This is a genomic window from Nocardioides endophyticus, from assembly GCF_039543845.1.
Classification (GTDB): Bacteria; Actinomycetota; Actinomycetes; order Propionibacteriales; family Nocardioidaceae; genus Nocardioides; species Nocardioides endophyticus.
Window position 1 is genome coordinate 56626 of sequence record NZ_BAABKN010000006.1, and the last position, 55624, is coordinate 112249.

Here is a 55624-nt window from a genome sequence, read left to right on the forward strand (position 1 = left end):
CCGATCGTCAAGCTTGGCGCCGTCTCCGGCCGGGCCGATCGAGTCATGGGGGTGCACTTCTTCATGCGCGCCAGCTGACCTACGCCGCAGCCGCCAAGTCCGAGCGCGGCGACAGCGACCTGACGTTCTTCGGCGCGGTCGCGAAGTGCTTCGCCTCGGACGTCGCGATGGAGGTCACGACCAACGCGGTCCAGGTGCTCGGCGGCTACGGCTACACCCGCGACTACCCGGTCGAGCGAATGATGCGCGACGCCAAGGTCACCCAGATCTACGAGGGCACCAACCAGGTGCAGTGGATCGTTATGGTCCGCCAGCTCCTCGCCGGCGTCCAAGCTCGTGCCTAACGTCCTGGTTGAACCTGTGGGGTGTCAGTGATCCTCTTCGCGAGTCCAGCGGTGTCGGGCGGCCACCTCGGCCCGCAGCTCAGCGCTGGCCTAGCCTGAAGTCAGTCGGTTCGCGCGGAAACCTTCGGTCGGTGAGTTCGCCCAATTCGAGGAAGTAGTCCTCGAAACCACCAGGCACGACCAGGCACAGGAACGTCGCGGAAGTCGACGTGATCTCGAAGGCGTGGCGGGTTGCACGTGGAATGTAGACGAAGGCGGCGCAGCGGCTCTGGTCGGCGACAGGGACGTCCATTCGGCCGTCGAGCACGTTAGAACGCCTCGGCTTCCGTACCGTGCGAGTGCGCGGGGGCCATGGCTCCTCGTGCCCCCGCGATCCCGAGCGTCGTGAATGCGCCGGCAGTGTCCTTGATCCGGGCGAGCACGCCGAACAGCAGGTTGAGGCAATCGACCCGCGGGGCCTCGCCCATGGGGCGGATGTAAGCGGAGTCGCCTCCGGGCAGCGGGCTGTTAGGCAGCCCGTCTCACGTCTCCCTCGCCGTCACCGAACCGCGCTCTCGAGTCGATGTCTTCCGGTCCGTGCGCCGACATTGTTGATAGTCACCCTCGGGACGCTAAGCACACCGGACGAGGACTCAGCGACCGTCGCCGTTAGTTTCCCGTGCCGGAACGCGAGTCGCAGGCGATTCCCGACGCTGAATTCAAGGGACCTCAACCCTGCCATTCGTTCCGCCATAGGGAATCAAGAGGTCGCGGACGAGACTCGCGTCACAAGGACCCTAGATTCCGGCTTATGACCGTGAACAGGGTTGGGGCGCGACCCGAGACGCCAGCGCCTGTCGCCATCTCTACGTCGCGATCGGACTGCTACGTCCTACGTCACGTGAGTGTCACCCTGCCGACCGATAGGGGTCCGCTGGACATCCTCAGGGACATCAACCTGACCGTGCCGGAGGGCGAGATCCTTGGGATCGTCGGTCGGTCGGGGACCGGAAAGACCACCCTGCTCCGGGTGCTCGGCGGCCTCCTTCGGCCGACATCGGGCAGTGCCTCGGTCGATGGATTCGAGATCACCGGGCCACCTGAGCAGGTCGTCACGGTGTTCCAGGACTATGCCGCTGCGCTGCTCCCGTGGCGATCTCTCGAACGCAATGTGGGTCTCCCGCTGGAGGGTCGCATCGGCAAGTCCGAGCGCCAGGACCGAGTCCGAGAGGCGCTCAGCATGGTCGGCCTGGAGTCGCGTGCGAAGGACTACCCGTGGCGGCTCTCCGGAGGAATGCAACAGCGCGTGCAGATCGCCCGCGCGCTTGCCCTTCGGCCACGAGTCCTCCTCATGGACGAGCCGTTCGGAGCTCTGGATGCGATGACTAAGGCGAGCATGCAGGACCAGTTGCTGAGGCTTCAGCGTGACACCCAGGCAACCGTCATCTTCATCACGCATGACATCGAAGAGGCGATCTATCTCAGCGACCGAGTCGCGTTGATCGCCGGTTCTCCCGGGCACGTCCCACTCGAGATCGCGACCGAGCTCGAGCGGCCGCGTGATCAGGTCGAGACCCGAGAGTTGCCCCGTTACCTCGAGGTGCGCCATCAGGTCCACGCCGCGCTCGCTGCGGAGCACAACCAATGAGGACTCTGCGGCAGTGGTCCGTGCGCCTGAATCTCGCGGGCGGGGGCCTCGTTCTGCTGATCGTGCTCGTATGGCAGTTGGCTGTCGCCTGGAAGATCGTCGAGTTCGACTATCTGCCCAAGCCGACCGAGGTGGCGAGCGGATTGGGCGAGATCGTGGGCGACGGATCGCTGGTATCCCAGTTGGGACACACGCTTTACACGGCTGGGATCGCTTCGCTGCTCGCTATCGGAATAGGCGTTGGCCTGGGCACGCTGGTTGGCTTGGTGCGACCGGTCGAAGTGATGACCGGAGCCAGCGTCGACTTCCTGCGCAGCATCCCCGCCGTGTCATTGATGCCGGTCGCACTGCTTCTGCTCGGCCCCGCCGTGGAGTCGGAGGTCGTGGTCGCGGTCTTCGCCGGCGTCTGGCCGATCCTGCTGAGCACCATCGCGGGCGTCCGGACGATCAACCCCCGCCTTCATGAGGTCGGCAAGGTCCTTCATCTTGGACGCCGCGAACGCACGCTCAAGATTGTGATTCCGTCGATCGTCCCGTCCATCCTGGTCGGCGTACGACTCGCCGTCGTGACGTGTCTCGTGGTGGTCATCATCGCCGAGATCATGATCAACCCCGAGGGCATCGGCTGGGCGCTGTCCCAGGCCCAGAAGTCGCTCCGACCGGACCTCCTCTTCGCCTACGCCGTCGTCACCGGCCTTCTCGGCTATCTCATCAATCTTGCTCTGATCGTCGGCGTCCGCGTGATCATGCCTGGCAGCCAAGAGCTGAGGAGGCAAGCATGAAAACCTTCGGTCTCTGGCTACTCGGCCTGGTCCCACTCGCCCTCGGACTGGCCATCTGGCAGATCACGACCACGGAGAGCTCGGTCTCCTTCCCTCCACCGACGACGTGGTGGGATGCCGCACGGGACCTCGTCAACAGCGGCGACTTGTGGCCCGCACTCAAGACCACGATGACCACGTTCCTCGTGTCCATGCTCTTCGTGACCGTGCTCGGAGTTGGCTGCGGTGTCGTGATCGGCTTCCTGCCACCCCTTGAGCGAGCACTGACCCCGCTCATCGACTTCTTCCGCACGCTTCCGCCACCAGTGCTCGTGCCGGTCCTGACGCTGCTCCTGGGAATCACCATGAAAGCGGGCGTGGTCATCGTCGTGCTCAGTGTGATCTGGCCGGTGCTGCTGAACACGATCGGCGCAGTGCACGCAATGCCGGCGACGCGACGCGAGGCCGCTCGCGTGCTCGGCCTCGGGAAGGCGGAGACACTCGCCAAGGTGACGCTCCCGTCACTGCTTCCCGGCATCGTGGTCGGCCTCCGGACCGCCTTGTCCATCGGCCTGGTGGTCACCCTCCTCGTCGACATGATCGGAAGCGGTGGCGGCATCGGTCGCCTGCTTGTCATTCGACAGCAGCTCTTTGAGTCCGCTTCGGTATGGGCCCTGTTGTTCATCATCGGCGTGCTCGGCTACTCGCTCAACCTGATCGTCCAGGGCTCGGCCACGTTCTTGCTGCGCCGCCACCCGTCGGCACAGCACTGACCTCCCGGAGCCAATCGCTTCCGGGACCCGGCGCCGTCATGCGCCCCATCACCAAGGAGTATCTGAAGTGAAGATCTACAAGTTGCTGGCGGTCATCGCCAGCATGCTCCTCGTCGGCACCCTCGCCGCGTGCGGGGGCGACGACGAGGCCGGCGCGGACGGACGAACGAAGATTCGCTTGGCCTTCACCCCAGGTGCGACCACCCTGCCGGTCCACCTGGCCATCACTGAAGGCCTCTTCGAGAAGCACGGTCTCGAGGTCGAGGCGACCGAAGGGCTGGACCTCCCTACCTGGATGGCAGGGCTGGACAAGCAGTGGGATATCGCGATGGAGACCCCCGGCGTCTACCTCGCAGGCGCCAAGCAGCTCGACCTGGTCGTTCTTGCCGGTGGTCAGGTGACGACCGAGGGGTCGCTGGCCGGGAACCCGCTGATCGTTCGCGATCCCTCGATCACCGAAGCGGGAGACCTGGCCGGTAAGCGAGTCGCCGTGGCTACCCTCACCGGCAGCAGTCCGAACGCGGTCAGATTCGTCGTGGAGCAGGCGGGCGAGGACCCCGACTCAGTCGAGCTGGTGCAGGTGCCGTTCGAGTCCATGGGCGACCAGCTCAAGGCAGGCCAGGTCGACGCCGTCGTGTCGTCCATCCCGTTCTCGCTCACGATGCTCCAAGACCCGGAGAACAAGGCCCTCTTCGACGTGCAGGACACCGCCCTGCGGGCTCTCGCGCCGGATCAGGAGGCCATGGCGAGCATCATCTACACGTCGACCCGCAGCTGGGCTGACGAGCACCCGGAAGAAGCCGCTGCGTTCGAGGCCGCGTTGCAGGAGGCGGCAGAGTGGATGGACGACAACAAGGATGCGGCTATCCAGGAACTCTCCGAATGGCTGCAGATCCCGATGGACGTGTTGGAGACCCTGCCGTGGCCCATTCCGATCCAGGCGCACATCACGCAGGCCGAGATGCAGCCGAACCTCGACCTGCTCCTCGCGACCGGTGCCCTCAAGGAGGAGGACGCTCCGGACCTTAGCGATCGCTTCCCGAACGGCGACGATTAGGCCCATCGAGTCGTCCGTACCGCGATGAGCGTGAGGCGCCTGTCCCATCTCGGGACAGGCGCCTCTGCTTTGTCGAGACCATGCGGCGGGCGGCGAGTCAGCGCGGTTCACATACCAGGGTTGACAGTCGGATCCGCGTGCACCTCGATCACCGCGGGGCCGGTGACCGGGGCGAGATCGGAAACCGCCGCCTTGAGCTCGGCCACGCTCCTGGCCGTGACGCTGTGCGCGCCGAGCGCGCGGGCGAGAGTGGCCAACGAGGGCCAGCGCAGGAGCGAATGCCGCGGGTCAAGCCCGTGCTGCTGAAGCTTGGTGTATTCGGCGCCGTACGCGCCGTCGTTGAAGACCACCACCACGACGGGGACCTGATGCTGCACTGCCGTGGCCAGTTCGATCATCCCCATCATGGCGCCCCCGTCGCCCACCAGAGCCACCGTTGGCCTCTCGGGCGAAGCGATGGCGGCTCCGATGGCCGTGGCGATGCCGAGCCCGATCGAGGACCAGGCCAGGGTGTGCATGAACTTGCCGGAATCCTGCACGTGTAGGTACCGCCAGGTCGGCAAGACGAACCGGCCGGTGTCGCTGACCAGCACCTTGTCGGCAGGCAGCATCTCCTGCAGCGCGATCGCGGCGGTGCGCATGTCGAGCGTACTGTCGGTGCTCTCGTCCTCGTGGTCGTCGTACGGCGAGCGCTCGCTGACTCCTTGTCCCATCTCGGCCACCCGGAAGGACCCCGGCGGACGGAAGTCGATCTCGTTCAGCTGCTGCACCATGCTCATGGCGACATCGTTCGCATCGCCGTGAATCGCGACGGTGGGCGCTGTCCACTGTCCAATCCGCTCGGGATAGAGATCGCACTGGATCAGCGCACGGCCATCGAGCAGCCCTCCGTCAACCGTCGTGTTCGGGTTGAGTCCCGCTCCAAACGCGATCACGCAGTCAGCCTTGGCCATGACGTCGACCGCCCAGGGGTGCCCAAGACTCCCCATGATGCCGAGGTCGTAGGGATGCCCGAAGAACAAGTCCTTGCCAGAGGCGGTGGTGGCGAGGGGCGCCTGCAAGAGGTCTGCCAACTCCGCGATGGCTCGGCCGGCGCCCGAGCTGACTGCACCCTGCCCCGCTACCACGAGCGGCCGCCGAGCTGTCGCGACGATTCCAAGAGCAGCGTCGAGGGAGTCCTCATCGAGCCTCGGAGTCGTCCGGGCCACTGACGTCAGCGACGGTGCCAGGTAGTCGACGTCCTTGTTCTGCACATCGACCGGGATGTTCAGGACCAGAGGCGTCCTCGTCGTCGTCACCTGCTCGATCGCGGATCTCAACTCGTCAACCAGATGGGCGACGTCGCTCACAAGTCGATAGGACGCTCCTGTTGCCGAGAACAACGCGCGAAGATCGATGGACTGTGCGTGCCCCCGTCCTGCGGGTGTGTCGCCCGTCAGGAGCAGGAGCGGGCTGTGCGCCCTCACTGCCTCGACGACGGGGTTCAGGGTGTTGGCGGCGCCGGGGCCATGAGTCACCGTCACCACGCCGACGCGACCGCCTGCCCGGGCAAAGCCATCAGCCATGCTCGTGGCGCCGCGCTCGTCGACGGCACCGATATAGCGCCCGCGACCGTCCTCGACGTACTTCGCGACGTGGTCCATGTTGGCGTCGCCGATCAGCCCGAAGAGGTGGTCGACTCCACTGTCGAGAAGCGCCCGAGCAAGTGCCTCATACGCTTTCATTCTGCCTGCCGCCTTCCTGCCCCGCGCCCGCGCCGACATGCTCGGCGACACCACGCGCGCGACTTCAACCGAACCTACGGATCGGCGGGCCACCTCTGGCTCTGCAGGATGCCAATTCCTAGTCGCGGAACGGCCCTTGTATTGATGCTGCCGCCCCGATCGCCGGCGCGGCACATGTTCACGGCTGTTCCGCCAAGGGGAATCCGGCGTGACCGCGGACACGCCCGCGCCCGGGCCCTTCTAATCTGCGAACATCGGCCGACGCAACGAAGGGATAGGCCTCATGACGGAGGTTGCAGTGGTGCCGAAGGACAACATTCTTCGGGAGGAGACCATCGAGGTCGAAGTGACTCGAAAGGTCCAGGCGTCGCTCGACATCGCCACCCTTACCCTCAAGGCGACCTCCGGAGCAGACCTGCCCGCTTGGGAGCCCGGCGCGCATGTCGACGTGCTCCTGCCCGACGGCATGGTGCGCCAATACAGCCTGTGTGGCTCGACCAGCGGTCTCTCCAGATATCGAATCGGTGTCCTCCGAGACCCAGCGAGCCGTGGTGGCTCCGCCTATCTGCACGAGGGGCTCCGCGAGGGCGATCGCCTCCAGTTGCGTGGTCCGCGCAACCACTTCGAGCTACTGCCCGCCCAGCGCTATGTATTCGCCGCCGGCGGCATCGGAGTCACGCCCCTCGTCCCCATGGCCCGGGCCGCGCTGGCCGCTGGCGCCGACTTCGAGTTCATCTATTGCGCCCGCAGCCGCGAGGTGATGGCCTTCGCCGACGAACTGGAAGATGCGCTGGGCGGCCGACTCACTGTCAACGCGGATGACGAGTCGGGCCTGTTCGACTTGGCCGGATATTTCGCCGATGTCCGGCCTGACACGCTCGTCTACACGTGCGGGCCGGGACCGTTCATCGATGCAGTCGTCGGCGCCACGAAGGACTGGCCCAGCGGGACGGTCCATTTCGAGAGGTTCGAGCCGCTGGACTTCGACGCGGCGACGAACACGTCGTTCGAGGTCGAGCTCGCGAGCAGTGGCGCGGTTCTGACCGTGCCTGCTGACCGCTCCATCCTCTCGGTGCTCGGTGAGAACGGAGCACGCGTGCTGTCCTCATGCACGGAGGGAACGTGTGGCACCTGTGAGGTCGGGGTGCTCCGTGGAGGCGAGACCATTGAGCATCGCGACGCCGTGCTCAGCCCGGAGGAGCGAGAGAGCGGCGAGATGATGATGGTGTGCGTCTCGCGCTGCACCGGCGGCCGGCTGCTCCTCGACCTCTGATCACGCCTCAACGCATCTGGGCACCGCGGACGGGTCCGCGGTGCCCGGAGCCGTAGGAGGAGCGCGGTCGCTTTGCTGTCGACTGTGCACCTGTGAGCCGGCCTTCGCAGATGGCGCGCTTTGGGCGCGCTTTGCATCGCGGTCGGTCGCAGACGGACACCGACGCAACCAGCGGTCGAGACCACAAGTCCGCAGGTCAGCGGGCGTTTTCCTCCGCTGAGCGCAATCTGCAGCAAAGGATCGCGCTCACGCTCACGAGCATCCGCGTCTTCCCGATGACCCACCACATGGAGTGCGTAGCTCTGCTCACTCGCGCTTGAGTTCGAGTGCACTCCAGGTCGTACGTTCGCAAGCATGACTGCAAAGACCTGGTTCATCACCGGCGCGTCCCGCGGCTTCGGGCGTGAGTGGACGATGGCCGCTCTCGAGCGCGGCGACCGCGTGGCCGCCACCGCTCGCGACATCAGCAGGCTCGACGACCTGGTCCAGAAGTACGGCGATACGGTCCTCGCGCTCCAGCTCGACGTCACCGACCGAGCGGCCGACTTCGCCGCCGTACAGCAGGCGCACCAGCACTTCGGTCGCCTCGATGTCGTGGTCAACAACGCCGGCTACGGCCAGTTCGGCATGGTCGAGGAGCTCAGCGAGGACGACTTCCGCGCCCAGCTCGAGACCAACGTGTTCGGCGCCATGTGGGTCACCCAGGCCGCGCTGCCGCTGCTGCGGGAGCAGGGGTCCGGCCACATCCTCCAGGTGTCCTCGATCGGCGGCATCTCGGCGTTCCCCAACGTCGGCGCCTACCACGCCTCCAAGTGGGCACTGGAGGGCTTCTCCCAGGCGCTCGCCCAGGAGGTCGCCGACTTCGGGATCCACGTGACCCTGATCGAGCCCGGCGGCTTCTCGACCGACTGGGCCGGGCCATCGGCCAAGCACGCGACCGCGCTGGCGGCGTACGACGACCTGCGCGAGAAGGCCCAGCAGTGGCGAGCGGCCCGCTCCGCGCAGCCGGGTGACCCGACCGCCTCGGCCCGCGCCGTGCTGGCCGTCGTCGACGCGGAGGAGCCGCCGCTGCGGGTCTTCTTCGGTACGGCGCCGATCGGCATCGCGACGGCCGACTACGAGTCACGCCTCGCGACCTGGCAGAAGTGGCAGCACGTCGCGGAGCTTGCGCAGGGCTGACGGCCGCGCGGGTTTCCCCGGCTGCCCGGGGAAACCCGCGGACACGCCGTTGCAGCAACGGCGTGTCCGCAAGTTTCGGCTGACCACCCCGCGGGTTGACTTCGCAACCCATTCGACATCGTGTATCTTGACATCAAGAGATATCCCTCCGTGCCCCGCCTGACAGAGTCCCGTGACCGAGTTAGGGGAGCCTTGCTTTTCCCGCACTCGACAGCGGCGGCAGGATGGGAGACGCGATCTGGACGACGACGAGACATCAGGAGATGACTGCTGTGGCCAGTCAGGACAGCTTCGGTGCCAAGGGCACCTTGGACGTGGACGGCAAGTCCTACGAGATCTTCCGCCTCGACGCGGTCGAGGGTGACGGCCTGGATGTCAAGTCCCTTCCGTTCAGCCTCAAGGTGCTTCTCGAGAACCTCCTCCGCACTGAGGACGGCGCGGACATCACCGCCGACGACATCAAGGCGATCGCCGGCTGGGACGCGGACGCGGACCCCAGCAAGGAGATCCAGTTCACCCCGGCACGCGTGATCATGCAGGACTTCACCGGCGTCCCGTGCGTCGTCGACCTCGCCACCATGCGTGAGGCGATGGCCGACCTCGGCGGCGACCCGACCAAGATCAACCCGCTCGCGCCCGCCGAGATGGTCATCGACCACTCCGTGATCGCCGACGTCTTCGGCACCCCCGAGGCCTTCGAGCGCAACGTCGAGATCGAGTACGAGCGCAACCGCGAGCGCTACCAGTTCCTGCGGTGGGGCCAGGGCGCGTTCGACGACTTCAAGGTCGTCCCGCCGGGCACCGGCATCGTCCACCAGGTCAACATCGAGCACCTCGCGCGCACCGTCTTCACTCGTGAGGTCGACGGCGAGCTCCAGGCCTACCCCGACACCTGCGTCGGCACCGACTCCCACACCACGATGGTCAACGGCATCGGCGTGGTCGGCTGGGGCGTCGGTGGCATCGAGGCCGAGGCCGCGATGCTCGGCCAGCCCGTGTCGATGCTGATCCCGCGCGTCGTCGGCTTCAAGCTCTTCGGCGACCTGCCCGAGGGCGCGACCGCGACCGACCTGGTCCTCACGATCACCGAGATGCTGCGCAAGCACGGGGTCGTCGGCAAGTTCGTCGAGTTCTACGGCCCCGGCGTCTCGGTGCTGCCGCTGGCCAACCGCGCCACCATCGGCAACATGAGCCCGGAGTTCGGCTCCACGATCGCGGTCTTCCCGATCGACGCCGAGACCACCAAGTACCTCAAGCTCACCGGCCGCTCCGAGGAGCAGCTCGCGCTGGTGGAGGCGTACGCCAAGGAGCAGGGCCTCTGGCACGACCCGGACGCCGAGCCGCGCTTCTCCGAGAAGCTCGAGCTCGACATGGCGACCGTCGTACCGTCGCTGGCCGGTCCCAAGCGCCCGCAGGACCGCGTCTCGCTGTCCGAGGCCAAGGACTCCTTCCGTACGGCGCTCGCCGACTACGTCGACGACTCCGGCCAGGAGAACGGGTACGACGAGGCCGTCGCCGAGTCGTTCCCCGCCTCGGACGCCCCGAGCAACGGTCACGGCGAGGCGGCGCCCAACGAGCTGCCCCACGCCACCCCGGTGGCCGGCGCGGGTCGCCCGAGCAACCCGGCTCAGGTGACCCTGGCGGACGGCACGTCGTTCGAGCTCGACCACGGCGCGGTCACGATCGCGGCCATCACGTCGTGCACCAACACGTCCAACCCGTCGGTGATGATCGGCGCGGCGCTGCTCGCCAAGAAGGCCGTCGAGAAGGGCCTCGAGCGCAAGCCGTGGGTCAAGACGACGCTGGCCCCCGGCTCCAAGGTGGTCTCGGACTACTACAACAAGTCGGGCCTCACGCCGTACCTGGACAAGCTCGGCTTCAACCTCGTCGGCTACGGCTGCACCACCTGCATCGGCAACTCCGGCCCGCTGATCCCCGAGGTCAGCCAGGCCGTCAACGACAACGACCTCGCGGTCGTGTCGGTGCTGTCGGGCAACCGCAACTTCGAGGGCCGGATCAACCCGGACATCAAGATGAACTACCTCGCGTCGCCGCCGCTGGTCGTTGCCTACGCGCTGGCCGGCTCGATGGACGTCGACCTGTTCACCGACCCGCTCGGCAAGGACACGGACGGCAACGACGTGTTCATGAAGGACATCTGGCCGACTCCGACCGAGATCGAGGAGGTCATCGCCGCGGCGATCAACTCCGACATGTTCGACGAGAGCTACCAGGACGTGTTCGCCGGCGACGAGGCCTGGCAGTCGCTGCCGACCCCCGAGGGCAAGACATTCGAGTGGGACCCGGAGTCGACGTACGTCCGCAAGCCCCCGTACTTCGACGGCATGCCCGAGAAGCCGGAGGCCGTGACCGACATCGAGGGCGCGCGCGTGCTGCTCAAGCTGGGCGACTCGGTGACCACCGACCACATCAGCCCGGCCGGTGCGATCAAGAAGGACTCGCCGGCGGGGAAGTACCTCGCCGAGCACGGCGTCGGTCAGCGGGACTTCAACTCCTACGGCTCACGCCGTGGCAACCACGAGGTCATGATCCGCGGCACGTTCGCCAACATCCGCCTGCGCAACCAGCTGGCTCCCGGGACCGAGGGTGGCTTCACCCGCGACTTCACGTTGGACGACGCTCCTGTCACCACCGTGTTCGAGGCCTCCGAGAACTACATCGCGGCAGGTACTCCGCTGGTCGTGCTGTGCGGCAAGGAGTACGGCTCCGGCTCGTCGCGTGACTGGGCGGCCAAGGGCACCTCGCTGCTGGGCGTCAAGGCGGTCATCGCCGAGTCGTACGAGCGCATCCACCGCTCGAACCTGATCGGCATGGGCGTGATCCCGCTGCAGTTCCCCGAGGGTGAGAGCGCCGAGTCGCTCGGCCTGACCGGCGAGGAGACGTTCTCGATCACCGGCATCACCGAGCTCAACGAGGGTCGGACGCCGAAGACCGTCAAGGTCAAGGCAGGCGATGTGGAGTTCGACGCCGTCGTCCGTATCGACACCCCCGGCGAGGCGAACTACTACCGCAACGGCGGCATCATGCAGTACGTGCTCCGCAACCTGCGGGCGCAGTCGGCCTGACCTGATCGCCGAGTCGGCGCAGATTGACCCACGAGTCGGCGCAAAGTGACCCCAGCCAGGGGTCACTTTGCGCCGACTCGGCATTTCGGCCCTGGCGCGGCTGCGCCTGGAGTCACTGGATACCGTCTCACCATGATCGTGGCGTTCAGCATCTCCCCGACCACCGGCGACGACACCGGCAGCGTGTCCGAGGCGGTGGCCGCCGCCGTACGAGTGGTCCGCGAGTCCGGGCTGCCCAACGAGACCAACTCGATGTTCACCAACATCGAGGGGGAGTGGGACGAGGTGATGGCCGTCGTGAAGCGGGCCGTCGAGGTCGTCGCCGAGGTCTCGCCGCGGGTCGGGCTGGTGCTCAAGGCCGACATCCGGGCAGGGTTCACGGGCGAGATGACCGCCAAGGTCGAGCGCGTCGAGCGGCTCTTGGAGGACTGATGTCGGACATCCCGCCGCCGCCGTCGTACCCACCACCGCCGCCGCCCTACCCACCGCCGGGCGCGCCCGAGCCGAGCCTGGTGGCGTCGTTCGGACCGGAGCCGCCGCGTCGCTCGCGGGGTCCGGTGATCGCACTGGCGGCCATCGGCGTGGCGATCGTGGTCGCGCTCGCCGTGGCCGTCCCGATGCTCCTCACCGAGGACTCGGTCCCCAGCGACCTGGCGGCCGTGAAGTCGTACGACGACCTGTCGGCCGACCACACGCCGGACGACGTCGACTACCCGCAGAGCCCGCCCGTCGGCGGTGAGCACGCGCCGGAGTGGCTGGACTGCGGCGTGTACGACGTGCCGGTGCGGGAGGAGAACGCCGTCCACGACCTGGAGCACGGCACGGTCTGGATCAGCTACGACCCGGACCTGGGCGACGGCGACGTCGACGAGCTCGCCGAGGAGCTGCCGCAGAACGGCATCCTGGCGCCGTACCCCGGCCTCACCGCACCCGTGGTGGTGACGGTCTGGGGCAGGCAGCTGGCGCTCGACGGCGCCGACGACCCGAGGCTGGAGCTCTTCATCCGGACGTACGGCGGCGGGGAGACCGCGCCGGAGCCCAACGTGACGTGTGCCGGTGGCGTCTCGGACCCGAACGGTGGCACTGGGTCCGCCGGTGGGTCCGGCACTGACGTCTGATCGTCACGCGGGCCGGGTGAGCTCGGCCGTCAGCTGCACCTCGGAGTCGACGAAGCCGACCGAGCGGTAGACCCGGATCACGTGGTAGCCGGGGTCGGCGACGGTCACGAGCGTGGTCGCACCGAGGCGCTCGAAGGCATCGGCTCCGGCAGCGTGGACGAGTGACCCCGCGACCCCACGGCCGCGTGCCTCGGGGTGGGTCTGCACCTCCTGGAAGCGGGCGACCCTGCTGCCGGCGCGCACGATCCCCATCGTGGCGACGAGACGGCCCCGGTCGAAGGCGCCGTACCAGACGCTGTGACCGTCCTCGGTGATCCGTCGCTCGGCGGCGGCCTTGCGGTGCGTGAAGTCACCGAACCCGTCCGAGCCGCCGTCGTGGCAGGCCAGGTCGAGCGAGACCCGCTGGGCCCAGTCGTCGTCGCCCCTCAGCGGTCGGAAGAGCGCGGTCGCGTTGGGACGCGGCGGCGGGAGGACGCGGGTCGCGGTGAGGACGACCGCCGTGTCGACGGCGTACCCGGCGTCCGCGAACGCCGCCAGCTCGGCGACCTGCCCGTCGGGGGAGTCGACGCCGAACGCACGGTGCCTGATCCCGGGCAGCTCGCGGGCGAAGAGCTCCTCGACGAGGCCGAGGTCGCGTCGCAACGGGGCGCGACGCAGGAGCACGAAGTTGCCCCAGCGGTATCCCGGGTTGTCGGGGGTTCGGACGACGATGTACGTCGGGTGCTGCTCGATCTCGCTACCCGACAGCGCGAGGATCGCGAGGTCGGTGCGCCAGCTGCAGGAGAGGACTTCCATGCGCGGACGTTAGCGGCCCGATGCCACGATGGTCCTATGGATTCGATGACAGTGGAGTTACGGACTGGACACGACGAGGTCGTGCTCGACCTGACGGAAGAGTCCCGTGACTTCGTGGCGGGTCGCGGTGACGGGCTGCTCAACGTGTTCGTGCCGCACGCGACCGCTGGCATCGCGATCATCGAGACCGGAGCCGGCAGCGACGACGACCTGCTGGCCGCCCTCGGTGACCTGCTGCCGGCCGACGACCGGTGGCGGCACCGGCACGGTAGCCGCGGGCACGGTCGCTCACACGTGATGCCGGCGATCGTGCCACCGCACGCCACGGTCCCGGTGCTCGACGGCCGGCTCGCGCTCGGCACCTGGCAGAGCATCTGCCTGGTCGACCTCAACGTGGACAACTCGACCCGCGAGGTCCGCTTCTGGTTCCTGCGCAGCGCATGACGGACGCGATCCTGGCCATCGATGCTGCCGAAGCCGGTGCGGGCATCGTGTGTGCGCAGTACGGCGTCCAGGTGGAGCGCTTCGCGAAGTCGTCGACCGACTTCGCGACGACCGCTGACCTCGCGGCCGAGCAGGCGATCCTCGACGTGCTGCGCGCGGCCCGCCCCGATGACGCGATCCTGGGGGAGGAGGGCGGACGGACCGGCCGTGCGGGCGCGACTCGTACATGGCTGGTCGACCCGCTGTGCGGGACGCTCAACTTCGCGGCGCAGACTCCGCTGATCGCCGTCAACGTCGCGCTCCGCGATGGCGGCGTCGTCACCGCCGCTGCTTCGGCCGATCCGATCGCCGACGAGGTCTTCTGGACGGATGGCGGCGGTGCGTGGCTCCGGTCGGGCGGCGCCGACACGGCACTGGAGCCGTCGTCCGTCTCGACGCTGGTCGACGTCAACCTCGACGCCGTCGACCCGGATCCCGGTGGCTTCCGCCCAGCCGCGCTGCTCGGGCACCCCGACTTCCGGAGTCGGTACGGCGGCCGAGTGCTGTCCACGACGCTGGCCCTGGTCTGGGTGGCGGCCGGCCGGCGGGCGGCGTACGTCACGGACGGGCACTTCGAGGACAACGTGCACTTCGCGGCCGGCATCGCGATCTGTCGAGCAGCCGGCTGCGTCGTCACCGACCTGCGCGGCGGCGAGGTCGACTCGGCTGGTGGCAGCGGCCTGCTGGTGGCGGCGGACGAGGAGACCCACCGGCAACTGCTCGAGCTCTGCGTGAACTCGGGCGAGGGGATCGGGAAAGAACAGGTGTGAGCACACCGAACCCCCCACCCTGGAACGGCCAGACGGATCCGCAGGTCGTCGCCGTCTCGGTCCACGAGCCGGCGGCGTTCGCGGAGATCTACGCCCGCCATGCCGACGACGTACACCGATATCTCCGTCGCCGCCTCGGGAGCGACGTCGCCGACGACCTGACGGCGGACACCTTCGTGGCCGCGTTCGGTGCGAGAGCCGGGTTCGACCGGGCCGCGCCCAGCGCGCGGCCGTGGCTGTTCGGCATCGCGAGCAACCTCGCCGCCAAGCACCGTCGCAGCGAGCTCCGTGGACTGCGCGCCTATGCGCGCACGGGCGTCGACCCGGTGGCGAGCTCGTGGTCGGACGGCGCCGACGACCGGGTCAGCGCGCAGGCGATGAACCGGGAGCTGGCCAGCGCCCTCTCCGAGCTCTCTGCGGGCGACCGCGACGTACTGCTGCTGGTCGCCTGGGCGGAGCTGAGCTACGCCGAGGTTGCCGACGCTCTGCAGCTGCCTGTCGGGACCGTCCGGTCCCGGCTCAACCGCGCGCGCCGCAAGGTGCGCACGACGTTGTCACCCGGGACGGAGCGTGTCGCCATCCGCCCGTTGACCGCCCTCGAGACACGTGGAGGAAACCATGGATGACTTGACCCTCGTGCGCGAGTTCCGCGCCGACGCCCCTGCCGGAGCGCCGGCTGCCGCCCGCGAGGCCCTGCTGGACGCCATGGAGACGCGTCGCCGAGCGCGCGGCCGATGGCCGGCGGCCGCGGCCGCGGTGGCGGCGGTCGCCGTCACCGCCCTGGTCGTGCAGACCGGCCCGGCTGCCTCACCGAGCGCCGCTGTCGTGCTCGGACGGGCCGCGGCGGCCGCGGCCAGCGACCCGGTGCCGCGTCCACGTGACGACCAGTGGGTCCTCCAGACGATGTACGGCGGAGCCACCGACGGCGGACCCTTCGAGATGATCCCGGGCGAAGGCTGGATGCGCTTCGACGGCACGCAGTTCGCCGCCGCACCCTCGGACCATCCCGAGCGCCTCCACGTGCAGGAGGTCCAGGTCGACCCCGAGATCCCGTCGCCGGCCGCGTGGTACGACGCCGCGGCCCAGCTGCCGCACGAGCCCGCGGCCCTGCTCGCGGCGCTGCGGGACGGTGGCCTCGCGGATGCCGACGGGGGGAGTGAGGCGGTGCGCAACTATGCCGCGGTCGTCGAGGCGCTCGGGCAGCCGGTGCTGCCCGCGCAGGCCCGGGCCGACCTCTTCCGCGCGCTGGCGACCATCCCGGGAGTCGCGATCGACGACGGCGCCGAGCCCGACCTGCTCGGCGACCCCGTGCTGGCGGTGACGCTCGACCGGGCGCCGGACGCGAGCGGGCTGCTCAGCCGCCGCGAGCTGCTGCTCGATCCCGACACCTACACCTACCGTGGTGTCCGGGTCACGGCGCTCGAGGACGGGCGGCTGGGGGGCGCTGGCGCCAAGGGCTTCGACGTCACGGCCGGGGAGACCTGGTACGAGGACGCGGTGGAGGACGCCGTGGTCGTCGACAGGCCGGGAGAGCGCGGCTGATCGTCATGGCGAAACCACCAACCGCCAGGGCGCTAGTCATCGTGGGCTATTGCCGGGCTCAGGCGTTGGCGAGACGATCGACGATCTCGGCACCGTGATGCGCGTCCCCTCGAGGTCGGCCGCCGCTCGGGCCTCCTCCACGACGCCCGGTGACCGGGCGCCCATGTCCGGCTGCCCGCGCCCACGGAAGCGACAGCGTCATGGCCACCACCGCACCTGCCAACCACCCGATCGTCGTCGCCGAGGGCACACCGGCGGACGTCGAGGTCCGAGACGAGCCACGGGTCCCCGAGTTCGACCCCCAGGTCGGGGTGCCCGGGTCGTTCACCTTCCCGGCGGCCCCGAAGGCGCAGCCGCCGCACCGCCTGGTCGTGATCGGGGACTCGCTGTCGCACGGCTTCCAGAGCGGCGCGATCTACAACACCGACATCTCCTACCCGGCGATCATCGCCTACGAGCTCGGGTGGTTCGACGACTACCGCTATCCGACGTACGGCGGCCCCGGAGGCCTTCCCCTCAACATCGAGTACCTGCTGCGCGACCTGGAGCGGCGCTACGGCGAGCAGGTCGACTGGTGGGAGATCCCGGGCGCCGTCTTCCACGGCCGGGCTCTGATGGACCAGATCGAGGACTACTGGGAGCGCGGGGCGGGGAGCGTCCCGCCGGCGGCCACCGGCATCAACCACGACCTGTCGGTCTACGGCTGGGACCTGCGCGACGCGCTGGCGCGGACCTACAACACCTGCGTGGCCGACATCAAGGCGCCCAAGGACGACCTGGTCAAGCAGGTCGTGCAGAGCAACGGGGCGCGAGCGGCGCTGCGGGTCTACCCGTCGGAGCACCCCGACGACACGCTGTTCGGCGCGGCCGCCCGCCTGGGCGCTGACACCCAGGGAGCGGACGCCGGGATCGAGACCCTGATCGTCTTCCTCGGTGCCAACAACGCGCTGCAGACGGTGACGAAACTCAAGGTCGAGTGGAGCGGCGCCGGCTACCAGGACCTGAAGAAGAAGGGCGCCTACACCGTGTGGCGCCCCACCCACTTCGCGAACGAGCTCGCCGAGGTCGTCGCGGAGGTCGAGAAGATCAACGCGCGGCACGTCATCTGGTGCACGGTCCCGCACGTGACGGTCCCGCCGATCAGCCGGGGCCTCGGCCAGAAGCTGCGGCCCGGATCGCGCTACTTCCCTTACTACACGCGGCCGTGGGTCGACGCCGCGCACTTCGACCCGCGCCAGGACCCGTGCATCACCGGCGACCAGGCGCGCGCCATCGACTCGGCGATCGACCAGTACAACGACGCGATCGTCGCGATGGTCGCCGCCGCCAGGAAGGGGCCGAAGAAGGACGCCCGGGACTGGCTCGTGCTCGATGTCGCCGGCCTGCTGGACCGACTGGCCTCGCGCCGCTACATCGAGGACGTCAACGCCCGCCCGCCGTGGTGGTCGCAGTACCCGCTCCCGGGCCCGGTCGCCGCGCTCAAGCCGACGATCGACTCGCGGTTCCTGGCCGGCGACGGCAAGGGCGGTCGGTCGGACGGCGGGCTGTTCTCGCTCGACGGCGTGCACCCGACGACGGTCGCCTACGGGATGATCGCCCAGGAGCTGATCACCATCATGCGGGGCGCCGGGGTGCTCTTCCGGCACGCCGGCGACCAGTCCGTACGCAGCGACCCCGTGACCGTCGACTTCGACCGGCTGATCCGCCGCGACTCCCTGGTCCGGAAGCCGCCGCAGAACCTCACGCCCGGCCTGAAGACCCTCGGCTGGGCCGACGAGGCCCTCGACCTCGTCAGGAACGCGGTCCACCTCGGCCGCTGACCGCGGCCGGCGGCAGCAGCAGCATCGAGTCGCCGAACTCGTGCCAGAGGTACGGCGGGGCGCCGGGAGCGCTGATGTCGGTGTACGCCCGGTCGACCAGGGGGCGGCCCGCGACGGCGGCGAGCAGCTGGAGGTGGCTCGCCTCGGGCTCGTGGAGGCCGGTGAGCAGACCGTCGACGACCCGGGTGGGCCACGACGGGTCGAGGACCAGCGACGTCCACCCAGCAGTAGGGACGACCTTCCCGCCGGCCACCGCGGACTCCAGCGCGCGGACCACCGTGGTCCCCACCGCTACCACCCGGCGACCCGCCGCGCGGGTGGAGTCGACGAGGCGGGCGGTCGCCGCCGGCACGGCGTACTCCTCAGGCTGCGGCGGCTCGTGCTTCTCCTGGCTGGCGACCCCGGTGTGCAGCACGATCGGGGCGACCGCCACGCCCGACGCCATCAGCGAGACCAGCAGCCGTGCGGTCAGAGGCCGTCCGGCGCTGGGCATCTCGGCGCTGCCGGGGTGGCGCGCGTAGACGTTCTGCAAGGCCTCGATCGGCCACTCGCCGTGCACGTAGCGGTAGCGGATCGGGTGCCCCCATCGGTTCAGGTACGCCGCCCGGTCCACCTCCGGCGACGGGAGCGTCCGCCACAGCCGGGACTGTCCTGCCGGGTGCGGCTCGATCACCCGGAGCGAGACACCACCGGGCAGGGCGAGCACCTCACCCGGCACAGGCGTCGCCGGACCGCTGTTGTCCGGCTGCCGGAGCTCGACCACCCAGCTGCCGTCGTCGAGCACCGTCGACACGTGGATGCCCCACCTCTCACCGGTCACGGCTGAGGGCAACGTCGCGCTGGTGTTCACGACCAGCAGGTCGCCGGGGCGCAGGTGGTCCGGCAGGTGGGTGGCCGTGGTGTGGACCGTCTCCTCCGGGGTCACGACGGCGAGCCGCACCTCGTCGCGGGCCACCCCGCGTGCCTCGGGCGGCACCGTCGCCTCGCGGATCGCTCCCTGGTCGGTGAGCGTCATGCGCGCACGACCGGCTCGAGGTCGGCGGCCCGGTGGCGGCCGCTCGCGAGGTCGCCGACGACCAGCGCCATCAGGCGGGGTACGACGGAGGCCGGGTCGGGACGGTCGCTGATGTCCTCGCCGGGGAACGCCGCCTGGTGCATCGCCGTACGCAGGTCACCGGGGTCGACGGCGTACACCCTGACCTCGGGCTCCTCCTCCGCGAGGATCCGCGTGGCGTGGTCGAGCGCGGCCTTGGAGGAGCCGTAGCCGCCCCAGGTCTCGTACGCCTCGACGGATGCGTCGGAGGTGAGGTTGAGGATCCGTCCGCGTCGGGCGCGCAGCTGCGGCAGCACCAGGGACGCGAGCGCGATCGGCGCCACCACGTTGACCTCCATCGTGCGCAGGTAGGTCTCCGGCTCGAGGTCGGCGAGTCGGGGGAGGGGGCTCACTCCCAACGTGCTCGCATTGTTGACCAGCAGGTCGGCGCCGCCGAGGTCGGCCGCCGACGCCGCGAGGGCGCCGCGGTGCCAGGAGTCGGTGACGTCGCCGGGTACGGCGAGGTGCGGTCCACCGGGCAGGGCAGCAACGGCCGCGTCCAGCCGTACGGCGTCGCGCGCATCCGCGACGACGGACCAGCCGGTCGAGGCGAGGGCGTGGGCGAGGGACAGGCCGAGCCCCTGCGAGGCTCCGGTAATCACAGCGACAGGCATGGAAGGTCTCTCCTAGGGTCAGATCACGCTGCGTGGGATCACGCTTGGTTCTCGACGAGGGTGCAAGTTGAAGTGAACTTCAAGTCAAGGGTTGCTCTGCCGGATGACCGGGAGTCGGTGCTGCGCGTGGTGGAGGAGGCGTTCGGTCCCGACGAGGGTCCGACGGTCGCTCGCCTGGTCACGGCGTTGGACGACGCCGGCAGCACAAGAGCGAGCATCGTCGCCGACGCCGAGGGGCAGGTCGTCGGACATGTCCAGCTGAGCCGCTCGTGGGTCGACGCCCGCGAGGCACTCGTCGATGTCCTGGTGCTCAGCCCCCTGTCGGTCGCCCCTGCGCACCAGCGCCAGGGGATCGGAGCAGAGCTCCTGCGCGCGGCCTTGGTCGAGGCCGAGCAGATCGGGTCGCCGGCCGTCTTCCTCGAGGGCGACCCGGGCTTCTACAGCGACCGCGGCTGGTCCGCCGCCGGCCCGCTGGGGTTCACCGCACCCTCCGCCCGGATCCCCGCACCGGCCTTCCAGGTCGTGCTGCTCCCGGCGTACGAGCCGTGGATGACGGGGGCGCTCGTCTACTGCGAGCCGTTCTGGGCACTCGACTGCGTCGGTCTGCGCGATCCACTGCTCGCCCAGCTCGGGGGCTAGACGGGGGACCTGCCGCTGGATATGGCCCCATTTGGCCACGCGGCACGCGTGCTCGACGGCCTAGCGTGACGAGATGAGCGCACGACACGGTTCGGAGAGCTTCTTCATCGAGGGCGAAGGCCTGGTCAACACCCAGCTGGGGGGACGGCATGGGGACCTGCCCGACCCGATCACGATGCCGGAGGCGGCGCCACCGGCTGCGCGCCGCGCGGGTGCTGCGCCGCCGTTCCGCTTCTCCCGGGTCGGCCCGCGCGGACGGGCTCTCGGTGAACCCCTGGCGCTGGCCATCGCCGACGCGATGACCAAGGGCGGTGGTGGCCGCGGTGACGTGCCGGCCGGCTACACCTACCTGGGCCAGTTCATCGACCATGACCTCACCATGGACGCGACCGACGTGGCCCTCGGCGAGGACGTGACGCCGGCCGAGCTGCTCCAGGGTCGCTCACCCACGCTGGACCTCGACTCCCTGTACGGCGCGGGGCCGGCGAATCCGGGCTCGGTCCGGTTCTACGAGTCGGACGGCGTGCACCTCAAGACCGGGACGACGATCCGCACCGGCCCGGACCGGGCCAAGCCGGGGCACGACCTGCCGCGAGTGGGGACCGGCGGGGTGAAGGCTCGGCGCAAGGCGCTGATCCCGGACCCGCGCAACGACGAGAACCTGATCGTCGCCCAGACGCACCTGTCGATGATCCGCTTCCACAACCGGGTCGCCGACAAGCTGCCCGCCAGCGTGCCCGCGCCGCAGCGCTTCCGGCGCGCCCGGAAGTCGGTCACCCTCCACTACCAGTGGCTGGTCCGCCACGACTACCTGCCGCGCATCGTCGACCCACGCGTCCTGGACGACGTCTTCACCAACGGGCGCAAGGTCGTGCAGCCGACCGCCGCTCCGACGGACATGCCCACGATGCCGGTCGAGTTCTCCGTGGCGGCGTTCCGGCTCGGGCACAGCATGATCCGACCCGTCTACGACTGGAACCGACGGTTCCCGCGTGGGGTGGGGTTCCTCGACTACATGTTCCAGTTCTCGGCCGCAGGGGGCGACCTCGGAGGGGCCGACCGGCTGCTGAGCAACTGGCTCGCGGATTGGCGCCGCATGTACGACTTCCCCGGTGGCGGGCATCCCGACCTGGCTCCGCCCGACGGGGTGAACATGGCCCAGCGCATCGACACCCTGCTGACGGATCCCCTGAAGAACCTGCCGCCGAGCACGTTCGGCGGCGGGGCCGGCATCCCGTTCGATGACCGTCGCCGCAACCTGGCGTTCCGGAACCTGACCCGCGCCTCCATGGTCCACCTGGCCAGCGGCCAGCAGATGGTGCAGAAGCTCCGTGCCTCCGGCGTCGCGGTCCAGCCGCTCAGCCGGCGGCAGATCCTCCAGGGCAGCGGTGGCGCGAGGGTCGCCGGACTGACCAAGCGGCAGGAGGACAGGCTGGTGGCGGACACACCGCTGTGGTTCTACATCCTGCGCGAAGCGGAGACGGGAGACGGTCGACTCAGGCGCGTCGGCGCCCGTCTCGTCGCGGAGACCATCCACCGGGCGATGGAGGGCAGCCGCTTCTCGATCGTGCGCGACCCCGGCTTCCGCCCCACGCTCGGCCGCGGTGACGTCTTCGAGATGACCGACCTGCTCTTCTTCGCCTTCGCGGGCAAGAAGACCGGCATCAACCCCCTCGGCGGCGCCTGAGCGCCGACCCTCGACCTCGGCGCGGCGTGGGGGCCGCCGCAGACGCTCCAAGTCAGCTCCCAGTCGGCCTCAAGAGGCTGGCGTCAGAGTCGTCCCACCAGACCACCTCTGAGTGCCACTTCTCGAATGGGAGCATCACCGTGTCTCGCATCCTCCACCGTCTCGGTTACCGCACCGCGGCGCACCCGTGGCGGACGATCTCCGCCTGGCTCGTGGTCGTCGTCGCGGCCTTCGCGCTCGCAGGCTCCTTCGGGGGCACCACCCACGACGACTACAACGTCCCCGAGGCCCGGGCGCAGGCCGGCGTCGAACAGCTCCGCGCCCACGTCCCCGACGGTGGCGGCGCCACCGCGCAGGTCGTCGTCCACGACCGCCACGGCGACCCCCTGTCGGCGGCCGACCTCGACGGCCTGATCCAGCGCCTCGGCGCGCTCGACCACGTCAGCTCGGTCAGCCAGCCGCGGCTCTCCGCGGATTCGGACACCGCACTGGTGACCATCGGGTACGACGCCCCGGTCACCGACCCGGACCTCGTCGGCGCGCACGGCTACGACCCGCTCGAGGGCGCGATCGAACCGCTGCGCGACGCGGGCCTGCAGGCCGAGCTGGGCGGTGAGCTGCCCGGCGGCGCCGAGTCGACGATGAAGGGCACCGGTGAGCTCGCCGGCGTCATCGCCGCACTCGCGCTCCTGATCATCGCGTTCGGCTCGGTGGTGGCCGCCGGGCTGCCGCTCGCGGTCGCCCTGACCGGCCTCGCCGTCGGCTCGGCGGGCATCACTCTGCTGGCCGCCACGATGGACGTGTCCACGGCGGCTCCGACCGTGGCGACCATGGTCGGTCTGGGCGTTGGCATCGACTACGCGCTGCTGCTGGTGACCCGCCACGTGGAGTTCCTCGGCCAGGGTCTCGACAAGCGCGAGGCAGCCGGCCGGGCGATGGCCACCGCCGGCCGCTCGGTCGTCTTCGCCTCGCTCACCGTCCTGATCTCCCTGATGGGCCTGCGCCTCGGCGGCCTCCCGGTCTACTCGACGTTCGGCTACGCCACCGCGATCGCCGTCGTCTCCGTGCTCGCCGCGGCCCTCACCCTGGTGCCCGCGCTGTGCGGGCTGGCCGGCCGTCGGCTGATGCCGCGCCGCGCCCGCAGGGGCCTGCCCGCCCGTTCCCGCAAGGCACCCCTCACCGCCCGGTGGGCGGCCCAGGTCGTCAAGCGTCCGGTCGCCGCGGCCCTCGCCGCCCTGGTGTTCCTGCTCTTCCTGGCCGCCCCGGTCCTCGGCATGCGCACCTGGCCGCAGGACGGCAGCAGCAACAGCAAGGACACCTCGGTGCGCCAGGCCTACGACCTGATCGACGCCGAGTACGGCGCGGGTGCCAACGGCCCGTTCACCATCGTCGTCGACACCACCCAGGCCGACCCGCAGGCGATCGCCACCCAGATCGCCGACCGTCCAGGCATCGCTGAGGTCACCACCCCCTTCACGACGCCCGACGGTGCCATCGCGGTGTTCGATGCCGAGCCGGCGTACGGCCCGGCCGACGAGCGCACCTCCGATCTGGTGACGGCACTCCGCGAGGAGCTGCCGGCCGGCGTCGAGGTCACCGGCAACACCCCCATGTTCGCCGACCTCTCTGGGATGCTCTCCGAGCGGCTCTGGGTCGTCGTCGGGTTCGTGGTCGCCGTGTCGGTGCTGCTGCTGGCGATGATGTTCCGCTCGGTCGTCGTCCCACTGAAGGCAGCCGTGATGAACCTGCTGTCGATCGCCGCGTCGTACGGCGTGCTCACCGCCGTCTTCCAGTGGGGCTGGGGCGGGAGCCTGCTCGGGATCGACCACGCGGTCGCCGTCTCGAGCTGGATCCCGATCCTCACTTTCGCGATCCTCTTCGGGCTCTCGATGGACTACGAGGTGTTCCTGCTGTCGCGGATCCGCGAGGACTGGCTGCGCACGGGTGACGCCACGGGCAGCGTGGAGCGTGGGCTTGCCGCCACCGGCCGGGTCATCTCCTCGGCCGCGGCGATCATGGTCGTCGTCTTCCTCGGGTTCTCGACGGAGGCCGACACCGTGGTCAAGCAGCTCGGATTCGGGATGGCGGTCGCGATCGTGCTCGACGCCACCGTCGTCCGGATGGTCCTGGTCCCCGCGACGATGACGATGCTCGGCAAGTGGAACTGGTGGCTGCCCGCCTGGCTGGACCGCCTGCTCCCGACCATCGACGCCGAGAAGTTCGACCACGACGAGGCCGACCTGTGGGCCGAGCTCGGCGAGACCGAGAAGGTCGGTGCCTGAGATGTCCACCTCCTCCTCGAATGCCGGAGTCCACTCGTGGCCGCGGCAGCTGCAGTTGCCCGGCCAGGTCGCGGCCCCGGACGGCCCGATCGACATGCGGATGATGTACGTCATGCACCACGCCTTCCGGCGTGACCTGGACCTGTTCTCGGCGGCGGTGCGCAACACCCCCGTCGCCGAGCGGGCGACCTGGGCGCTGCTGGGTGAGCGGTGGGAGCTGTTCGCCGAGGCGCTGCACGAGCACCACACGATCGAGGACGACGGGGTCTGGCCGGCGCTGGAACAACTCGGCACCGCCGAGGACGTCGCCACCCTCGCCGCGATGGAGGCCGAGCACGGCGAGATGGAACCCCTGCTCGAAGGCTGTGCGGCCGGGTTCCGCCGATTGGCCGCGCACGCCGACGAGGACGCCCGGGCCGCGCTGGCCGTCAGGGTCTGCGCGGCACGCGAGTCGCTGCGGCGCCACCTCGCGCACGAGGAGACCGACGCGATCGCGATCATCCAGCGGCTGCTCTCTGCCGAGGACTGGGCCCGCATCGAGGAGGAGCACGCTCCTCCGGTGCGACTCCGGAAGGCGGTGCGGCTGGTGCCGTGGGCGGCGTACGGCGTCCCGCGCGAGGTGCTCGACCGGGTCTTCAGCGAGCCCGGCGGTCGTGGCTTCCGGGTGATCTGGCGGCTGACTCGCCGTCGGTTCGCGCGGCGGCACGCGCGTGCATTTCGGTTTGCCTAGCGGTTTGCCTAGCGGTTTGCCCAGCGGTTCACCTAGCTCAGGCGACCCCTGGCACCAGCCGGATGTCGCGCACGGCGCCGTCGCCGAGGGCCGCGAGGGCGTCCTGGTACGCCGGGCTGTCGTGGGCGGCCCGAGCGGCGTCCACCGACTCGAACTGGATGACCACGGTCCGGGTCTCCTCGCCCGCCTCGTAGGTCTGCTCGGGGAACCCGCGGGCGACGAAGGTGCCACCCGCCCCCTCGAGCGCAGGGCCGGCCAGCTCCGCGTAGGCCCGGAGCTTGGCCTCGTCGCTGATCTCCCGGTAGATGCTGATCCAGTAGGCGGTCATGACGGCATCCTGCCCTAACCGGCCATGAGCGCCGCGCCCAGGAGGTGTGCGTCCGCGTTGTTCATACGTTCGTGCGAGATTCCCGCACGAACGTTCGAACAACCGAAACGTGGGTGCCGCCAAGGAGCCTGTGGAGGAGGCCCGCCACCCTGGGGCCGACTGTGATGGGCTCGGGTGATGCCGTACCTGATGGACACCGGCGGCCGTGTCGATGAGCTGACCGACGCAGTCGTCTACTTGATCAACACGGAGGGGATCGGCTCGCTGACGATCCGCAAGATCGCCGCCGTCGCCCATGTCAGCCCGTCCTCGATCATCTCCCATCTCGAGAACAAGCGCCGGGTGACCGATCTGGTCATGAAGTGCATCGCCGGGCGACTTGATCGTCGACTCGCGACGCGGGTGCGGTACGACGGCGTCCTGGCGCTCGTGCCGGACGAGGGCGCGCTCGGGCTGGTGCGCGCCTGGTTGGCCATGTGTGAGCTCGCTCGAGGTGATGAGGAGCTCGCCGTGTCGGTCGCGTACCTCGAGCAGGGCCAGCGCGGCCTGGTGCAGTGGGCGTGCCGGCTGGCGCCTGACGACGAGGTCACCGTCGACGCCGTGCAGGCACTCGTCGTCGGGGTGTGGACAGCGATGTGCGCCAGGATCGAGCCGATGTCCTCGGCGCGGGCGGTCGTGGTCCTGCGGCACGCGTGCGCGGCGCTGGGAGTCGAGATGGTGGCCGCAGCCGAATGATCGGAGGCCGGATCAGAACCCGAAGTGCTCCCGCTGGCCGGCCACCCACGCACCGGCGAGCGGAACGTCCCACTCCTCGCACAGCGCGACCGCCCGCTCGGCATGCCGGGTGGCCAGATCGTCGTCACCGACCGTGTGAGCGGCCATGGCCAGGAACGCGTCGACCGGTCCGATCGTGCTCCCCGAACCAGCGCAGGCGGACTGGCCGGCGAGCCCGACGAGCTTCTCGTACGCCGTGGCGGCGAGCTCGCGCTCCTCGAGGTGACAGGCACTCTCGGCGGCCATGCTCCAGGCCATCGGCGAGTACCAGGTGTCCACGTTGACCGCGCGGTCGAGGTGCTCGCGGTGGGTGGTGAGGTAGTCGCGGGCCTCGTCGAGGCGACCGGTCCGGCACAGCATCGTGAGCAGCGGCGGCGCCACCGCGACGAACCCGTCGACCGGCATCGTCCGGAGCGCGCCGAGGATCAGCTCCTCGCCGCCGTCGCGCCAGAGCACCTGCATCATCATCGCTCCGGCGATCGACTCCTCGGACCCGGGGATCGTGACGACCTCGCCGATCGCGGCCATGTCCGCGACCAGCTTGTCGACCACCTCGAACTGGCCGCGCATGGCCGACCACGAGATCTCGATCGAGTCGAGCACCAGCAACGCGTAGACGTGCCGGATCCGGTCGGCTTCGGCCCGCCCCTCGACGAGGGACTCCTCGAGAGCCGCGACGTCGCCGATCTCACCGGCGGCCTCGGCGCGCAGGGCCAGCGCCGAGACGAGTCCCACGTTGTCGTGCAGCTCCCGGGCGATCTGAGCCGCCTCGGTGGTCATCTCCAGGCGCTGGGCGGCGTTCGCCCCGCGCCAGATCGCGATGGCGGACTTCACCAGCGCGATCAGCAGGAGCGATCGGTCCTCGAGCCGTCGGGCCATCGCGATCGCCTCGTCGACGAGCGCCTCCCTCTCCTGGGGCATGGAGTCGTAGTAGATCTCTCCGGCCAGAGCGAGCATCACTCGGCACCGGCGCGGGTCGTCACCGGTCGGGAGCCGGTCGAGGGCGTCGCGCAGGGCGCCGACCACGATCTCGTCGACGTCACCGCCGCCGGGCGTCCAGAGCGCGCCGGTGCTGGTCATCGCGCCGGCTCGGATCAGCAGGTCGAGGTCACCGGCACCGCCGGCGGCCTCGCCCGCGACCTCGATCGCCTCGTGGGCGACCTCCCGGAGCTCCAGCCAGCGGCCCGCGCGGCGGAGTACGTCGGCGAGGTCGGCGAGCACCTCGAACCGGTCCACCGGTGTGGACGCGGGATCGTCGTCCTGCGCTCCGAGCGCGTACTCGAGCATCTCCAGCGCCTCGACGTACGCATAGACCGTCATGGCGGAGCGCGCCGCTGCCTGGGCCGCGGGCCAGGCGCGGGCCAGGTGTCGTGGACCGGCGGCCAGCCAGTGCCGCGCGACCTCGGTCTCGCGCTTGGGCCGCCCGCTGAGCGCCTCGGCGGCGCGGGCGTGGACCCGAGCCCGGCGCGACTGGGGGAGACCGGCGAGGACGGTGTCGCGCACCAGGGCGTGGTTGAAGCGGAATCGGTCGACGCCGTCCTCGGCGACCAGGCCTGCCTCGATGGCAGGGTCGAGCCGGTCGAGCGCCGCCTCCTCGTCGGTGTCCGCGATCAGCGCGAGGGTGGACAGGTCGAAGATGCGACCCACGACGCTGGCGGTCTGGAGCAGGTCCTGGGTCGCCGGGTCGAGATGAGCCAGACGCCGGGAGAGCACCTCGTGGACCGCCGCCGGTGGCCGGCCCTCGGCCATCAGGGCTGCCAGGTCGCCGTCGCGGGCGAGACGCGCGTACTCCACCAAGAAGAAGGGGTTCCCCTCCGTGCGCTCGCGCAGGGCGTCGGCGTCGGCGTCGTTCGGTGCCGCCTGGGCGACCTGCGCGAAGACCTGGGCAGTGGCCTCGGCCGAGATGCCCCTGAGCTGGAACCGCAGTGCGTGCTTGCGGGCGAGGGCCTCGGTGACCTCGGCCAGCGCGCCGGTCGGGACCGGGTACTCGCGCCAGGTGGCCAGCACCAGCAACCGGGCCGGACTCTCGGCGGCCACCGCCTCGGTCAGCAGGCGCAGCACCCGCAGGCTCGACGTGTCGGCCCAGTGCAAGTCGTCGAGGACCAGCAGCAGGGGAGCCTTCTCGGCTGCGGAGATCACGGTCTGCACGACGGTCTCCCACGCGCGGAACGCGGCAGCGCCGTCGTCGCCGTCATCGGTCGACGGCAGGGCGGACCCGAGCCGCTCCAGCACCGTCGCCCACGGCCACAGGGCCGGCGCCCCGTCGTCCTGCGAGCAACGGCCCCACGCGATGGTGACGCCCTGCTCGTCGGCGTACGTCGCCAGCTCGATCGCCAGCCGGCTCTTGCCGATCCCGGGCTCACCGGTCAGCGCGACGAAGGCGAGGGATCCGGTCCCGGCGACGACCTGGTCGATCAGGCCGGTGAGGGCGGCCAGCTCGTCGTCACGGCCGGCGAGCGACCAGGGCCAGAGCGTCGGGAAGGGCAGCGGCGCGTGCGTCTCCAACCCGGCCGCAGTGGTTGAGGTGCTTCCGGTGGTCGAGCTTGTCGAGACCCCCGCAGCCGACGCAGGGCCCGACGCAGCAGGCTCGGCGACGGCGATCGCGTCCTGGCGCAGTACGGCGCTCTGCACCGCACGCAGCTCGGCACCCGGCTCGAGGCCGAGCTCCTCGTCGAGGACGCCGCGCACCTCGCGGAGCACGGCCAGCGCGTCGGCCTGCCGACCGGAGCCGGCGAGCGCGAGCGCGCGGAGCGCCCAGGCGCGTTCGCGCAGCGGGTGCGCCCGGGTCAGGGCGTCGAGCTCGGCCGCGACCGTGGCGTGCAGGCCGAGCAGGATCCCGAGCGCCGCGCGGTCCTCCGTCGCCAGCACCCGGAGCTCCTCCAGGCGGGCCCGCTCGGCCGCCGCGGCTGGGACGTCGCCGAGCTCGGCGAAGGGGACTCCGCGCCAGAGCGCCAGCGCTTCCACCAACGAGTCGTGCAGCGCCGACAGCTCACCGGCGTCGGCCGAGCCAGCAGGGAGGGGGCGGCCGCGGCAGAGGGCGTCAGCCAGGGGTGCGACCAGGGTGTGCGCCGAGGCCACGGTGTTCTCGAAGGCCACCGTGTCGAGGTCGTCGTCGGGCAGCCGGAGGGCGTAGCCGGGCTGCTCGGTCACCAACAGGGTGCCGCCGCCGCGGGTGGTACGGTCCGGTTCGAGTGCGCGGCGGAGCCCGGCGACGTACCCCTGCAGGGTGCCGGAGACGCCCGGCGGCGGGCTGCCGTCCCAGACCAGGTCGGCGAGCGTGTCGACCGCGACGGCGCGACCACGGTGCAGCGCCAGGGCAGCGAGCAGTGCCCGCTGCTTCGGGCCGCCGAGGTTGACCGGACCCGACGGCTCGGACGCAACCGTCGTGCCCAGGACACCGATCCGCATGAGCGCAGGATAGGGCTGCTCAGCGCAGGGTGTCCGCAGATCCCAAACGCCATACCGCAAGTCCGTGAAGGCCGTGGGCTTCGGGCCCGACAAGACCGAGTGCGTGCGCACCACGGTCATCCACGCCGGACCGCTGCGGACCATCGGCGACGTCGAGTTCGCCACCGCAGGCTGGCTCGACTGGTACAACAACCGGCGCCTGCGCGGCAGCACCCTTGGGATGATGACCCCGATGGAGTTCGAGCACGCCCACTACGCGACTCTCAACCGAGAGCCGCACCCGAATAGGGGCGGCGGAGAACCTGAGGCGCCTCAGGCTAACGGCGGTCCGGGCGTGGTGTGGTCGTCGGGTGCGGTGATGGGCATGGCTTCCCATGCCTGGGTGAGGTCGTGGCGGGTCAGGGTGCGAGTGTCGCCTGCTCGGAGGTCTTTGAGGTGCAGTGCGTGCCAGAACTGGGGGTGCTGCTCGCAGGCGAGCACGGCCGATACATGTCCGCGCACTGGCGGGCGGCGGTGGTCGGCGCTGACCTGGAGGTAGCGACCTCCGGAGTCTTGGGCACGCCAGGCCATGATGGTCGGGTCGGTCAGGATCGTGGCCCAAGCGAGCAGCTCGGAGGGGTTGTCCACGGCAGCGGTGGCGTCGCCGCAGATGTCGAGCTCGCGGGCGATGCGTAGCAGGATGGCGATCTCGCGTGCCTCCTGGGAGGGGTACATCGGGTCTCCGTTCTACGTGGCGGTCCGTCCGGATGTGAACTGCTGCGGGGGAGCCGTGCCTACCCGTGGGATCCGATCACCGAGGGCGAGCCGCGAGCGTGCGCACAGCCGCACTGGCTTCGAGGATGCGCCGAGGACGTGCCGCCCACATGGCGTGCGACGGTGTCTCGCGGCGTGTGTTCCCCTCCTTGGCGTGCTCGCGGCCCGCCCCGAGGCGGACGGCCCGTACCCCCTGGTCTGGGTCATCCGCCGGTCCGGGACGCCGCTCAGCTGGCGAGCTCCTTGGGTCCGCTGCCTGCGGCTACCTCGATCTTGCGTGGCTGGGCCTGCTCGGAGACCGGGATTTTGATGGTCAGCACGCCGGCGTCGTACGAGGCGCTGAGCTGGTCCAGGTCGAGCATGTCGCCGAGAACCAGCTGGCGGTCGAAGGCTCCGTAGCGACGTTCGTCGATCAGGGCCTCCATTGCTCCGCTGGCCGGTGCCTGACGCTCGGCGTGCACGCTCAGCACGTTCTGTTCCACGGTCACGTCGATCCTGCCCGGGTCGATGCCGGGAAGGTCGAGGTGGACCACGAATGCGCCGTTCTCACGGTACGCGGCGAGGGGCATCACCGAGGGGCGGGTCCCGTTGCCCCACAGTGCTTCGCTCAGCCGGTCGAACTCTCGGAACGGGTCGGTACGCATCAACATCGCGACAACCTCCTCTCAGATCCAGAATCGCGATCTTTGAAGAACGAGACAGATAATCTGTACTCGTTAGTTGAGATTATGAGCGGCGTCTGGCACGATTTCAAGAGCCAGCTCGGAGAAGTTCCTTGGCCACCGAGGGAGGCAGGGATGCGGGATAGGAACCGGGCCGCGCGTGAGGCAAGAGCGATGCTGGGGGTATCCCCGGACGCGGACTCCGCGCAGATCGTGCGCGCCTACCGCCGTCGCGCTCGGGCCGTGCACCCGGACGTCAGCACGGAGCAGGACGCGGGAGCGCAGTTCTCGGCACTGTGGGCGGCCTACCAGTTGTTGCTGGAGACAGCGCACGAACCGGGACTGGCGCTGGCCGGCGACGACCAGGGGTCGATCGTCGACCAACATCACCGTCGGCGGGTGCCTGCCCCTGCCCCTGGCCCCCTCGGCGGCTGGCCGGCCGGGTGGGCGGGCCGAGGCGACGCCTGGCTGGTCGCCGGGCCAGCGCGAGTGGAACCGTCCGCGCGCGCCAGGAGGCAACCTGGTCAACCCGCCGGGCGCACGGTCGGACCGCGCCCCCGATCACGGCCCGCCCCAGACGACGGCACGAATCGCGTGGAGCCCGGCCATGGGTGAGGTCGGCCACCGCGACGCCGTGTACTCGATCTCGGTCACCTCCGAGCTGAGCGGCGTCGACCCCCAGATGCTGCGCGTCTACGAACAGCGCGGGCTGCTCAACCCGTTTCGGACCCGGGGCGGCACGCGCCGATACAGCCACGACGACCTGGACCGGATCTCCGCCATCACGACCCTCCTGAGCGAGGGCCTCAACCTCGCCGGCATCGCCCAGGTCCTGCTGCTGCGCGAGACGTCCAGTCGGCTGGCCGCCGAACTGGGCGAGCTCCAAGTCGCCAACGAACCCACCCACACCGAACTCCGCCGACTGCGACGGGAAAACCGAGCCCTCAGAACCAAGCTCGCCGGGCAAGGCAGGTCACCACAGGAGCCGCCCGACCAGCCCCGGACAGACCGCACCGCGCCCGACGACGAAAGGACGTGAGATGCCAGACCTGTACCTGAACACCCACCAACACCACCACGCCGTCCACGTCACCTTGGTCGGACCCCTGAACGCCCGGACCGCCCCCCGGCTCCGAGCTGAGCTGAACCCGCACTCCAGCACCCGGGTCCAACTCCACATGCGCGACTGCACCGGGATCGACCTCGACGGACTATTCGCGCTGTCACTGGCCCACACCGCAGCCGCCGAAGCGGGAGGGTCGCTGGACCTCGCAGACGTCCCACCCCTCATCGCGCACTACCTGCACGACCACCACGCCGACCACCTGCTCGAGCCGCCTTCGGCCGAACAGCCATAGGACCTGCAGAGGCTGCGCGCCCCACCTCCCACCACAGCCGCCAGCGCCGGCGTCCGCTGCAAGGAGTCTGCCTCCCTGCGCTCTCACCCAGGGGAGCAGTCGGGTTCCGGTATCGGGCTCAGACCACGTCCTGGAACTGGAGCTCACTCTCAATGGCGGTCAAGTCCGCACGCTGATCATCCGCGACGAGCACACCACTGAGTTCGCCTGTTTCATCGGTGACGAGCGACCCGCCGCCTGACAAGCCACAACCCGCCACGCCAGCCCAGCATCGTCAGCGTGAGGAAGATGCCAGCCACGACGAGGAAGGCAGGGTCGAGGCCGCGTCCGGAGACTGCGCGTAGGGCCATGCCGAGGACGTAGGTCACCACCAGGACGATGGCGCCATCGGGCCAGACCCGAGATGCCTGCCGACCCCGCAACGTCAGCCAGAGGTGCGCCAGTACGGCGGCGAACGCGTACGGCCACGCGATGACGAGTACGAGCCAGAGGGAGCCAGCTTCGTCGTGGGAGTTCTTGCCACCGAGTGCCAGCGCAAGGACGCACAGCAGGTCGGCCAGGACCGGCCAGAGCCAACGGGCGGTTGGTCGCGGTTCCGTCGCAGTCACCTGCTCAGGGTCTCAGGCGCCCGGCTAGCGTGACCGCATGCATCGGTTCGCCTGCGTCCTCCTCGTCGACTCGCGGGGGTGGCTGCTGCTGCAGGAGCGCGACGAGCACCCGGTGATCGATCCCGAGAAGTGGGGTCTGCCCGGTGGTCATGTCGAGGACGGCGAGGGCTACGAGCCGGCGGCCTACCGCGAGCTCGAGGAGGAGACCGGCATCCGCCTCGAGCCGGGCGAGCTGCGCCTGTGGCGAGAGCTGCAGGTGTTCCACGAGGCGTACGGCACGCTCGACACTACGCAGGTGTACGCCGCCCGCGTCGACCTGACCGACGCCGACATCGTGGTTGGTGAGGGTCGCCAGATCGTCTTCGTCGAGCCGGCCACGGCGCGCGCCCTGGACCTCACGACCTCGGCGACGACCGCCGTACCCGAGTTCCTGGACTCGCCGGACTACCGGGCGCTCCTCGACTGATGGCCGGTCTCGGCATCGGCCTGATCGGGCTCGAGCTGCCCGGCGCGCCGCTGCGCCGGCCGCTGCCCGCGTACCGGGTCCGAGCCCGCGGTGCTCGCCGTCGCGGCAGCGTCGGCCCTGGTGTTGGTGGCCCCCTCACTGCTCTGATGGGCGCGTGAACGCACCCAGGAGTGAGCTCAGCGTCATCGCGGTCCCCGGTCCCGGAGCAGAGGACGTCGTCGTCGGAGGGCCGGGTCCCGACGAGGGCGCGGTCTTCACCGGGACCGAGGACGGCAGCATCTTCCGGGTCAGCCACGACGGACAGCACCTCGACCGGATCGCGCACACCGGCGGCCGCCCCCTCGGCATCGAGATCGACCTCGACGGCCGACTGCTGGTGTGCGACGCACACCAGGGCGTGCTCCGGGTCGACCCGCGCTCTGGCGCGATCGAGGCGGTGGTCGACCGGATCGGTCGCGCTCCGATGATGTTCTGCAACAACGCGGCGATCGCCGGCGACGGGACCGTCTGGTTCAGCGACTCGTCGACGATGTACGGCATCGAGCAGTGGAAGGACGACTTCGTCCAGGACACCCGCACCGGCCGGCTCGCCCGCCTGGGCACGGATGGCTCCGTCGAAGTCGTGCTCGACGGCCTGGCGTTCGCCAACGGGGTCGCGCTGAGCTCTGACGAGTCGTACGTCGCCGTGGCGGAGACCGGCGCCCGCACGGTCGTCCGGTGGTGGCTGCAGGGCCCGCGGGCCGGCACCCGCGACTTCCTGGTGTCCGACCTGCCCGGGTACCCCGACAACATCGCCCGGGGGAGCGACGGGCTGATCTGGGTGTCGATCGCCAGCCCTACAGACCCCGTCGTGGAGCGCCTGCAGAGGGCGCCACTGGCGCTGCGGAAGCTGGTCACCAAGATCCCCGAACGCCTCCAGCCCGCGCCCAAGCACACCGTCCGGGTCCAGGCGTACGACGATGCCGGCACGCTGGTGCACGACGTCGACGTGGAGACCTCGGCGTACCACATGGTCACCGGCGTGCGGGAGCACGAGGGCCGGGTCTGGCTCGGCAGTCTCCACGAGCCGGCGGTGGCGTACGTCGACCTGTGACCTCGAAACCACCGGTACGAGGTGTCGCGCTCCCAGAGGCGTGTGTCCAACATGTGAACCCGTAGACTCGGCGGCTATGGGCATTCTCGAATCGATCACGTCACCGCGCGACCTGCGCGGCCTGTCCGACGCCCAGCTGGACCAGCTCGGCAGTGAGATCCGAGACGTGATGGTGGAGACCTGCAGCCGCAACAGCGGCCATCTCGGGCCCAACCTCGGCGTCGTCGAGCTGACGATGGCGATCCACCGGGTCTTCGACTCCCCGCGGGACCGGGTCGTCTTCGACACCGGCCACCAGTCCTACGTCCACAAGCTCCTGACGGGCCGATTCGACCAGTTCTCGACCCTGCGCAAGGAGGGTGGCCTGTCCGGCTATCCCAGCCAGGAGGAGTCCGCCCACGACATCGTCGAGAACTCGCACGCCTCCACCGCCCTCAGCTACGCCGACGGCCTCGCGAAGGCCTTCACCATCCGCGGCGAGGACCGCCACGTCGTCGCCGTGATCGGTGACGGCGCGCTCACCGGAGGCATGGCCTGGGAGGCGCTCAACAACATCGCGATCGCCAGCAAGAGCAAGCTCGTGATCGTCGTCAACGACAACGGCCGCTCCTACACGCCCACGATCGGTGGCCTCGCCACCGCGCTCACCGGGCTGCGCACCAACCCGCGCTACGAGTCCGTGCTCGACATGGTCAAGCGCCGGCTCAACGCGGTCCCCGGCGTCGGCCCCGCGGCGTACGACGCCCTCCACGCGATGAAGAAGGGCGTCAAGGACGCGCTCGCTCCGCAGGGACTCTTCGAGGACCTGGGCCTCAAGTACGTCGGTCCCGTCGACGGTCACGACCGCGCCGCGATGGAGCAGATGCTCGCGCAGGCCAAGAAGTTCAACGGCCCGGTGATCGTGCACGCGCTGACCCGCAAGGGCTTCGGGTACGACGCCGCCGAGCGGCACGAGGCCGACCAGTTCCACTCGCCCGGTCCGTTCGACGTCGAGACCGGCGTCGAGCACCCCAAGGGCGAGATCTGGACCGACGTCTTCGCCGACGAGATCGTGCGGGTCGGCCAGCGGCGCAAGGACATCGTCGGCATCACCGCCGCGATGATGCACCCGGTCGGGCTCGACAAGTTCCAGGCCAGGTTCCCGGAGCGCACCTTCGACGTCGGCATCGCCGAGCAGCACGCCGCGACCTCCGCGGCCGGCTTGGCGATGGGTGGCCTGCACCCGGTCTTCGCGGTCTACGCGACCTTCCTCAACCGGGCCTTCGACCAGGTCCTGATGGACGTCGCGCTGCACCAGTGCGGGGTCACCTTCGTGCTCGACCGCTCCGGGGTGACCGGTGACGACGGCGCCAGCCACAACGGCATGTGGGACATGTCGATCCTCCAGGTCGTCCCCGGCCTGCGGCTCGCCGCGCCCCGCGACGCGACCCGCCTGCGCGAGCTGCTCAACGAGGCGGTCGAGGTCGAGGACGCACCCACCGTCGTGCGCTACCCGAAGGGCCCCCCGCCCGCTGACATCGAGGCCGTCGGCAAGGCCGGTGGCTGCGACGTGCTGGTGCGCACCGGCACCAAGGACGTCCTGGTGGTCGCCGTCGGCTCGATGGCGACCGTCGCGGTCGGCGTCGCCGAGCGGCTACTCGCCCAGGGCATCGGCGTCACGGTCGTCGACCCCCGCTGGGTCAAGCCGGTCGACCCCGCGATCATCGATCTCGCGCGCGAGCACCGGCTGGTGGTCAGCATCGAGGACAACGGCGAGACGGGTGGCTGCGGAGCAGTGCTGCTGCAGACGCTCAACGCGGCCGGCGTGCACACCCCGTTCCGCCTGCACGGCATCCCGCAGGACTTCCTGACCCACGCCAAGCGCGGCGTCATCCTCGAGCGGATCGGCCTCACCCCCCAGGCGATCGCCCTGGGCATCGTGGAAGACATGACCTCGCTGTCCGACGGTCGTTCTGCCCTCGATGTCGAGCACACGCCGTAGCCCACGGACCCTGGGGGTCCTGCTGGCGCTCTGCCTGACGGGCCCCGCACTGGTCGCCTGCACCGGCGACGACGACCCGGGCCGGAGCTCGGTCGACGCGCCGCCGGACATCTCCGGCGCGATCCGCGACGCCCTCGACGCCCGCGCCGCCGCCGTACGTCGGGCCGACCCGGCGGCGTTCACCCGCTCCCTGGGCGGCCGCAGGGCGTTCCGCGACCAACAGCAGACCTGGTACTCCAACCTGGCCCAGCTGCCGCTGGCGCACTTCCGCTACCGGTTCGACCCGCGCAGCCTGGTCCGGGACGGCGACGGCTACTGGGTGACGGTCGACGAGGTGATGCAGCTCGACGGGTACGACGCCGCGCCCGTCGTCAGCCCCGACCGGTTCCGCTTCGTGCCCAGGGACGGGTCCGGCCGGATGCGGCTCACGTCGGTGACCGACGCCGACTGGGAGAGCGCTCACCGGGTGCAGGCGCAGCCCTGGGACCTCGGTGCGGTCGAGGTCAGGCTCGGGTCCGGGGTGCTCGGGGTGTTCGATGCCGACTCGGTGGCGACGGCGGGTGATCTGCTGACCTCGGTCGAGGCGGGCATCAGCGACGTGTCGGCCTGGGTGCCCTACGACTGGTCGCGCACGGTGGTCGTCTACGCGCTCACGGAGCCCACCTTCCTGGACAGCCTCGAGGACGTGCCCGGCGACGACCCCGGCGACCTCGACGCCGTCTCCTTCCCGGCGGGGGAGGGCACCCGCTTCGTGCTCAACCCGCGAGTGGTCGGCGACGCGGGACCGGGCCGCGATCGGCTGGTGCGCCACGAGCTCACCCATGTCGCCGTGGGCAGCCACGACGACCAGGCGCCGGTGTGGCTGTCCGAAGGGCTCGCGGAGTGGGTGTCGGTCCGGCCGCTGCCGCCCGAGGAGCGACGCCTCCCCGATGCCGCCCTGGCCGCCGCCGAGGCGGGTGCGGCCGACCTGCCCGACGACGCGTCGTTCAACGACGAGGACTCCCAGGCGCACTACGGGCTGGCGTGGTGGGCGGTCGAGTACGTCGCCGACTCGTACGGCGACGAGGCGCCCTGGCTGCTGCTCGACGCGCTGGGCGCTCCGGGAGCCAATCCCGACGAGGTGCTGCGCGACCAGTTCGGCACCAGCACCCGCGACCTCGCCGAGCAGGCCGACCGGATGATCCTGGCGACGTACGTCGAGCCGACCGAGACCCCGACGGACGAGCCGACCGACACCCCGACCGACACCCCGACCGACGCAGGTCTCTGACCGGCGCCGACGCAGGAAGGGGCCCCCGAGGGGGCCCCTTCCGTCATTCAGTTCGTGCGTGCCGCGGCTACCTCTTCCTCACCAGCACCACGGTGGTGTTGGTCGAGGTCGTGGCCCCGGAGTCGCTGACGAACCTGATCGCGACCCGGACCGCCAGGTGCCTCTTCTTGCGCAGCTTCTTCAGCTGACCCGGCTTGGCCTTGACCAGCACGCTCACTGTCGTCGCCCGGGAGACGGACTTGGTGGCCGTGCGGATCTTGGCGCCGTTCGCGGTGAGGTGACCACCGTCGCTGACCTTGACCCGCAGGGTCGCCGTGCCCTTCTTGGCGTGCTTGGTCACCGCGCCGAGCTTCAACGTGAGGCTCGTCGGCGTCGTCACCGGCGGCTCCACGGGCGGCGTCGTCGGCGTGGCGGTCACCTTCACCGTCAGCGCCTCCGAGGTCGTCGTCTGGCCGGACGAGTCCGTGACGACGGCCTGGAAGCTCACCGTCTTGCCGTCGTACGCCGAGCTCGGCGTCCAGCCGAACTGGTACGGCGCCTGGGTGGCGACGTCCACGGGCGAGCCGTCGACGAGCAGGGTCGCCGACTTCACCGCGAAGTCGTCGGACCCCCGCACCAGCGGGTAGACCGTCCGACCCACGCCGATCTCGGTCCCGGTCCCGGGGTCGATCAGGGCGGCGGTCGGGACGTCGTCGGCGACGACGCCCACCGTGGTGGGCACGCCGGCGACCGGCGTCGACGAGCGTGACGGCAGCGTGATCGATGCTGCGCCGTTGCTGTCGTTGCCGGAGATCGCCTCCACCCCGGTGCTCGGGTCGGCAGGACCGTTCGCGACCGGAGCGGCGGTGCCCACGTGGCTACCGGTGACCACGAGCGGTGCTCCCACCCGGACCGCGGTGTTGTCGGCGTTCGCGTTGTAGGCCGCGAACCCGTTGCCCGTGATGTTGCTGCCCGACACCGTGAGAGCACCCGAGGTCTCGGTGCCGGCGTCGGTCAGCAGGATGCCGTAGGACTTGGCCGGGTCGGTCTTGAAGTAGTTGCCGGTGATCCGGCTGTCCTTCACGAACCCGTCCACACCGCTCGTGTACTTCACCCCGGTCTGGGGGACCAGCGTGTTCGGCTTGCCCTTGACGACGGTGTCGACGACGTAGCCGTGCTGCTTGATGCCGGTGCGCACGGTGTTGTCCGCCGCCCCGTCCTTGCCGCGAGCACCGTCGAAGAGGATGCCGCCGGACTGGTAGCCGGTGACGACGCTGTTCGCGACCGTCACCTCGCTCTCGACCGTGCCGGCTCCCTGGCCGCGGATGATGCCGGTCTTCACGATGCCCCAGCCGTGCGGGTTCTCCGCCAGCTCGCCGGCGCTCGCGGCGACCTTCATCGGACCGACGACGCTCTCGGACACCCGACCCGCAGCACCGAAGAAGGCGATGCCCGCCTCGGCGTACGTGTCGCCGGCCGTCACGGTGACGCCGGAGATGTCCAGGAACATCTCGTTCGTGTCGGTCGAGCCCAGCGACTGCCGCGACACGGTGATCACGTTGCCGCCGCCGTCACGCAGGTACGGCGTCGAGCCGGCCAGCGTGTCGAGGGACTGGTCCGGCTCGATGGTGACCTGGTCCGCGCCCGCACCCTTGATCTTCAGGGGCTTGGTGATGGTCAGGCCGTTGGTCGCGCCGGCCGCCACCGGGTTGGAGTCGTGGTAGACCGGCGTGGACGACTCCTGGTACGTGCCCGCGCACACCACGATCGTGTCCCAGGGAGCGGCGAAGTCGACCGCCTTCTGGATCGAGGTGAAGCTGGCGTTGGGACACTGCTGCTTGTCGTCGTCGACGACCCAGGCGGTGTCGCTGTACTCGTTGCCGACCTGGTCGTTCAGCTTCAGGTTGCCCGCGCTGTTGTCGTACGACGCCAGGAAGTCGGCCGGGTCGGGTCCGGTCGCCGGGGCGCCGCTGCCGGCACCGGTGGCGATGTTGCCGTCGGAGAGCACGGCGGCGTCGGACGACGTCGACTCCTGGAAACGGAGGTCGGCCAGCTGGATCGAGCCGGACGCCGGGGTGCCCGCCTCGCCGAAGCGCAGCTCGACCGCGTCGACCGACTTCACATCGACCCCCTGCTTCGCGAACTCGCTGAGCGGCACCCGGATCTGCTCCAGCACGATGTGCGTGTTGGCGGTGTTGGTGCCGGTGGACATGTGCAGGGCGTTGCCCCAACGCGGGTCACCCGCGTGGACCGTGGCCTCGTGGCCGGCGTTGTCACGCACGGCGATGAGGAAGTCCTGCGTCGTCGAGGTCGGGTCGTACGACGTGGGCTTCTCGTTCGTCCAGCACGGCAGGGCCACGGTGCAGTCGTCCGTGAGGTCCGGGTCGGTGGGAGGGGTGGTGAGCACTGGCAACCTGGTGTTGTCGCCGCGGTTGTCGGCGCCCGGGTTGCGGTCGTCGAAGAAGTTGACGTCCGCGTCAACCGCGAGCGCCTTCAGACCGCTCAGGTCCTGGTCCGCTGCGGGGATCTGGGCGGTCAGCTTGGCCTTCTTGTCGAACTCCCACGCGAGCGCCAGCTGGCGGCCGTAGGAGTGGTTGATCGGCGAGTTCTCACGGGTGCCGTTCTGGCCGCCGAGCTCGGCCTTGCCCGGCAACGGGCAGGCCTTGGCGCCCGTCGGCTGGGTGCCCTTGCCGAGCTGGGACGGCACGAAGTCGTCCGGCTCGGGGTTGCACCAGTCGTAGCCGCCCGCGGTCTTCTTGGGCAGCTCGACGCCCCCGCTCTCGCGGTACGGGTAGGCGAAGCCGCTGCCGCTGAGGGCACCACCGAGGGCGTTCAGCGAGAGCGGGTTCTCGATCTCGGGACGGATGACGTCGACCCGCTGCTCCGGCGGTGCGAAGTAGGTGGTGGTCGAGTACTCGGCACAGGGGACTTGGGTCTCGGGGACGCTCGTCGGGCAGGCCGAATCCGGGACCTGTCGGTGCAAGGCGGTGTCGGACAGCTCGCCGGTCATGTAGGGCTCGAACGCGCCCTCGCCGCCGACGTACCGACGGAAGAACGCGGACATGGTCGCGAGGCCGAGCTTCTCCTGGTCGCCCATCCGCGCCGGGTCACCGGAGATCTTGGTGTTCACGGCCGGGTCATAGGTCGCGGAGTTGTCGATCTTGTAGTTCTTCGAATCGTCGGTGTAGCTGGCCGCGCCGCTCAGCCGCAGGTTGTTCAGGTGCACGTTGTTGGTGGCGAACGGGGCTGAGTTGCCGCACGCCGCATCGTTGTTGCCTTGCCCGTCGGCACCGCCGTCGGCGTACCAGACCGTGTTGTACCAGTTGTGGATCGAGCCCAGGTGCGAGACCTGGATGCGCGGGAACGGGTCGTCGCCGTTGATGTACTGGCTGCGCTCGAAGAAGCGGGCGCCCTGCAGGTTCGAGACGTCGCCGTCACAGAACGGGAGGATCGTCATGTACGGCACGCCGTATGGCGCCTTGCGCTCGTAGTCCACCGGCGCCAGCGAGATGACGCCGCGCAGGGGGTAGCGGGGACCGTCGGTGCGGATCCGGTTGTAGTCGATGAAGCTGGTGACCGCGTCACCGCCGCGCGAGTGGCCCATCAGGCCGATGCGCGTCATGTCGAGCTTGCCCACGAGCGTGGTGCCGATGGTGGTGTGCGCGTCATTCGCGAGACCGCCGGGTGCGTTGGCCGCGGTCAGCGCGTCGAGGGCAGCGGCGATCAGCTTGCGCCGCTGGTGCATGCCCTTGCCCTTGGCGTTGTCCTGACGCATCATCAGCTGGTCCTGCGACAGGGAGAAGACCGTGTACCCCCAGCTCGCCAGGTTCTCGCCGAGGTACGCGTAGCCGGCCTCGTTGCGCTTGAACTGCGCGCAGCTGGCGGTCGCCGAGTCCTGGCCGGCGTCACACGAGCCGTGGTTGCCGTGCACGAGCATAATGACCGGCGAGGGCTCGGCTCGGCTGCTCGGGTAGTAGAGGGCGCCGCGGATCTCGAGTGACTCGGCCGCCGCCGGCCCGCCCGCCGTCGAGGCGCCGCCGGAGGAGTTCGGCTCCTGGAGCGCCGCGACGCCGAGCTTGGTCTCTTGGACGGTCGCCACGGTGTCCGTGCCGCGTGTCATCGGGTCGGGCAGCGGGGTGGCCGCCGGCGCTGCCGCGTGGGCAGGTGCGACGGCGAGGGGGGCGGTGGCCGGCACGAGAAGTGCCGCTACCAGCGGTAGCAGCGCCAGCGAGCGCCAGCGCATCGAACGGGGTCGCTTCACGGAAGGTCCTGTCTCTTCGTGGGAGCGCGCTCGTAGAAGGGCCACGACGTGTCCCGAGACGTCGGACCCGAGCGGCTCGCTCACGCTAGGGACGGTCAATTGCCGCGATGTTGCGGCGGCATTGCGACGGAGAGCGTCGTGAATTGGCTGTGTTTCGCGGGCACACCCAGCCCGCGAGACCGGCGTTGTTTGGGACCGTCGGTCGGAGGACAGTGTGGGTTCATGAACGTCCTGCGGACCAAGTCGATCGAGCAGTCCCTCGAGGACACCGACGACCCGGAGTACCAGCTCAAGAAGCAGCTCACCGCGCTCGACCTCACCGTGTTCGGCATCGGCGTGGTCATCGGCGCCGGCATCTTCACGCTGACCGGGCGAGTGGCCAGGGACTACGCCGGACCCGGCGTCGTCTTCTCCTTCGCCCTCGCGGCTATCTGCTGTGGGCTCGCGGCGCTCTGCTACGCCGAGTTCGCCTCGACGGTGCCGGTGGCCGGCTCGGCGTACACGTTCTCCTACGCCACCCTCGGGGAGCTGGTCGCCTGGATCATCGGGTGGGACCTGATCCTCGAGCTGATGCTCGGCGCGTCGGTGGTCGCCCAGGGCTGGAGCACCTACCTGGTGACCTTCCTCGACGAGATCGGCATCACCTGGCCGGCCTCGATCGGGCCCACCTCGTCACCGGACTTCCAGTGGGACCACGTCAACGTCGCGGCGGTGCTGCTCGTCGCGATGCTGACGATGCTGATCGCGATCGGCATCAAGGAGTCGCTGCGGGTCAACCTGTTCCTGGTGGCGCTCAAACTCTTCATCGTGCTGTTCGTGATCATCGCCGGTCTCTTCTACGTCTCGGGCGCCAACTACGACCCGTTCATCCCGCCGGCCGCCGACCCGATCCACGCCAGCGGTCTCACCCAGCCGCTGATCCAGTGGATGTTCGGGCTCGAACCCCAGACGTTCGGCGTCCTCGGCATCATCTCGGCGGCCTCGGTGGTGTTCTTCGCCTACATCGGCTTCGACGTGGTCGCGACCACCGCCGAGGAGGCGCGCAACCCGCAGAAGGACCTGCCGAAGGGCATCCTCGGCTCGCTTGCCATCTGCACGCTGCTCTACATGGCGGTCGCGCTGGTGATCACGGGGATGGTCCCGTACGACAAGATCGACCCCGACGCAGCGCTCGCGACGGCCTTCACCTCCGTCGGCAAGGACGGCTTCGCGACGATGATCGCGGCCGGTGCCGTCGCCGGTCTCACGACCGTGGTGATGACGCTTCTGATCGGTGCGGTCCGGGTGCTCTTCGCGATGAGTCGCGACGGGCTGCTGCCGAAGGCACTCGCCCACACCAACCCGAAGACCGGTACGCCGGTCCGGATCACGATCACGATCGGCGTCCTGGTCGCCGTGATCGCGGGCTACACGCCGATCGGCAAGCTCGAGGAGATGGTCAACATCGGGACGCTGACCGCGTTCCTGCTGGTGTCCCTCGCGATCCCGGTGCTGCGGCGTACCCGCCCCGACCTGGACCGGCCGTTCCGGGTGCCGCTCAGCCCGGTGGTGCCGATCCTGGCCGCGTTGATCTGCTTCTACCTGATGCTCAACCTCAGCATCGAGACGTGGCTGCGGTTCCTGGTCTGGATGGTCCTCGGCTTCGCGATCTACTTCGCCTACGGCCACCGGCACAGCCGGGTGAGGACCGAGACCAAGGAAGGTGCTGACGCCTGATCGGCGGCTTCTCACGACTCCTTGCGCGCCACGATCTGCCCGAGCACGCCGTACCCGACGCACAGGTGCACGAAGGAGACGACGCCGGCGACGCTGCTGCCGAAGATGCCGAACGTCGGGACCACGATCGGGCCCCAGCTCTCGGCGATCAGCGGCCAGAAGCGGGCCTTGCCGTGCCAGCGGCCGGCGATCGCGATCCGGATGCCGATGAAGAACATGCCGAGCATCGACAGCGGCCAGAAGGCGTCGAGCATCGCCCAACCGGGCTGGTCGAGGTTGCTGACGCCGATGCCGTCGGCGACCGTCGAGCCGATGGCGAAGAACAGCAGGACGGCCTCGAACCGGATGAAGAAGCGCGCCAGGCGGCCGTCGCCGAGCGCCTTGGTCGCGTAGAGCACGGTCAACAGGCCGAGCAGGCCGAGCTGGAAGACCCCCGAGGTCAACGACGACATCGCCTCCTCGAAGGGTCCGGACGGGTTGGTCCCGAGCACCAGGCTGTCGATGCCCCAGGCGACGGCGCCGAAGGTGATCAGCATGCCGCGTTTGTAGAAGGGACGGGTCGGGGTGGTGCGGTCGGCGGGGGTACGACGGGGGACGTCGGACCGGGCCGGGGCGGGGGTGTGCTGCACAGACATGGCGGTTGCTCCTCGTGGGTGCTGGTGGTTGGTGCCTTCGATGAGAGGACTCTCCGGCGCCCCGTGACCCGGGCAGCAGGGAGCGGCGTCCCGAGTCCGGTCCTCGGGTGATGTCCCGTGGGCGCGGGACACCGAACCCGGGACGACGGGACGCCCTCCGTTCGATACTTCTCGGGTGAGTGGTCCCGGTCGCGCGCCCGCCGTCGTCGTCTCGGCGCTCGCGGTGCTGATGATCGGCGCCTGTCTGTGGCTCGACCTGCTGAACGAGCCCATCGACCGCGACCGCGCGACGATGGGCTGGGGCACGATCTCGGCGCTGGTCGGGGCGATCGCGGTGGCGACAGCGGTCCCGGTCCTGTGGCGCTATCCGCGCCACCTCGTGGCCTGGGTGATCGCGTTGACCGGCCTGCTGTGGGCGTTCGACGGGCTCTGTGAGTCGTGGTCGGCGTACGGCATGGCCCAGTCGCCCTATCCGCCACTGACCGGCTTCGCCGTGTGGGTCGTCGCCCAGCTCGGCGCCTTCCTGCTGGTGGGGCTGCCGCTGGTGCTCGTGCTCTATCCGACGGGCCGGCTGATGAGCGGACGGTGGCGAGTCGTCAGCATCGTGGTGATCGCGATGGCGTGCACGCTGCCGCTGCTGCTGCTCTTCGCCCCGACGTCGGCGCTCAACGCCGAGGAGTTCCAACTGCCGCTCGACACCGGGATGCCGGAGCTCCCGATCCCGGGCGACGTCTTCATCGGGCTGCTGACAGTGGGCCGGTTCTTGACGCTGCTCTCGCTGCCGCTGGCCGTGGTCGTGCTGTTCGCCCGCCAGCGTGGCGCGAGCGGCCGGGAGCGGATGCAGCTGCGCTGGTTGCTCTGGGCGGCCGTGATGTGCGTGGTGGTCTCAGGGGTCGCGATCGTGCTGCAGAACGGCTGGGTCGTCACGATCGCCCTGATGTTGGCGCTCGGCCTGACCGGAGCGTCGATTGCCATCGGCATCCTCGACCCGGAGGTCCGCGACGTCGACGCGCTGATGGGCGGCACCGTGGTCTGGGCTTCGGTCGCCGGCACCGTCATCGCGCTCGACCTGGTGCTCGTTGCGGCGCTGGACCGGCTGCTGGGGGACCGGCTCGACGAGCGCGACGCGACGCTGCTGCTGCTGCTGATCGCGGTCACGATCTATGCACCCGTGCGGTCGCGGCTCACCACCGTCGTCCACCGTCTGCTGGTGGGCCGCCGCGGCGACCGCTACTCCGTCGTCACCGACCTGGCCGCTCGGCTCGAAGAGTCCGGCGACGTCCGCACCCAGCTGCCGGCGCTGGCGGTGGCCGTGGCGACGGCGTTCAAGCTCGACTACGTCCGCGTCGAGGTCTTCGGCCACGGCGGCGGCACCATCGCCGCGACCCACGGTCGGCAGCCGCGCGACGTCCGCGAGGTGCCCATCCGATACGGCGAGGAGGAGGTCGGCCGGCTCGAGCTGCCCGCCCGCGGGGTGCGGTCGATGCTGTCGAAGCGCGACCAGGCCCTGCTCGTCGACATCGTGCGCCAGGCCGCGATGGCGGTGCGCAGCGCCCGGCTCGCCGACGACCTCCAGCAGTCTCGCGAGCAGCTGGTGCTGGCGCGCGAGGACGACCGGCGCCGGATCCGGCGTGACCTGCACGACGGGCTCGGTCCCGTGCTCGGGGGCGTCGCGATGCGCCTCGACGCGGCCGGCAATGCGCTCGACCGCGACCCGGAGACCACGCGCCGCCTGGTCGCGCAGTCGCGCCAGGACATCACCGACGCGCTGGCCGACGTACGCCGCCTCGTGCACGGCCTGCGGCCGCCGGCCCTCGACGACCTCGGCCTGCTCGCGGCCCTCGACCAGCAGGCGGAGCGGATGAGGAGCGCCGACCTGGCGGTCACGGTGGCCGCCGAGGACGTGCCCCTGCTCTCGGCCGCTGTCGAGGTCGCGGCGTACCGGATCGCGTCCGAGGCGCTGACCAACACCGCGCGCCACGCCCGTGCCCGCCACGCCGCCGTACGCCTCACCAGCAGCGCGGGGTCGCTGCTGGTCGAGGTCGGGGACGACGGTGCCGGCATCGACCCCGAGGTCGTCGCCGGTGTCGGGCTACGGTCGATCCGGGAGCGGGCCGAGGAGCTCGGCGGCCGGACCGAGATCGTCTGCCCGCCCACCGGAGGCACCCGGGTCCGCGCCTGGCTGCCGCTCACCATCGATCCCGAGGAGCACCGATGAGCGACGACCCGGTCCGCGTGCTGATCGCCGACGACCACCCGGTCTTCCGCGACGGACTCGCGTCCCTGCTCGGCACCCAGCCCGACGTCACCGTCGTCGCCACGGCCGCCGACGGCGCCGAGGCCGTGGCGCTCGCCGCCGAGCACTGCCCCGACGTCGTCGTCATGGACCTGCAGATGCCGGAGCTGAACGGCATCGACGCCACTCGCCGCCTCGCCGAGACCCAGCCCGACGTACGCGTCCTGGTCTTCACGATGGGGGAGGAGGACGGCACCGTCCTGGCCGCGATGCGGGCCGGCGCCCGCGGCTACCTGGTCAAGGGCGCCAGCCAGGACGAGGTCGCCCGCGCCATCTCGACCGTGCACGCCGGCGGCCTGGTCTTCGGCGCCTCCCTCGCCTTGCGGATCGCCGACCTGCTGTCCGGTACATCGACCCCGGACCGCTCGGCCTTCCCCCAGCTCACCGAGCGCGAGCTCGAGATCCTCGACCTGATCGCGGCGGGCAGGAACAACGCCCAGATCGCCTCGGCGCTCTACCTCGCCCCCAAGACCGTCCGCAACAACGTCTCCAACATCCTCGCCAAGCTCCAGGCCACCGACCGCGCCGAGGCGATCATCCGCGCCCGCGACGCCGGGCTGGGTGGGGGATAGGGGACAGATCACACGTCCACCGCTCGCGCGCTTGCAAGGTTCGACGCCGGGCGGGGCTAGCATCTGCGCTCCGCACCGAGAGGACCTGCACATGGCTACCGACTACGACGCATCGCGCAAGACCGAGGACGAGCAGAAGGAAGAGAGCCTGGAGGCCCGTCGTCTCACCTCGGGCGACCAGGACAAGACGTCGGGGAAGGTGGACGAGGACGAAGCCGAGATCGCCGACACCTACGAGCTGCCCGGCGCGGACCTGTCCCACGAGACCCTCTCCATCGAGGTCACGCCGAAGCAGGCCGACGAGTTCACCTGCACCGGCTGCTTCCTGGTGCAGCACGAGTCCCGACGATCGGCCCCGGGCGTCGACCTCTGCAACGACTGCGCCTGAGATCGGTCGTCGTCGGGCAGCGTCTTGACCTCGCGGTCGCCGATCGTCGGTCGACCCTGGTTGCAGTAGACCTCGACCTCGATGGAGCGGGCGCCACTGGCGAAGACCGCGTCGACGTCGTCGTCGGGCCCCTCCTCGTAGCTGACGACGCGCCAGCCGGTTGCCGGCACGGCCTCCAGCCCGTAGGCGACGACACCGCGACACTCCACCTGGAAGGTCCCGAACTCGTCCTCGACCGTCCGGCCGACCGGGGTCGCCTCCGGGTCCGGGACGCGGGCGTCCTCGGTCCGGTCGACGTCGGGGACGACGTTGCCGAGCGGTCCGCGGTCGCGGACGCTGGCGCCGACCGACGACACCGCCACCACCCCGACAGTCACCGCGATGCCCGCGGCGACGAGCCAGGCGACGACGTAGCCCGCGAGCCGACGGTGTCGGTGGCGGCGCTCGGCCAGCTCGTCGGTCACCCACCGATGATGCCCCGCCGTACGCCGGGTTTCGCTAGGGGACGGTTAAGGCGCGGCTAAGGACGTCGGCCGCACCTGGGGGCGACGGCTAGGTTCAAGACGTGGCCCAGGTGCTGATCATCGAGGACGACCCGCGCATCAGGCCGCTGCTGATGCGGTCGCTCGACGAGCGCGGGCACGCGGTGACGTCGGCGGCGACCGGCATGCAGGGGCTGGCGATGGCCGTCGACAACCGGCCCGACCTGGTGATCCTGGACCTCGGGCTTCCCGACGTGGACGGGACGCAGGTCCTGCAGATGCTGCGTGCGGTCAGCGACGTCCCGGTCATCGTCGCGAGCGCCCGCGACGATGACCCGTCCCTGGTCGGATGCCTCGACGCGGGAGCGGACGACTACGTCGTCAAGCCGTTCACGACCGACCAGCTGGAGGCACGCATCCGTGCCGTCATGCGCCGCGTCGGCGGGGGTACGGCGACCCGACGCCCGGTCGTGGTCGGCGGCCTCGAGATCGACGCTGCCGCGCGCCGGGCGACGGTCGACGGGGAGGTGCTCGACCTGAGCCCACGTGAGTTCGACCTGCTCCGCCACCTCGCCGAGCGCCCGGGCGAGGTCGTCACCAAGCGCGAGCTGCTCACCCAGGTCTGGAACCAGCCCTGGGGCGGCTCGGACAAGACCGTCGACGTCCACCTGTCGTGGCTGCGCCGCAAGCTCGGTGAGTCGGCGGCCGAGCCGCGCTACCTCCACACGGTGCGCGGTGTCGGGGTCCGGCTCTCCGCGCCGGGCACGGAGTGACCCGGTGCGCCGCAGCCTGATCCTCACCGTCGCGGCGGCGGTGACCATGGTGCTGCTCGCGATGCTCGTGCCGATGGCCGTGCTGCTGCGCAGCTACGCGTTGGAGGACCGGCTGTCCCGCGCGGCGCTCGAGGTGCAGGCCACCGAGACCGTCGTATCAGGCCAGGACAAGGGGGCGGTGACGACGTACCTCGACCAGGTCAACCAGGGGGACGACGTCACGACGACCGTCCTCTACCCGCCCTCCGAGCAGCACCCCGAAGGCGAGGGGATCGGCCCGAGCCCGGGTGAGGACGCCGATGTCGTCGAGGCCCGGCTGACGGGCCAGGCGAGCGTGCGCGACGTGGACGGTGGCTCCGAGATCCTGGTCCCGGTCTCGCTCGGCGGTAGCAGCGACACTCCCGGCAACACCCCGGTGATCCGGGTCGAGGTGCGCCCGCCTGGGCTGGAGTCCGACATCGTCCGCAGCTGGCTGGTGCTGTTGCTGCTCGGCGTCGCCCTGCTTGCCGGCGCACTCGTGCTCGCCGACCGGCTGGGGCGGTCGTTCGTGCTGCCGATCCGCCGGCTCGCGGCGTACGCGACGACGTTGGGGGAGCGCCGTCGACCCGAGCCGGTCCCGGCCTCCGGCCCGCCGGAGGTGCGCGAGCTGACCGCGGCGATGAACCGGCTCGTCGGCCGCATCGAGGCCCTCCTCGAGCGAGAGCGGGCCGGCATCGCCGACGTCTCCCACCGGCTGCGGACCCCGATGACGGCGCTCCGGCTCCGCATCGACGCGTTGACCGACCCCGACGACCGGGTCCGCCTCGGTGCGGACCTCGACGAGCTCCAGGCCACCGTCGACCACGTGGTGCGCGAAGCCCGTCGCTCGGAGCGCGAAGGCGTGGTGCCCGAGGCGGACGCGGTGGCCGTGGTGGCCGAGCGTGCCCGGTTCTGGGAGCCGCTGGCCGAGGACCAGGGGCGAGCGTTCGAGGTGCGCGTCGAGCCGACCCGACCGGTGTTGGTGCGGGCCTCGGCGGAGGACCTGAGGGCGGTGGTGGACGTGCTGCTCGACAACGTCTTCTCCCACACACCGGACGACGCTGCGGTGCTGGTCGTGCTGGCCCCGCGCGAAGGCGGCGGCCTGCGGCTGAGCATCGACGACGGCGGGCCGGGGTTCCCGGAGGGCATCGACGTCGCGGACCGGGGCGAGTCCGGGGCGGACTCGACGGGGCTCGGCCTGTCCATCGTCGACAAGACCGCCGCCGAGTCCGGTGGTGCTCTGTCCTGGGGAGGTTCGCCGTACGGCGGGGCGCGGGTCGTCGTCGACCTCGGCCCCGCCGTACGTTGAGGTCAGCTCGCGAAGCGGAGGGTGCGAGTCACCTTCGTCGAGGTGCCGACGCGCTTGATGGTGACCTTGAAGGTGTCGCCTTCAGCGGTGTTCGCGCTGCGGATCTCGCGGAAGTCGACCTCGTAGCGGCCGTCGTCACGCACCGCGCGAGCCGTGCTGGTGCCGACCCGCTTGCCGTCGTGACGGACGACCATCCGCCACGTCGAGTTGGCGGGCACTCCGTCGAGGTCGGCGTCGACCTCGAAGCGGCGCTCCTTCTCGATCCCGATCTCGTACGCCGCGCCGGCGACCTGGCCGCGGGCGTGACGTTCGGGACCGTCGGCCTGGGCCGGGCCGGCGACGAGTGCGGCGCCGGTGCCGGCGACCAGGGCGGTGGCGGTGGTCAGGGCGATCAGCTGCTTCTTCATGGTGTTGCTCCTTGGGGTGTGGATGTGGGTCAGCGGTCGAGCGATGCCGTGCAGGGTTCGCCGGACTCCGGGGTCGCGGTGGCGGTGAAGGACGAGCCGTCCTTCGCCGAGACGGTGACGTCGACGTCGAGCTCGGAGTCCTCGTCGGTCTGGCGGGTGCCGGAGTAGACCTCGGTGCCGTCCTGCTCGATGACGACCTGCCAGGTCTCGCCGGGTGCTGCGGACTGGACCTCGAAGGTCACCTCGACGCCGCCGTCCTCGTCCTCCGCGGACAGCTCGTAGGTCGCGTTGCCGCAGGTGCCGCGCTCGGTGGTCTCGCTGTCGCGGCCGAGCACCCACCAGGCACCTCCGGCTGCGACCACCAGCACGACGACGGCGACGATGCCGGCCAGGACTACCTTCTTCATCGGGGCTCCCAGTTCTTTGTTGATGGAGTCGGTTGATCGGACGAGGACGACTTTCGCCGCGCTGGCCCTAAGCGCGCTCCAGCAGCGGGCTAACGGGAGGCAAAGAGCGGCGCGGGTGAGTCTCCTCACCGCCGGCGCCCGGACCGTGCCCAACCGCGTTGTGAAGGCGCCGCTGACCCGCAGCCGCTCGCAGGGCGCCGTCCCTGGTGCCGTGGCGGTCGAGTACCACCCCGGCGCCATCGCCGCTCCCGGCAACGTCGTCACACCCAACGGCCAGCAGGCCAACCCGACGCCGCGCGCCATCGAGACCGACGAGATATACCTGCGGTGATCGAGGCCGTCGGCGACGCCATCGGCGCAGACCGGGGCCGAGCTCAACGAGCCGAACCCCGGCACCTTCTACGGCGGGGGTGCCGAGGGCTACACGGACTACCCGTTCTTGGACGACTGACGGGAGTGGTCAGCTGGCGACGGCGAGCTCACGGCTCGCCGGCCATCCGGCGGCACGAGCGACCGCGACCGCGCCCAGCTGCGAGTTGACCTCCAGCTTCGCCAGGATCGACTTGATCTGGGTGCGGACGGTCGCCTCGGCGACGAAGTCCTCGCGTGCGATCTCGGCGGGACACCGGCCCGACAGGAGCTTGCCGATGACGGCCCGCTCCCGGACGCTGAGGCAGCCGAGCCGGTTGCGCGCCGTCCAGCACTCGTCGTCGGTGGCGGCACGGGTCGCGGCCTCTCTGAGCCGGCTGACGAGGGCCGGGCACATCGGTGGCTGGTCCGAGAGGACCCGGTCCAGCATCCGCGTGAGGTCGGCGAGGTCCGCGGACTTCGGCAGCAGACCGAGCGCCCCCGCGAGCAGGCAGCGGCCCCAGTGGACCGGGTCGTCATCGAGGTCGACCGTGCTGAGCGCGACGACCGGCACCCCTGCCGCGCGCAGGCCGCTCATCACGAGCTCGGCGTCGATGAACGGGCCCGGCCGTACGGCGACGATCGCGACGTCCGGCCGGGCTGCCCGTGCCGCGGCCACCGTCGCGGCGACCGACCGTTGCGCGGTGGCGATCACCGACCGCACGCGATAGCGACCCCAGAGCCCGGCGTCGAGGACGTCGGCGACAGCCGTGTGCTCCTCGACGATGACGAGGCGGGGGAGACGACGCTGCGTTGCCCTGGCACTGGACGACGTGCAGACAATGGTGTCCATGGAAACCCGATTTCCTGTGGGACGTCCCCGCTCGTTGCGGGATGCTCAACAGGAGCGGCACCTCCTCCGAAAAGTACGTCGAGTCTTCAACTCATCCTCCGGAGCACTGTCATGGCCCACCACGAGCTCTCCTGGCTCTCGTCGCGGAACTACGTCAGCGACGGCGGGCTCGAGACCGACCTGATCTTCCACCACGGCGTCGACCTCCCCGAGTTCGCGTCCTTCCCACTGGTCGACGGCGAGCGCGGCCGAGGACTGCTGCGGGACTACTACAACGGGTACGCCGCGGTCGCCCGTCGCGCCGGCGCCGGTCTGACGATGGAGTCGCCGACCTGGCGCGCCAACCCCGACTGGGGCGCGCGGGTGGGCTACGACCCCGCCGCGCTGGAACGGGTCAACCGCGACAGCATCGCGTTCCTGCACCGGTTGCGGGACACGTACGGCGACCTCGACGACGTCCGGGTCATCGGTGCGATCGGGCCGCGCGGTGACGGGTACGTCGCGGGCGAGCGGGCCGACCCCGACGAGGCCGCCGACTACCACCGGGCTCAGGTCGAGGCCTTCGCCGAGGCCGGTGCCGACGTGGTCGCCGCCTACACGCTGACCGGCCCCGAGGAGGGCATCGGCGTCGCGCGCGCCGCCCGGTCGGCCGGTGTCCCGGTCTGGGTCGGGTTCACCGTGGAGACCGACGGCCGGCTGCCCGACGGCACCACCCTCGCCGACGCGGTCGCGCTGGTGGAGGCGCACGAGGCGGCGGACGGCTACATCGTCAACTGCGCACATCCGACGCACATCGCACTCGGCCTCGACGACGGGGACTGGCGGTCGCGGATCGTGCAGGTCAACCCGAACGCCTCCACCCAGAGCCACGCCGAGCTCGACGCCGCTGAGGAGCTGGACGAGGGCGACCTCGGGCTGCTCACGACGTCGTACGACGCGCTCCGACCGGCTCTGCCCGGGCTCCGGGTGGTGGGTGGCTGCTGCGGCACCGACGCTCGTCACGTCGCCGCACTGTGGGGTGTGAGCTAGGGCAGCAGCCGGTCGACCTGGCGCTTGTACGTCACCGCCCAGCGTCCGTCGGTGTGGGCCGCCTCGACCTGGGCGATGCCCGCGGGCCGCATCCGGGCGGCCGCAGCCAGAGCGGCGACCTTGTCGACGTTCATCTGCGACCAGATGCTGCGCGGGCGACGCGGGCAGCAGCGCTGCAGGTACGACACGTCGCCGAGCCCCTTGCGCTGGCCGTCGATCCACCCGAAGCGCAGCGCGCCGCCGAGAGCATCGGCGATCGACAGCAGCTCCAGTCTCGAACCCTTCCTGGCGATCCGCAGCCACGCCTCGGGCGCGGATGCATGGTGCTCGGCCAGCCATGCCTCCCAGGCGTTGTCGTCGGCGAACTGAGCGCGTCCATGCGGTCAGACCACCCGCACCGGCGTACGCCGGGTGGTGAAGTTCCAGACCTTCAGCGACAGCTCCCGGCTCAGCCGGATGCAACCGTGGGACTGGGCCATGTTGGTGCCGAGGATCCAGTCGGCGTGCATCTGGTGCCCGTTGCTCTTGTAGCGCGGGATCCGGTGGAAGCCGATACCGCACGGCGCGAACCGCACGAAGTTGTCGAGCCACACGTTGCCGCTCGCCGCCTGGTTGAGCTTGATCCGGGCGCCTCGCCCGCAGTAGGAGCCGGTGGCGTGGCTGCCTCGATGCAGGACTCCGGTGTTGTCGACCATCCCGCCCTGCGCGACGGCGTCGCCGTCCGGCCCGATGAGCCAGATCCAGTTCTGCTGCTGGGAGATGACGATCCGACGGCCATGGCCGGAGCGGGCCGGCACGGGGCGCACGTCGCAGCGCGGGGCGTCCTCGGCGTACAAGCGCTTGCGGGTGCGTACGTCGGCCGTGCCGCTCTGCCGGATGCCGGCCCTCGACTGGAAGCGCACGATCGCCGAGCGGGCGTGCTGGTCGATCCGGCCGTCCGCTCGGCCCGCGTCGCAGTGCAGGGCGTTGAGCAGGCGCTCCGTCTTGACGGCGGGACGCGGCTCGGCGGCGTACGCCGGCGCGATCGTCAGAGTCGCCGCGCACACGAGCGCGCAGATGAGGGGTCGCAACAGGTGCACGCCCCCATCCTCGCCTACCGTGTCCCTCACCAGGTGGGTTCGGGTAGGGAGGTGCCATGGTGGGTGCGACGCCGGAGAACCCGGACCTGTGGCGCCTGACCCTGCAGCACTCTCCGATCGGGATGGCGTTGGTCGGCCTCGACGGTCGGCTGCTCATGGTCAACCGGGCGATGTCCGAGATGCTCGGGTACGACGTGGAGGAGCTCCAACAGCGCGGCTTCCAGGAGCTCACCCATGTCGACGACCTCGACGCCGACCTCGTGCAGTTCGACCGGGCGCTCGCGGGGGAGATCGACTCCTACCGGCTGCGCAAGCGCTACCTGCACGCCGACGGGCACGTGGCCTGGGGCGACCTGTCGGTGGCGCTCGTGCGCGGACGCGACGGCAGACCGCTGCACTTCATCTCGCAGATCCTCGATGTCACCGAGCAGCACGAGCACGAGGACCGGCTCCGGGCGGCGACCGCGGACGTCGAGCACGAGCGACAGAGCCTGGAGGCGGTCTTCGAGACGGTCAGCGTCGGGCTGCTGCTGATCGGCCGGGACGGGCGCTACGAGCGGATGAACCGCCGGCACCAGGAGACGATGCGGCTGCCCTTCCCCGACGGTCACGGGGGCGAGGCCGGCCAGCTCGGACACGTCTACCACCCGGACGGCAAGACGCTGATGGCCAAGGAGGACATGCCGTCCTACCGCGCTGCCCAGGGCGAGGAGTTCGACGACTACACCTACTGGGTGGGCGACGACCCGATCACCCGCGCAGCCTTCTCCGTCTCGGCCCGCCAGGTGCGTGGACCGTCAGGCGAGCGCCTCGGCGCGGCTCTCGCCTACCAGGAGATCACCGACCTGATGCGCGCGATGCAGGTGAAGGACGAGTTCGTGTCGTCGGTGTCGCACGAGCTGCGTACGCCGCTCACCTCGGTGCTCGGCTACCTCGAGCTGCTCGCCGAGAACGACAAGATGCCCGCGGATGCG

General features: G+C 70.3%; 55 protein-coding genes and 2 pseudogenes (2 of these 57 running past the window's edge). 39 read left to right on the top strand and 18 right to left on the bottom strand.

Annotation, left to right across the window (positions count from 1 at the left end; genetic code table 11):
• Both ABEA33_RS04920 and ABEA33_RS04925 read left to right on the top strand, forming a co-directional pair.
• Nucleotides 1-78: the final stretch of a 3-hydroxyacyl-CoA dehydrogenase NAD-binding domain-containing protein gene (locus tag ABEA33_RS04920; protein WP_345525497.1), read on the top strand. 288 nt of this gene lie to the left of the window's left edge; only the last 78 of its 366 coding nucleotides appear in the window; its start codon lies beyond the left edge, outside the window; the stop codon is at nt 76-78.
• Nucleotides 66-344: pseudogene (locus ABEA33_RS04925) on the top strand (acyl-CoA dehydrogenase family protein); the annotation flags it as partial. The gene ABEA33_RS04920 and the pseudogene ABEA33_RS04925, both read left to right, overlap by 13 nt.
• 79 nt (nt 345-423) lie before the next feature.
• On the opposite strand, the gene ABEA33_RS04930 reads toward ABEA33_RS04925, so the two are convergent.
• Together ABEA33_RS04930 and ABEA33_RS04935 are read right to left on the bottom strand one after the other, a co-directional pair.
• The gene (locus ABEA33_RS04930) at nt 424-651 is read right to left on the bottom strand and encodes a cupin domain-containing protein (protein WP_345525499.1); all 228 of its coding nucleotides are present in this window, start codon (nt 649-651) and stop codon (nt 424-426) included.
• A gap of 1 nt (nt 652) precedes the next feature.
• Nucleotides 653-811: a cupin domain-containing protein gene (locus tag ABEA33_RS04935; protein WP_345525500.1), complete on the bottom strand. Its 159-nt coding sequence runs from the start codon at nt 809-811 to the stop codon at nt 653-655.
• A gap of 323 nt (nt 812-1134) precedes the next feature.
• Here ABEA33_RS04935 and ABEA33_RS04940 point away from each other — a divergent pair, with 323 nt between their 5' ends.
• The 4 genes from ABEA33_RS04940 (at nt 1135) to ABEA33_RS04955 (ending at nt 4562) form a co-directional block, all read left to right on the top strand.
• Nucleotides 1135-1971 (top strand): ABC transporter ATP-binding protein, encoded by an 837-nt coding sequence (locus ABEA33_RS04940; RefSeq protein ID WP_345525629.1) that lies wholly within the window; start codon nt 1135-1137, stop codon nt 1969-1971.
• Between the two features lie 20 nt (nt 1972-1991).
• Nucleotides 1992-2753 (top strand): ABC transporter permease, encoded by a 762-nt coding sequence (locus ABEA33_RS04945; RefSeq protein WP_345525502.1) that lies wholly within the window; start codon nt 1992-1994, stop codon nt 2751-2753.
• On the top strand, nt 2750-3505 hold the full coding sequence (locus ABEA33_RS04950) for an ABC transporter permease (protein ID WP_345525504.1): 756 nt from the start codon (nt 2750-2752) through the stop codon (nt 3503-3505). The genes ABEA33_RS04945 and ABEA33_RS04950 overlap by 4 nt, the downstream gene beginning before the upstream one ends.
• Nucleotides 3506-3572: 67 nt before the next feature.
• Nucleotides 3573-4562, top strand: coding sequence for an ABC transporter substrate-binding protein (locus tag ABEA33_RS04955; RefSeq protein ID WP_345525506.1), 990 nt, complete (start codon nt 3573-3575; stop codon nt 4560-4562).
• A 107-nt stretch (nt 4563-4669) separates the two neighbouring features.
• Here the strand turns inward: ABEA33_RS04955 and ABEA33_RS04960 are convergent, their stop codons facing one another.
• Complete coding sequence (locus tag ABEA33_RS04960; protein WP_345525507.1) at nt 4670-6286, bottom strand: thiamine pyrophosphate-binding protein; 1617 nt, start codon at nt 6284-6286, stop codon at nt 4670-4672.
• Between the two features lie 283 nt (nt 6287-6569).
• Between ABEA33_RS04960 and ABEA33_RS04965 the strand changes: the two genes are divergently transcribed.
• From ABEA33_RS04965 to ABEA33_RS04985, 5 genes are all read left to right on the top strand, one after another.
• The gene (locus ABEA33_RS04965; RefSeq protein ID WP_345525508.1) at nt 6570-7559 is read left to right on the top strand and encodes a PDR/VanB family oxidoreductase; all 990 of its coding nucleotides are present in this window, start codon (nt 6570-6572) and stop codon (nt 7557-7559) included.
• 354 nt (nt 7560-7913) lie between these two features.
• Nucleotides 7914-8738 (top strand): SDR family oxidoreductase, encoded by an 825-nt coding sequence (locus tag ABEA33_RS04970; RefSeq protein WP_345525509.1) that lies wholly within the window; start codon nt 7914-7916, stop codon nt 8736-8738.
• 263 nt (nt 8739-9001) lie between these two features.
• Nucleotides 9002-11824 (top strand): aconitate hydratase, encoded by a 2823-nt coding sequence (locus ABEA33_RS04975; RefSeq protein ID WP_345525510.1) that lies wholly within the window; start codon nt 9002-9004, stop codon nt 11822-11824.
• A gap of 132 nt (nt 11825-11956) precedes the next feature.
• Nucleotides 11957-12256, top strand: a complete 300-nt coding sequence (locus tag ABEA33_RS04980; RefSeq protein WP_345525511.1) for an MTH1187 family thiamine-binding protein — start codon at nt 11957-11959, stop codon at nt 12254-12256.
• Nucleotides 12256-12942 carry a thioredoxin-like domain-containing protein gene (locus tag ABEA33_RS04985; protein ID WP_345525513.1) on the top strand — a complete coding sequence of 229 codons (687 nt, stop codon included), beginning with the start codon at nt 12256-12258 and terminating at the stop codon, nt 12940-12942. Before ABEA33_RS04980 ends, ABEA33_RS04985 begins: the two co-directional genes overlap by 1 nt.
• Nucleotides 12943-12945: 3 nt before the next feature.
• Here ABEA33_RS04985 and ABEA33_RS04990 read toward each other — a convergent pair whose 3' ends face one another.
• On the bottom strand, nt 12946-13737 hold the full coding sequence (locus ABEA33_RS04990; protein ID WP_345525514.1) for a GNAT family N-acetyltransferase: 792 nt from the start codon (nt 13735-13737) through the stop codon (nt 12946-12948).
• A gap of 45 nt (nt 13738-13782) precedes the next feature.
• Here ABEA33_RS04990 and ABEA33_RS04995 point away from each other — a divergent pair, with 45 nt between their 5' ends.
• From ABEA33_RS04995 to ABEA33_RS05015, 5 genes are all read left to right on the top strand, one after another.
• Nucleotides 13783-14181, top strand: a complete 399-nt coding sequence (locus tag ABEA33_RS04995; RefSeq protein WP_425577328.1) for a YjbQ family protein — start codon at nt 13783-13785, stop codon at nt 14179-14181.
• The gene (locus ABEA33_RS05000; protein ID WP_345525517.1) at nt 14178-14990 is read left to right on the top strand and encodes an inositol monophosphatase family protein; all 813 of its coding nucleotides are present in this window, start codon (nt 14178-14180) and stop codon (nt 14988-14990) included. Before ABEA33_RS04995 ends, ABEA33_RS05000 begins: the two co-directional genes overlap by 4 nt.
• Nucleotides 14987-15616, top strand: coding sequence for an RNA polymerase sigma factor (locus ABEA33_RS05005; protein WP_345525519.1), 630 nt, complete (start codon nt 14987-14989; stop codon nt 15614-15616). Before ABEA33_RS05000 ends, ABEA33_RS05005 begins: the two co-directional genes overlap by 4 nt.
• Nucleotides 15609-16532 carry a CU044_5270 family protein gene (locus ABEA33_RS05010; RefSeq protein WP_345525521.1) on the top strand — a complete coding sequence of 308 codons (924 nt, stop codon included), beginning with the start codon at nt 15609-15611 and terminating at the stop codon, nt 16530-16532. The genes ABEA33_RS05005 and ABEA33_RS05010 overlap by 8 nt, the downstream gene beginning before the upstream one ends.
• 200 nt (nt 16533-16732) lie before the next feature.
• Entirely contained in the window at nt 16733-18352 is a 1620-nt protein-coding gene (locus ABEA33_RS05015) for a hypothetical protein (protein WP_345525522.1), read from the top strand.
• Here ABEA33_RS05015 and ABEA33_RS05020 read toward each other — a convergent pair.
• Together ABEA33_RS05020 and ABEA33_RS05025 are read right to left on the bottom strand one after the other, a co-directional pair.
• The gene (locus ABEA33_RS05020) at nt 18324-19367 is read right to left on the bottom strand and encodes an S-adenosylmethionine:tRNA ribosyltransferase-isomerase (protein ID WP_345525524.1); all 1044 of its coding nucleotides are present in this window, start codon (nt 19365-19367) and stop codon (nt 18324-18326) included. The genes ABEA33_RS05015 and ABEA33_RS05020 overlap by 29 nt on opposite strands.
• Nucleotides 19364-20059 (bottom strand): SDR family NAD(P)-dependent oxidoreductase, encoded by a 696-nt coding sequence (locus tag ABEA33_RS05025; protein WP_345525525.1) that lies wholly within the window; start codon nt 20057-20059, stop codon nt 19364-19366. The genes ABEA33_RS05020 and ABEA33_RS05025 overlap by 4 nt, the downstream gene beginning before the upstream one ends.
• 72 nt (nt 20060-20131) lie before the next feature.
• On the opposite strand from ABEA33_RS05025, the gene ABEA33_RS05030 reads away from it, so the two are divergent.
• The 4 genes from ABEA33_RS05030 (at nt 20132) to ABEA33_RS05045 (ending at nt 25397) form a co-directional block, all read left to right on the top strand.
• The gene (locus ABEA33_RS05030; protein WP_345525526.1) at nt 20132-20698 is read left to right on the top strand and encodes a GNAT family N-acetyltransferase; all 567 of its coding nucleotides are present in this window, start codon (nt 20132-20134) and stop codon (nt 20696-20698) included.
• A gap of 73 nt (nt 20699-20771) precedes the next feature.
• A complete protein-coding gene (locus ABEA33_RS05035) occupies nt 20772-22385 on the top strand; it encodes a peroxidase family protein (RefSeq protein ID WP_345525527.1) in 1614 nt (537 codons plus the stop codon).
• A gap of 140 nt (nt 22386-22525) precedes the next feature.
• Entirely contained in the window at nt 22526-24667 is a 2142-nt protein-coding gene (locus ABEA33_RS05040) for an MMPL family transporter (protein ID WP_345525529.1), read from the top strand.
• Between the two features lies 1 nt (nt 24668).
• Nucleotides 24669-25397 (top strand): hemerythrin domain-containing protein, encoded by a 729-nt coding sequence (locus ABEA33_RS05045; RefSeq protein WP_345525531.1) that lies wholly within the window; start codon nt 24669-24671, stop codon nt 25395-25397.
• A 37-nt stretch (nt 25398-25434) separates the two neighbouring features.
• Here the strand turns inward: ABEA33_RS05045 and ABEA33_RS05050 are convergent, their stop codons facing one another.
• Complete coding sequence (locus tag ABEA33_RS05050) at nt 25435-25725, bottom strand: DUF1330 domain-containing protein (RefSeq protein WP_345525534.1); 291 nt, start codon at nt 25723-25725, stop codon at nt 25435-25437.
• Between the two features lie 177 nt (nt 25726-25902).
• Here ABEA33_RS05050 and ABEA33_RS05055 point away from each other — a divergent pair, with 177 nt between their 5' ends.
• Nucleotides 25903-26460 (top strand): TetR/AcrR family transcriptional regulator, encoded by a 558-nt coding sequence (locus ABEA33_RS05055; protein ID WP_345525535.1) that lies wholly within the window; start codon nt 25903-25905, stop codon nt 26458-26460.
• Nucleotides 26461-26472: 12 nt separating this feature from the next.
• On the opposite strand, the gene ABEA33_RS05060 is transcribed toward ABEA33_RS05055, so the two are convergent.
• On the bottom strand, nt 26473-29907 hold the full coding sequence (locus ABEA33_RS05060) for an ATP-binding protein (RefSeq protein ID WP_345525536.1): 3435 nt from the start codon (nt 29905-29907) through the stop codon (nt 26473-26475).
• 82 nt (nt 29908-29989) lie between these two features.
• On the opposite strand from ABEA33_RS05060, the pseudogene ABEA33_RS05065 reads away from it, so the two are divergent.
• Nucleotides 29990-30190: pseudogene (locus ABEA33_RS05065) on the top strand (IS3-like element ISPfr13 family transposase); the annotation flags it as partial.
• Nucleotides 30191-30219: 29 nt separating this feature from the next.
• Here the strand turns inward: ABEA33_RS05065 and ABEA33_RS05070 are convergent.
• Together ABEA33_RS05070 and ABEA33_RS05075 are read right to left on the bottom strand one after the other, a co-directional pair.
• The gene (locus tag ABEA33_RS05070; protein ID WP_345525633.1) at nt 30220-30621 is read right to left on the bottom strand and encodes a hypothetical protein; all 402 of its coding nucleotides are present in this window, start codon (nt 30619-30621) and stop codon (nt 30220-30222) included.
• 266 nt (nt 30622-30887) lie between these two features.
• Nucleotides 30888-31310: an Hsp20/alpha crystallin family protein gene (locus tag ABEA33_RS05075; protein WP_345525537.1), complete on the bottom strand. Its 423-nt coding sequence runs from the start codon at nt 31308-31310 to the stop codon at nt 30888-30890.
• Nucleotides 31311-31496: 186 nt separating this feature from the next.
• Between ABEA33_RS05075 and ABEA33_RS27390 the strand changes: the two genes are divergently transcribed.
• Genes ABEA33_RS27390 through ABEA33_RS05085 form a run of 3 tightly spaced genes read left to right on the top strand, consistent with a single transcriptional unit; the run spans nt 31497 to nt 32680 of the window.
• Complete coding sequence (locus tag ABEA33_RS27390; RefSeq protein ID WP_425577330.1) at nt 31497-31937, top strand: DnaJ domain-containing protein; 441 nt, start codon at nt 31497-31499, stop codon at nt 31935-31937.
• Nucleotides 31930-32361: a MerR family transcriptional regulator gene (locus tag ABEA33_RS05080; RefSeq protein WP_345525538.1), complete on the top strand. Its 432-nt coding sequence runs from the start codon at nt 31930-31932 to the stop codon at nt 32359-32361. The genes ABEA33_RS27390 and ABEA33_RS05080 overlap by 8 nt, the downstream gene beginning before the upstream one ends.
• Nucleotide 32362: 1 nt before the next feature.
• Complete coding sequence (locus tag ABEA33_RS05085; protein ID WP_345525539.1) at nt 32363-32680, top strand: STAS domain-containing protein; 318 nt, start codon at nt 32363-32365, stop codon at nt 32678-32680.
• Between the two features lie 212 nt (nt 32681-32892).
• Here ABEA33_RS05085 and ABEA33_RS05090 read toward each other — a convergent pair whose 3' ends face one another.
• On the bottom strand, nt 32893-33288 hold the full coding sequence (locus ABEA33_RS05090; protein WP_345525540.1) for a DUF3054 domain-containing protein: 396 nt from the start codon (nt 33286-33288) through the stop codon (nt 32893-32895).
• Nucleotides 33289-33325: 37 nt separating this feature from the next.
• Here ABEA33_RS05090 and ABEA33_RS05095 point away from each other — a divergent pair, with 37 nt between their 5' ends.
• The 5 genes from ABEA33_RS05095 to ABEA33_RS05115 all read left to right on the top strand — a co-directional run bounded on the left by ABEA33_RS05095 (nt 33326) and on the right by ABEA33_RS05115 (nt 38098).
• A complete protein-coding gene (locus tag ABEA33_RS05095; RefSeq protein ID WP_345525541.1) occupies nt 33326-33754 on the top strand; it encodes an NUDIX domain-containing protein in 429 nt (142 codons plus the stop codon).
• The gene (locus tag ABEA33_RS05100; RefSeq protein ID WP_345525542.1) at nt 33754-33912 is read left to right on the top strand and encodes a hypothetical protein; all 159 of its coding nucleotides are present in this window, start codon (nt 33754-33756) and stop codon (nt 33910-33912) included. The genes ABEA33_RS05095 and ABEA33_RS05100 overlap by 1 nt, the downstream gene beginning before the upstream one ends.
• Nucleotides 33909-34847: an SMP-30/gluconolactonase/LRE family protein gene (locus ABEA33_RS05105; RefSeq protein WP_345525544.1), complete on the top strand. Its 939-nt coding sequence runs from the start codon at nt 33909-33911 to the stop codon at nt 34845-34847. Before ABEA33_RS05100 ends, ABEA33_RS05105 begins: the two co-directional genes overlap by 4 nt.
• A 76-nt stretch (nt 34848-34923) precedes the next feature.
• Complete coding sequence (dxs, locus tag ABEA33_RS05110) at nt 34924-36828, top strand: 1-deoxy-D-xylulose-5-phosphate synthase (protein ID WP_345525545.1); 1905 nt, start codon at nt 34924-34926, stop codon at nt 36826-36828.
• The gene (locus ABEA33_RS05115; RefSeq protein ID WP_345525546.1) at nt 36809-38098 is read left to right on the top strand and encodes a hypothetical protein; all 1290 of its coding nucleotides are present in this window, start codon (nt 36809-36811) and stop codon (nt 38096-38098) included. Before dxs ends, ABEA33_RS05115 begins: the two co-directional genes overlap by 20 nt.
• 67 nt (nt 38099-38165) lie before the next feature.
• Here ABEA33_RS05115 and ABEA33_RS05120 read toward each other — a convergent pair whose 3' ends face one another.
• On the bottom strand, nt 38166-42338 hold the full coding sequence (locus tag ABEA33_RS05120) for a hypothetical protein (RefSeq protein ID WP_345525547.1): 4173 nt from the start codon (nt 42336-42338) through the stop codon (nt 38166-38168).
• 222 nt (nt 42339-42560) lie between these two features.
• Between ABEA33_RS05120 and ABEA33_RS05125 the strand changes: the two genes are divergently transcribed.
• A complete protein-coding gene (locus ABEA33_RS05125) occupies nt 42561-44054 on the top strand; it encodes an amino acid permease (protein WP_345525548.1) in 1494 nt (497 codons plus the stop codon).
• An 11-nt stretch (nt 44055-44065) separates the two neighbouring features.
• Here the strand turns inward: ABEA33_RS05125 and ABEA33_RS05130 are convergent, their stop codons facing one another.
• Nucleotides 44066-44689: a hypothetical protein gene (locus ABEA33_RS05130; protein ID WP_345525549.1), complete on the bottom strand. Its 624-nt coding sequence runs from the start codon at nt 44687-44689 to the stop codon at nt 44066-44068.
• A gap of 175 nt (nt 44690-44864) precedes the next feature.
• Here ABEA33_RS05130 and ABEA33_RS05135 point away from each other — a divergent pair, with 175 nt between their 5' ends.
• The 5 genes from ABEA33_RS05135 (at nt 44865) to ABEA33_RS05155 (ending at nt 50527) form a co-directional block, all read left to right on the top strand.
• The gene (locus ABEA33_RS05135) at nt 44865-46907 is read left to right on the top strand and encodes a sensor histidine kinase (RefSeq protein ID WP_345525550.1); all 2043 of its coding nucleotides are present in this window, start codon (nt 44865-44867) and stop codon (nt 46905-46907) included.
• Complete coding sequence (locus ABEA33_RS05140; RefSeq protein ID WP_345525551.1) at nt 46904-47557, top strand: response regulator; 654 nt, start codon at nt 46904-46906, stop codon at nt 47555-47557. The genes ABEA33_RS05135 and ABEA33_RS05140 overlap by 4 nt, the downstream gene beginning before the upstream one ends.
• Before the next feature lie 91 nt (nt 47558-47648).
• Entirely contained in the window at nt 47649-47945 is a 297-nt protein-coding gene (locus ABEA33_RS05145; RefSeq protein ID WP_345525552.1) for a DUF4193 domain-containing protein, read from the top strand.
• Nucleotides 47946-48510: 565 nt separating this feature from the next.
• Entirely contained in the window at nt 48511-49200 is a 690-nt protein-coding gene (locus tag ABEA33_RS05150) for a response regulator transcription factor (protein ID WP_345525553.1), read from the top strand.
• 4 nt (nt 49201-49204) lie between these two features.
• The gene (locus tag ABEA33_RS05155) at nt 49205-50527 is read left to right on the top strand and encodes a sensor histidine kinase (protein ID WP_345525555.1); all 1323 of its coding nucleotides are present in this window, start codon (nt 49205-49207) and stop codon (nt 50525-50527) included.
• A gap of 2 nt (nt 50528-50529) precedes the next feature.
• Here the strand turns inward: ABEA33_RS05155 and ABEA33_RS05160 are convergent, their stop codons facing one another.
• On the bottom strand, nt 50530-50934 hold the full coding sequence (locus ABEA33_RS05160) for a hypothetical protein (RefSeq protein WP_345525556.1): 405 nt from the start codon (nt 50932-50934) through the stop codon (nt 50530-50532).
• 29 nt (nt 50935-50963) lie between these two features.
• Nucleotides 50964-51341, bottom strand: coding sequence for a hypothetical protein (locus tag ABEA33_RS05165; RefSeq protein ID WP_345525557.1), 378 nt, complete (start codon nt 51339-51341; stop codon nt 50964-50966).
• Nucleotides 51342-51456: 115 nt separating this feature from the next.
• On the opposite strand from ABEA33_RS05165, the gene ABEA33_RS05170 reads away from it, so the two are divergent.
• Entirely contained in the window at nt 51457-51672 is a 216-nt protein-coding gene (locus ABEA33_RS05170; RefSeq protein WP_345525558.1) for a hypothetical protein, read from the top strand.
• Nucleotides 51673-51801: 129 nt separating this feature from the next.
• On the opposite strand, the gene ABEA33_RS05175 is transcribed toward ABEA33_RS05170, so the two are convergent.
• Nucleotides 51802-52542, bottom strand: a complete 741-nt coding sequence (locus ABEA33_RS05175; protein WP_345525560.1) for a LuxR C-terminal-related transcriptional regulator — start codon at nt 52540-52542, stop codon at nt 51802-51804.
• Nucleotides 52543-52653: 111 nt separating this feature from the next.
• Between ABEA33_RS05175 and ABEA33_RS05180 the strand changes: the two genes are divergently transcribed.
• Nucleotides 52654-53571 (top strand): homocysteine S-methyltransferase family protein, encoded by a 918-nt coding sequence (locus ABEA33_RS05180; RefSeq protein ID WP_345525561.1) that lies wholly within the window; start codon nt 52654-52656, stop codon nt 53569-53571.
• Here the strand turns inward: ABEA33_RS05180 and ABEA33_RS05185 are convergent.
• Nucleotides 53568-53759, bottom strand: coding sequence for a YdeI/OmpD-associated family protein (locus ABEA33_RS05185; protein ID WP_345525562.1), 192 nt, complete (start codon nt 53757-53759; stop codon nt 53568-53570). The genes ABEA33_RS05180 and ABEA33_RS05185 overlap by 4 nt on opposite strands.
• A 195-nt stretch (nt 53760-53954) precedes the next feature.
• Nucleotides 53955-54650 (bottom strand): L,D-transpeptidase family protein, encoded by a 696-nt coding sequence (locus ABEA33_RS05190; protein ID WP_345525563.1) that lies wholly within the window; start codon nt 54648-54650, stop codon nt 53955-53957.
• 59 nt (nt 54651-54709) lie between these two features.
• Here ABEA33_RS05190 and ABEA33_RS05195 point away from each other — a divergent pair, with 59 nt between their 5' ends.
• Nucleotides 54710-55624, top strand: partial view of a sensor histidine kinase gene (locus tag ABEA33_RS05195; protein WP_345525565.1) — the 5' portion only. Its footprint extends 567 nt past the window's final position; the window shows 915 of its 1482 coding nt (coding positions 1-915); its start codon is at nt 54710-54712; the stop codon falls past the right edge of the window.

What these genes read in the sequence shown, in the direction of transcription:
- ABEA33_RS04935 (WP_345525500.1), bottom strand. Translation starts at nt 811, where the DNA reads ATGGGCGAGGCCCCGCGGGTCGATTGCCTCAACCTGCTGTTCGGCGTG.
- ABEA33_RS04940 (WP_345525629.1), top strand. Translation starts at nt 1,135, where the DNA reads ATGACCGTGAACAGGGTTGGGGCGCGACCCGAGACGCCAGCGCCTGTC.
- ABEA33_RS04950 (WP_345525504.1), top strand. Translation starts at nt 2,750, where the DNA reads ATGAAAACCTTCGGTCTCTGGCTACTCGGCCTGGTCCCACTCGCCCTC.
- ABEA33_RS04960 (WP_345525507.1), bottom strand. Translation starts at nt 6,286, where the DNA reads ATGAAAGCGTATGAGGCACTTGCTCGGGCGCTTCTCGACAGTGGAGTC.
- ABEA33_RS04965 (WP_345525508.1), top strand. Translation starts at nt 6,570, where the DNA reads ATGACGGAGGTTGCAGTGGTGCCGAAGGACAACATTCTTCGGGAGGAG.
- ABEA33_RS04970 (WP_345525509.1), top strand. Translation starts at nt 7,914, where the DNA reads ATGACTGCAAAGACCTGGTTCATCACCGGCGCGTCCCGCGGCTTCGGG.
- ABEA33_RS04975 (WP_345525510.1), top strand. Translation starts at nt 9,002, where the DNA reads ATGACTGCTGTGGCCAGTCAGGACAGCTTCGGTGCCAAGGGCACCTTG.
- ABEA33_RS04980 (WP_345525511.1), top strand. Translation starts at nt 11,957, where the DNA reads ATGATCGTGGCGTTCAGCATCTCCCCGACCACCGGCGACGACACCGGC.
- ABEA33_RS04985 (WP_345525513.1), top strand. Translation starts at nt 12,256, where the DNA reads ATGTCGGACATCCCGCCGCCGCCGTCGTACCCACCACCGCCGCCGCCC.
- ABEA33_RS04990 (WP_345525514.1), bottom strand. Translation starts at nt 13,737, where the DNA reads ATGGAAGTCCTCTCCTGCAGCTGGCGCACCGACCTCGCGATCCTCGCG.
- ABEA33_RS04995 (WP_425577328.1), top strand. Translation starts at nt 13,783, where the DNA reads ATGACAGTGGAGTTACGGACTGGACACGACGAGGTCGTGCTCGACCTG.
- ABEA33_RS05000 (WP_345525517.1), top strand. Translation starts at nt 14,178, where the DNA reads ATGACGGACGCGATCCTGGCCATCGATGCTGCCGAAGCCGGTGCGGGC.
- ABEA33_RS05010 (WP_345525521.1), top strand. Translation starts at nt 15,609, where the DNA reads ATGGATGACTTGACCCTCGTGCGCGAGTTCCGCGCCGACGCCCCTGCC.
- ABEA33_RS05015 (WP_345525522.1), top strand. Translation starts at nt 16,733, where the DNA reads ATGGCCACCACCGCACCTGCCAACCACCCGATCGTCGTCGCCGAGGGC.
- ABEA33_RS05020 (WP_345525524.1), bottom strand. Translation starts at nt 19,367, where the DNA reads ATGACGCTCACCGACCAGGGAGCGATCCGCGAGGCGACGGTGCCGCCC.
- ABEA33_RS05025 (WP_345525525.1), bottom strand. Translation starts at nt 20,059, where the DNA reads ATGCCTGTCGCTGTGATTACCGGAGCCTCGCAGGGGCTCGGCCTGTCC.
- ABEA33_RS05035 (WP_345525527.1), top strand. Translation starts at nt 20,772, where the DNA reads ATGAGCGCACGACACGGTTCGGAGAGCTTCTTCATCGAGGGCGAAGGC.
- ABEA33_RS05045 (WP_345525531.1), top strand. Translation starts at nt 24,669, where the DNA reads ATGTCCACCTCCTCCTCGAATGCCGGAGTCCACTCGTGGCCGCGGCAG.
- ABEA33_RS05050 (WP_345525534.1), bottom strand. Translation starts at nt 25,725, where the DNA reads ATGACCGCCTACTGGATCAGCATCTACCGGGAGATCAGCGACGAGGCC.
- ABEA33_RS05055 (WP_345525535.1), top strand. Translation starts at nt 25,903, where the DNA reads ATGCCGTACCTGATGGACACCGGCGGCCGTGTCGATGAGCTGACCGAC.
- ABEA33_RS05060 (WP_345525536.1), bottom strand. Translation starts at nt 29,907, where the DNA reads ATGCGGATCGGTGTCCTGGGCACGACGGTTGCGTCCGAGCCGTCGGGT.
- ABEA33_RS05070 (WP_345525633.1), bottom strand. Translation starts at nt 30,621, where the DNA reads ATGTACCCCTCCCAGGAGGCACGCGAGATCGCCATCCTGCTACGCATC.
- ABEA33_RS05075 (WP_345525537.1), bottom strand. Translation starts at nt 31,310, where the DNA reads ATGTTGATGCGTACCGACCCGTTCCGAGAGTTCGACCGGCTGAGCGAA.
- ABEA33_RS27390 (WP_425577330.1), top strand. Translation starts at nt 31,497, where the DNA reads ATGCTGGGGGTATCCCCGGACGCGGACTCCGCGCAGATCGTGCGCGCC.
- ABEA33_RS05080 (WP_345525538.1), top strand. Translation starts at nt 31,930, where the DNA reads ATGGGTGAGGTCGGCCACCGCGACGCCGTGTACTCGATCTCGGTCACC.
- ABEA33_RS05085 (WP_345525539.1), top strand. Translation starts at nt 32,363, where the DNA reads ATGCCAGACCTGTACCTGAACACCCACCAACACCACCACGCCGTCCAC.
- ABEA33_RS05095 (WP_345525541.1), top strand. Translation starts at nt 33,326, where the DNA reads ATGCATCGGTTCGCCTGCGTCCTCCTCGTCGACTCGCGGGGGTGGCTG.
- ABEA33_RS05100 (WP_345525542.1), top strand. Translation starts at nt 33,754, where the DNA reads ATGGCCGGTCTCGGCATCGGCCTGATCGGGCTCGAGCTGCCCGGCGCG.
- dxs (WP_345525545.1), top strand. Translation starts at nt 34,924, where the DNA reads ATGGGCATTCTCGAATCGATCACGTCACCGCGCGACCTGCGCGGCCTG.
- ABEA33_RS05115 (WP_345525546.1), top strand. Translation starts at nt 36,809, where the DNA reads ATGTCGAGCACACGCCGTAGCCCACGGACCCTGGGGGTCCTGCTGGCG.
- ABEA33_RS05125 (WP_345525548.1), top strand. Translation starts at nt 42,561, where the DNA reads ATGAACGTCCTGCGGACCAAGTCGATCGAGCAGTCCCTCGAGGACACC.
- ABEA33_RS05130 (WP_345525549.1), bottom strand. Translation starts at nt 44,689, where the DNA reads ATGTCTGTGCAGCACACCCCCGCCCCGGCCCGGTCCGACGTCCCCCGT.
- ABEA33_RS05140 (WP_345525551.1), top strand. Translation starts at nt 46,904, where the DNA reads ATGAGCGACGACCCGGTCCGCGTGCTGATCGCCGACGACCACCCGGTC.
- ABEA33_RS05145 (WP_345525552.1), top strand. Translation starts at nt 47,649, where the DNA reads ATGGCTACCGACTACGACGCATCGCGCAAGACCGAGGACGAGCAGAAG.
- ABEA33_RS05160 (WP_345525556.1), bottom strand. Translation starts at nt 50,934, where the DNA reads ATGAAGAAGCAGCTGATCGCCCTGACCACCGCCACCGCCCTGGTCGCC.
- ABEA33_RS05165 (WP_345525557.1), bottom strand. Translation starts at nt 51,341, where the DNA reads ATGAAGAAGGTAGTCCTGGCCGGCATCGTCGCCGTCGTCGTGCTGGTG.
- ABEA33_RS05175 (WP_345525560.1), bottom strand. Translation starts at nt 52,542, where the DNA reads ATGGACACCATTGTCTGCACGTCGTCCAGTGCCAGGGCAACGCAGCGT.
- ABEA33_RS05180 (WP_345525561.1), top strand. Translation starts at nt 52,654, where the DNA reads ATGGCCCACCACGAGCTCTCCTGGCTCTCGTCGCGGAACTACGTCAGC.